The organism is Aeromonas sp. 75A, from assembly GCF_051919425.1.
GTDB lineage: Bacteria > Pseudomonadota > Gammaproteobacteria > Enterobacterales > Aeromonadaceae > Aeromonas > Aeromonas veronii.
In genome coordinates, this window is the sequence record NZ_JBQBES010000002.1 from 1,621,844 (window position 1) to 1,679,514 (window position 57,671).

The 57,671-nt window shown below is 59.4% G+C and carries 50 protein-coding genes and 1 pseudogene (2 of these 51 running past the window's edge); 10 read left to right on the plus strand and 41 right to left on the minus strand.

Going from position 1 to position 57,671, the window contains the following annotated elements; all coding sequences use genetic code 11:
• From ACTG2T_RS07420 to ACTG2T_RS07540, 25 genes and pseudogenes are all read right to left on the minus strand, one after another.
• Positions 1-211: the 5' end (the start) of a nucleotidyltransferase domain-containing protein gene (locus tag ACTG2T_RS07420; RefSeq protein ID WP_330125406.1), read on the minus strand. It extends 377 nt beyond the left edge of the window; only the first 211 of its 588 coding nucleotides appear in the window; it begins with the start codon at positions 209-211; its stop codon lies off the left edge, out of view.
• The gene (locus ACTG2T_RS07425; protein WP_111900313.1) at positions 208-540 is read right to left on the minus strand and encodes a Dabb family protein; all 333 of its coding nucleotides are present in this window, start codon (positions 538-540) and stop codon (positions 208-210) included. Before ACTG2T_RS07425 ends, ACTG2T_RS07420 begins: the two co-directional genes overlap by 4 nt.
• Positions 541-574: 34 nt before the next feature.
• A complete protein-coding gene (locus ACTG2T_RS07430; RefSeq protein WP_330125405.1) occupies positions 575-4,468 on the minus strand; it encodes a YhdP family protein in 3,894 nt (1,297 codons plus the stop codon).
• Positions 4,469-5,938: a ribonuclease G gene (gene rng, locus ACTG2T_RS07435; protein WP_005340056.1), complete on the minus strand. Its 1,470-nt coding sequence runs from the start codon at positions 5,936-5,938 to the stop codon at positions 4,469-4,471.
• 95 nt (positions 5,939-6,033) lie between these two features.
• Entirely contained in the window at positions 6,034-6,621 is a 588-nt protein-coding gene (locus tag ACTG2T_RS07440) for a Maf family protein (RefSeq protein WP_005340055.1), read from the minus strand.
• A 2-nt stretch (positions 6,622-6,623) separates the two neighbouring features.
• Positions 6,624-7,109: a rod shape-determining protein MreD gene (gene mreD / locus ACTG2T_RS07445; protein WP_005340054.1), complete on the minus strand. Its 486-nt coding sequence runs from the start codon at positions 7,107-7,109 to the stop codon at positions 6,624-6,626.
• Positions 7,109-7,999 (minus strand): rod shape-determining protein MreC, encoded by an 891-nt coding sequence (mreC, locus tag ACTG2T_RS07450; protein ID WP_005340053.1) that lies wholly within the window; start codon positions 7,997-7,999, stop codon positions 7,109-7,111. Before mreC ends, mreD begins: the two co-directional genes overlap by 1 nt.
• A 42-nt stretch (positions 8,000-8,041) precedes the next feature.
• The gene (locus ACTG2T_RS07455; RefSeq protein ID WP_005340051.1) at positions 8,042-9,082 is read right to left on the minus strand and encodes a rod shape-determining protein; all 1,041 of its coding nucleotides are present in this window, start codon (positions 9,080-9,082) and stop codon (positions 8,042-8,044) included.
• A 204-nt stretch (positions 9,083-9,286) separates the two neighbouring features.
• The gene (locus tag ACTG2T_RS07460) at positions 9,287-13,711 is read right to left on the minus strand and encodes a DUF6701 domain-containing protein (protein ID WP_439973779.1); all 4,425 of its coding nucleotides are present in this window, start codon (positions 13,709-13,711) and stop codon (positions 9,287-9,289) included.
• Between the two features lie 137 nt (positions 13,712-13,848).
• Entirely contained in the window at positions 13,849-14,274 is a 426-nt protein-coding gene (locus tag ACTG2T_RS07465) for an MSHA biogenesis protein MshP (protein WP_330125403.1), read from the minus strand.
• Between the two features lie 37 nt (positions 14,275-14,311).
• On the minus strand, positions 14,312-15,241 hold the full coding sequence (locus ACTG2T_RS07470) for a type II secretion system protein (RefSeq protein WP_330125402.1): 930 nt from the start codon (positions 15,239-15,241) through the stop codon (positions 14,312-14,314).
• Positions 15,241-15,801 carry a prepilin-type N-terminal cleavage/methylation domain-containing protein gene (locus tag ACTG2T_RS07475; RefSeq protein WP_330125401.1) on the minus strand — a complete coding sequence of 187 codons (561 nt, stop codon included), beginning with the start codon at positions 15,799-15,801 and terminating at the stop codon, positions 15,241-15,243. The genes ACTG2T_RS07470 and ACTG2T_RS07475 overlap by 1 nt, the downstream gene beginning before the upstream one ends.
• Positions 15,788-16,288, minus strand: a complete 501-nt coding sequence (locus tag ACTG2T_RS07480) for a prepilin-type N-terminal cleavage/methylation domain-containing protein (RefSeq protein ID WP_330125400.1) — start codon at positions 16,286-16,288, stop codon at positions 15,788-15,790. Before ACTG2T_RS07480 ends, ACTG2T_RS07475 begins: the two co-directional genes overlap by 14 nt.
• A gap of 47 nt (positions 16,289-16,335) precedes the next feature.
• Positions 16,336-16,776, minus strand: a complete 441-nt coding sequence (locus tag ACTG2T_RS07485) for a prepilin-type N-terminal cleavage/methylation domain-containing protein (protein WP_005348618.1) — start codon at positions 16,774-16,776, stop codon at positions 16,336-16,338.
• Between the two features lie 14 nt (positions 16,777-16,790).
• Entirely contained in the window at positions 16,791-17,462 is a 672-nt protein-coding gene (locus ACTG2T_RS07490; protein ID WP_005348617.1) for a prepilin-type N-terminal cleavage/methylation domain-containing protein, read from the minus strand.
• A gap of 77 nt (positions 17,463-17,539) precedes the next feature.
• The gene (locus tag ACTG2T_RS07495; RefSeq protein ID WP_270905497.1) at positions 17,540-18,001 is read right to left on the minus strand and encodes a hypothetical protein; all 462 of its coding nucleotides are present in this window, start codon (positions 17,999-18,001) and stop codon (positions 17,540-17,542) included.
• Between the two features lie 88 nt (positions 18,002-18,089).
• A complete protein-coding gene (locus ACTG2T_RS07500) occupies positions 18,090-19,310 on the minus strand; it encodes a type II secretion system F family protein (RefSeq protein ID WP_111900319.1) in 1,221 nt (406 codons plus the stop codon).
• 3 nt (positions 19,311-19,313) lie between these two features.
• Positions 19,314-21,023: an MSHA fimbrial ATPase MshE gene (gene mshE / locus ACTG2T_RS07505; protein WP_201943988.1), complete on the minus strand. Its 1,710-nt coding sequence runs from the start codon at positions 21,021-21,023 to the stop codon at positions 19,314-19,316.
• Between the two features lie 74 nt (positions 21,024-21,097).
• Positions 21,098-22,177, minus strand: coding sequence for a tetratricopeptide repeat protein (locus tag ACTG2T_RS07510; RefSeq protein WP_330125399.1), 1,080 nt, complete (start codon positions 22,175-22,177; stop codon positions 21,098-21,100).
• Positions 22,174-23,063, minus strand: a pseudogene (locus tag ACTG2T_RS07515) (ExeA family protein). The gene ACTG2T_RS07510 and the pseudogene ACTG2T_RS07515 overlap by 4 nt, the downstream one beginning before the upstream one ends.
• A gap of 92 nt (positions 23,064-23,155) precedes the next feature.
• Entirely contained in the window at positions 23,156-24,832 is a 1,677-nt protein-coding gene (gene mshL / locus ACTG2T_RS07520) for a pilus (MSHA type) biogenesis protein MshL (protein ID WP_330125398.1), read from the minus strand.
• Between the two features lie 70 nt (positions 24,833-24,902).
• The gene (locus tag ACTG2T_RS07525) at positions 24,903-25,232 is read right to left on the minus strand and encodes a SctD/MshK family protein (RefSeq protein ID WP_005342886.1); all 330 of its coding nucleotides are present in this window, start codon (positions 25,230-25,232) and stop codon (positions 24,903-24,905) included.
• Complete coding sequence (locus ACTG2T_RS07530; RefSeq protein WP_330125397.1) at positions 25,225-25,872, minus strand: MSHA biogenesis protein MshJ; 648 nt, start codon at positions 25,870-25,872, stop codon at positions 25,225-25,227. Before ACTG2T_RS07530 ends, ACTG2T_RS07525 begins: the two co-directional genes overlap by 8 nt.
• Complete coding sequence (locus tag ACTG2T_RS07535; RefSeq protein WP_005348605.1) at positions 25,872-26,465, minus strand: PilN domain-containing protein; 594 nt, start codon at positions 26,463-26,465, stop codon at positions 25,872-25,874. Before ACTG2T_RS07535 ends, ACTG2T_RS07530 begins: the two co-directional genes overlap by 1 nt.
• The gene (locus ACTG2T_RS07540; protein WP_026035092.1) at positions 26,465-27,328 is read right to left on the minus strand and encodes a hypothetical protein; all 864 of its coding nucleotides are present in this window, start codon (positions 27,326-27,328) and stop codon (positions 26,465-26,467) included. Before ACTG2T_RS07540 ends, ACTG2T_RS07535 begins: the two co-directional genes overlap by 1 nt.
• An 86-nt stretch (positions 27,329-27,414) precedes the next feature.
• Here ACTG2T_RS07540 and ACTG2T_RS07545 point away from each other — a divergent pair, with 86 nt between their 5' ends.
• Positions 27,415-28,338 (plus strand): 1-aminocyclopropane-1-carboxylate deaminase/D-cysteine desulfhydrase, encoded by a 924-nt coding sequence (locus ACTG2T_RS07545; RefSeq protein WP_439973823.1) that lies wholly within the window; start codon positions 27,415-27,417, stop codon positions 28,336-28,338.
• Between the two features lie 76 nt (positions 28,339-28,414).
• Here ACTG2T_RS07545 and ACTG2T_RS07550 read toward each other — a convergent pair whose 3' ends face one another.
• Positions 28,415-30,343: an EAL domain-containing protein gene (locus ACTG2T_RS07550; protein ID WP_042081406.1), complete on the minus strand. Its 1,929-nt coding sequence runs from the start codon at positions 30,341-30,343 to the stop codon at positions 28,415-28,417.
• Positions 30,344-30,847: 504 nt separating this feature from the next.
• On the opposite strand from ACTG2T_RS07550, the gene ACTG2T_RS07555 reads away from it, so the two are divergent.
• Positions 30,848-32,374, plus strand: a complete 1,527-nt coding sequence (locus tag ACTG2T_RS07555; RefSeq protein ID WP_330125395.1) for an EAL domain-containing protein — start codon at positions 30,848-30,850, stop codon at positions 32,372-32,374.
• A gap of 300 nt (positions 32,375-32,674) precedes the next feature.
• Positions 32,675-33,772, plus strand: coding sequence for a calcium:proton antiporter (locus ACTG2T_RS07560; RefSeq protein WP_005357691.1), 1,098 nt, complete (start codon positions 32,675-32,677; stop codon positions 33,770-33,772).
• A 145-nt stretch (positions 33,773-33,917) separates the two neighbouring features.
• On the opposite strand, the gene hutH is transcribed toward ACTG2T_RS07560, so the two are convergent.
• The 10 genes from hutH to ftsY all read right to left on the minus strand — a co-directional run bounded on the left by hutH (position 33,918) and on the right by ftsY (position 45,853).
• Positions 33,918-35,450, minus strand: coding sequence for a histidine ammonia-lyase (hutH, locus tag ACTG2T_RS07565; protein ID WP_227341528.1), 1,533 nt, complete (start codon positions 35,448-35,450; stop codon positions 33,918-33,920).
• Between the two features lie 4 nt (positions 35,451-35,454).
• On the minus strand, positions 35,455-37,164 hold the full coding sequence (hutU, locus tag ACTG2T_RS07570; protein WP_330125394.1) for a urocanate hydratase: 1,710 nt from the start codon (positions 37,162-37,164) through the stop codon (positions 35,455-35,457).
• Between the two features lie 53 nt (positions 37,165-37,217).
• The gene (gene hutG, locus ACTG2T_RS07575; RefSeq protein WP_330125393.1) at positions 37,218-38,162 is read right to left on the minus strand and encodes a formimidoylglutamase; all 945 of its coding nucleotides are present in this window, start codon (positions 38,160-38,162) and stop codon (positions 37,218-37,220) included.
• Positions 38,155-39,390: an imidazolonepropionase gene (hutI, locus tag ACTG2T_RS07580; RefSeq protein WP_330125392.1), complete on the minus strand. Its 1,236-nt coding sequence runs from the start codon at positions 39,388-39,390 to the stop codon at positions 38,155-38,157. The genes hutG and hutI overlap by 8 nt, the downstream gene beginning before the upstream one ends.
• Positions 39,391-39,544: 154 nt before the next feature.
• Positions 39,545-40,249 carry a histidine utilization repressor gene (gene hutC, locus ACTG2T_RS07585; protein ID WP_330125431.1) on the minus strand — a complete coding sequence of 235 codons (705 nt, stop codon included), beginning with the start codon at positions 40,247-40,249 and terminating at the stop codon, positions 39,545-39,547.
• An 11-nt stretch (positions 40,250-40,260) separates the two neighbouring features.
• A complete protein-coding gene (gene can, locus ACTG2T_RS07590) occupies positions 40,261-40,920 on the minus strand; it encodes a carbonate dehydratase (protein WP_005339998.1) in 660 nt (219 codons plus the stop codon).
• 125 nt (positions 40,921-41,045) lie between these two features.
• Positions 41,046-41,900, minus strand: coding sequence for an RNA polymerase sigma factor RpoH (rpoH, locus tag ACTG2T_RS07595; protein WP_005339997.1), 855 nt, complete (start codon positions 41,898-41,900; stop codon positions 41,046-41,048).
• Positions 41,901-42,351: 451 nt separating this feature from the next.
• Positions 42,352-43,305, minus strand: coding sequence for a permease-like cell division protein FtsX (ftsX, locus tag ACTG2T_RS07600; RefSeq protein WP_005339996.1), 954 nt, complete (start codon positions 43,303-43,305; stop codon positions 42,352-42,354).
• The gene (gene ftsE, locus ACTG2T_RS07605; RefSeq protein ID WP_005339995.1) at positions 43,305-43,973 is read right to left on the minus strand and encodes a cell division ATP-binding protein FtsE; all 669 of its coding nucleotides are present in this window, start codon (positions 43,971-43,973) and stop codon (positions 43,305-43,307) included. Before ftsE ends, ftsX begins: the two co-directional genes overlap by 1 nt.
• A gap of 89 nt (positions 43,974-44,062) precedes the next feature.
• A complete protein-coding gene (ftsY, locus tag ACTG2T_RS07610; RefSeq protein ID WP_330125391.1) occupies positions 44,063-45,853 on the minus strand; it encodes a signal recognition particle-docking protein FtsY in 1,791 nt (596 codons plus the stop codon).
• Between the two features lie 110 nt (positions 45,854-45,963).
• On the opposite strand from ftsY, the gene rsmD reads away from it, so the two are divergent.
• Together rsmD and ACTG2T_RS07620 are read left to right on the plus strand one after the other, a co-directional pair.
• A complete protein-coding gene (gene rsmD, locus ACTG2T_RS07615; RefSeq protein ID WP_439973780.1) occupies positions 45,964-46,593 on the plus strand; it encodes a 16S rRNA (guanine(966)-N(2))-methyltransferase RsmD in 630 nt (209 codons plus the stop codon).
• A complete protein-coding gene (locus ACTG2T_RS07620) occupies positions 46,577-46,888 on the plus strand; it encodes a DUF1145 domain-containing protein (RefSeq protein WP_127007419.1) in 312 nt (103 codons plus the stop codon). The genes rsmD and ACTG2T_RS07620 overlap by 17 nt, the downstream gene beginning before the upstream one ends.
• An 854-nt stretch (positions 46,889-47,742) precedes the next feature.
• Here ACTG2T_RS07620 and ACTG2T_RS07625 read toward each other — a convergent pair.
• The 5 genes from ACTG2T_RS07625 to ACTG2T_RS07645 all read right to left on the minus strand — a co-directional run bounded on the left by ACTG2T_RS07625 (position 47,743) and on the right by ACTG2T_RS07645 (position 52,864).
• Positions 47,743-48,729, minus strand: coding sequence for a helix-turn-helix transcriptional regulator (locus ACTG2T_RS07625; protein WP_236317217.1), 987 nt, complete (start codon positions 48,727-48,729; stop codon positions 47,743-47,745).
• 287 nt (positions 48,730-49,016) lie between these two features.
• Positions 49,017-49,403 (minus strand): SirB2 family protein, encoded by a 387-nt coding sequence (locus ACTG2T_RS07630; RefSeq protein ID WP_279500129.1) that lies wholly within the window; start codon positions 49,401-49,403, stop codon positions 49,017-49,019.
• Positions 49,400-51,256, minus strand: coding sequence for a monovalent cation:proton antiporter-2 (CPA2) family protein (locus ACTG2T_RS07635; protein WP_330125389.1), 1,857 nt, complete (start codon positions 51,254-51,256; stop codon positions 49,400-49,402). The genes ACTG2T_RS07630 and ACTG2T_RS07635 overlap by 4 nt, the downstream gene beginning before the upstream one ends.
• Positions 51,257-51,323: 67 nt before the next feature.
• The gene (gene kefF / locus ACTG2T_RS07640; protein ID WP_005339958.1) at positions 51,324-51,920 is read right to left on the minus strand and encodes a glutathione-regulated potassium-efflux system oxidoreductase KefF; all 597 of its coding nucleotides are present in this window, start codon (positions 51,918-51,920) and stop codon (positions 51,324-51,326) included.
• 101 nt (positions 51,921-52,021) lie between these two features.
• Entirely contained in the window at positions 52,022-52,864 is an 843-nt protein-coding gene (locus ACTG2T_RS07645) for a LysR family transcriptional regulator (protein ID WP_330125388.1), read from the minus strand.
• A 142-nt stretch (positions 52,865-53,006) separates the two neighbouring features.
• Here ACTG2T_RS07645 and ACTG2T_RS07650 point away from each other — a divergent pair, with 142 nt between their 5' ends.
• From ACTG2T_RS07650 to ACTG2T_RS07670, 5 genes are all read left to right on the plus strand, one after another.
• Positions 53,007-53,729 (plus strand): SDR family oxidoreductase, encoded by a 723-nt coding sequence (locus ACTG2T_RS07650; RefSeq protein WP_019444689.1) that lies wholly within the window; start codon positions 53,007-53,009, stop codon positions 53,727-53,729.
• An 88-nt stretch (positions 53,730-53,817) separates the two neighbouring features.
• Positions 53,818-54,141 (plus strand): hypothetical protein, encoded by a 324-nt coding sequence (locus ACTG2T_RS07655; protein WP_330125387.1) that lies wholly within the window; start codon positions 53,818-53,820, stop codon positions 54,139-54,141.
• Between the two features lie 46 nt (positions 54,142-54,187).
• Complete coding sequence (locus ACTG2T_RS07660) at positions 54,188-54,619, plus strand: DUF411 domain-containing protein (protein WP_005339953.1); 432 nt, start codon at positions 54,188-54,190, stop codon at positions 54,617-54,619.
• Between the two features lie 234 nt (positions 54,620-54,853).
• The gene (locus tag ACTG2T_RS07665; RefSeq protein ID WP_330125386.1) at positions 54,854-57,007 is read left to right on the plus strand and encodes a S9 family peptidase; all 2,154 of its coding nucleotides are present in this window, start codon (positions 54,854-54,856) and stop codon (positions 57,005-57,007) included.
• A 413-nt stretch (positions 57,008-57,420) separates the two neighbouring features.
• Positions 57,421-57,671: the start of a TAXI family TRAP transporter solute-binding subunit gene (locus ACTG2T_RS07670; protein WP_005339950.1), read on the plus strand. 721 nt of this gene lie beyond the right edge of the window; 251 of the gene's 972 nt are visible here — the first part of the coding sequence; the start codon lies at positions 57,421-57,423; its stop codon lies beyond the right edge, outside the window.

Here is a 57,671-nt window from a genome sequence, read left to right on the forward strand (position 1 = left end):
TGCGCACCAGTTCGTCTCCCTGCTTATGGAAGCCCGGCTCGGCCAGCAACAAGAGATCGACATCGGATACCCGGTCTGCCTTGCCCTTGGCGAGCGACCCAACCACTACCCCGGCATCAATCGCAGGATGAGCTGCGCCATGTTTCATAACCGATTCCAGCAGTGCGCGCTGCAGTGGAGGGATGGCAGCCCAGTGCTCATCCACCATCATAACGGCCCCTCTGGCACAACCCGATCCCCTGCCTGCAGGGTGTAATCCAGCACTATGATGCGCTCCAGCACCGGACGGAAGATGGTCTTGAGGGCATCGTGATCAGGATGGGGTAGATAGCGCTGGCGGGCCGCTTCGTCGGCGAAGGTCATCAGTACGCTGTGGGTAAACCCATCGGCCCGCCCCTCCGGGCTGTCATCCCGACCCCACTCCACGGCAGTCACGCCGCTGACCTGATGGGGAATGGCAAGAAAGGCGGTACGCACTGCATCTATCCGGGCAGGCTGGGTGTCCGGCTTGAAGGCGATCAGCAGGATATGTCGGATCATGGCTCACTCCTTGTGATGGTGCCGGGCCGCTCGTTCAGCGCTGAGCGGGCCCTGCGTGTTTGGGGCTCAGCAGGAAAGGGGTCACCTCTTGCGTCGGCAGGCTGGGAGCAACGGCGTCAACAGCATCTTTCTGCTGCTGGTTGAGCTTGATGCGCGCGCGATCTCGCCCCGCCTCGATCAGCTTGGGTGCGTCGAGCGGGCCCGAGATGCGAAAATCGATGCGAGTCACCACATCCACCACCGGCTCCAGCAGTTTGGAGAGGGCCAGCACATAGAGACCCGTGACCGGCGTGATGGAGAAGGCCGCCACCACCGGCAGGGTGCCCCCCAGATTGGGAGAGAAGCTCAGCTCGTAGTCGAGCCGCCAGCGCACCAGATCGGCGATCCCCTCGCCGCGCAGGTTGCCTGCCGCCCCCTTCATATAGAAATCATCGTTGCTGACCTGCCCCTGCTTGATGGTGGCAGAGGCGGACATGGATTCGAAGTAGAAGCCCTTGTCGAACACATCGCGAAAATCGAGCCGCAGCTTGCGCAGCAGGGAGTCGAGACTGAGCAGAGAGAGCAGCCGCGCCCCCTTGTCGTTGACCTCCCGCAGGGTGCCGCCCTCCAGCTGATAGTTGGCACTGCCCCCCAGAGTCGGCAGGCTCGGGCGATAGGGCACATCATGCCAGTTCAGATCAAAAGCGAGGGAGCCGGGGGCATCGCCGATGGGCGAGGTGTAGCCGAGCCGCTTGAGCAGCAGTTCACTGTTGTTGCTGGTCAGCTTGCCACGAGCGCGGGTCTCCATCCGGTTGCCATCGGCCAGCCAGTCGACGCTGCCGGTGAGCTGACTCCCCGCCAGCCGCACATCCAGCCCCTTGAGGGTCACCTTGTTGGCGCCGGGCACCAGCTCCCCTTTCACTTCACCAAGAGGTAGCTCACCAAAGCGGCAATCGACACAACTCACCTTCAACCAGGGGATGGATGCCATGATGGCGTTGTCCTGTTTGGCATCGGGATCCGGGCTGAGATCCGAACTCTTGCCGGACCAGTAGATGCGGGCAAACTTGGCATCCACCGGGCGATTGGCCACTGCGGGCAGGCGGATCACCCCCATCACATCGGGGCTGTCGATCATCACTTCGGTAGCCTGATTGGTCGGCCCCACGGTGAAACGCGCCGCCTTGAGGGTGGCGCTGCCGATATAGGCGCGGGCCAGCTGTCCATCCACCCACCACTCCTGTGGCAGGAAGGCGGGGCCGACCACCGCGTTGCCGGTCTGATTCTGCGCCGGCAGCCATTGTTTAAGTCGCGCCAGCCAGCCACCGACATCGGCCTCCTGCTGGTTGATGGCAAGCAGCATGGGGGCATCGCGCATTACCCGGGCGCCCGGCTGGCCTATATCGACCCGCACCCTACTGAGATAAGGCACCCCTTCGCCGTAGACCAGTCGGGTCTGCATATCCACATCGGCCCCCAGCACGGCACGAATGTCGGCGCTGCCATCCCGGCCACGGGCGATAACCTTGAGCGGCAGCCGGCTGGCACTGTTCTTGGCCAGTGGCAGCGGCAGATCCAGCGCCATCCCCTGCAGGTTGGAGTCGAGCGCCAGCTGGAAGCTGAACGGCTTGCTGTCGGGCAGGGTCAACCCGAGCTTGCCGCCCCAGTTGCTGCGGCCGTTGAGGATACCGTACGAGGAGATGGCGGCGGGTTGGCGGCGGCAATCCCACTGCCCCTTGAAATCGAGGTCGACCTGATAGTGATCCGGATGCTGGCGCCCCTGATAGTCGAGGGTCAACGGCTGGTTCCACAGGCTCGCCTTGAGGTTGTTGAAACGGGTCTGTTCGTTGTCATATTCGAGGCGCCCCTGCACCTTCTCCAGCGGCAGATCCAGACTGGCGACCAGCACCTTGTTGTTGCTGAAGGTGGCATCGCCGCTCGCCTTCACCTCGCTCTCGCCATCGAGAGGAATGTCGAGCTTGACCGATCCTGCCATCGGGCCGCGGATCTCGATCTCCCGCAGCGCCTGACCTACCGAACTGCCCAGCGGAGAGTCCTGCAGGTAGTCGCTGATGGCCTTGCCCTCTCCCTGCACCTTGGCATCCACATAGAGGTGGGCGCCGGGGGAGAGATCCGGGATCCAGGCATGCACCGAGTCGGAGCTCGCCTTGCCGAGTTTGGTGGATCGGCTGCGCATATCGAGACCGGCATTCTGGAACAACAGGTCGATCTGCAGGTCGGTGAGCGGTTGCCAACCGGGGAAGAACTCGTAGGTGGCCTGCTCCAGCGGCACCGCCACCTGGAAGATGCCCTTGCCGTTGTCGTAGGGGAAATCCCGAAACTCCCCATACCAGAGCAGGTCGGCCCCCTTGGCCTTGCCCCCCTTGATGGCGCCGCTCAGGTAATCCACCAGCCCCTTGTCCATCGCCTGCAGCGGGAAGTAGCGATCCGCATGGCCCGCGTTCCTCACATCGATGCGGCCGGTCAGGGCCAGGAAAGGGTGCTCGAACAAATCGAGGCGGAAACGGCTGGCCAGGGTCAGATCCGGGTTATCCAGCGCGATATCCTGCCCGTAGAGCACCCAGCCCTGTTCCTCGCGCCACCAGTCGAGGCGGGCCGAGAAGTTGTCGACCGGGATCGGCATCTTGAAGTGACGGGCGGGATCCACCTTGTCGTTCGCCAGCGCCAATCTGGCGCTACCGCCGGTCGGGGTAAGCCAGAACTCGCCGTTGAGATCCTGCATCCCGGGTATATCCTGCCAGGCCTTGAGACGCACCTTGCTGAAGCGGCCACTGAGGGAGAGATCCTGCCAGTCGGCATTGGCCAGCAGCGTCAGCTCCTGCACCGAACCCTGCGGATTGGTCTGGCGCAGGGTCTCGCAGAGTGTAGGGTAGAGCGCCGAGACCAGCTGACTGATCTGGGTGATCTTGTCGAACTCTATGCTGGGCAGATAGCCCTGCACCCGATCCCCGATCCGCTCCAGCTGCAAGCGGCTCTGCAACCAGGGTTTGCCGTCCAGCTTGAAGGTGACGTTGTGGCTGGCCAGTTGCCAGTCGGTGCCCTCACGGCGCAGCTGGATCTTGCCACCATCGAGGCCGAAACGGTGCATATCCCCTTTCTTGGGATCCTTCCAGATCAGGTAGTTGTTGCCAAACGCCAGCAGGGTATTGCCCAGCTTGCCGCTGTCAAACTCGCTCCAGAGCTGGAAGTCGAGCTGACCGGCAACCTTGGGTTCGCCCGCATGGATTTTGGCCAGGGTCGGGGTGATATCGAGCTGGCGGGCCCCCAGATAGAGCTGACCCTTGAGGCGATCGAGCCGGGCAGTCGGGGCATCCACATCCAGAATCAGATCGAGGGTGCTCTCGCCCACCCCGTTGATGAGATAAGCCTTGCCGACCCCCTGATGGCGCTTGCCACGGTTCTGCCAGCGCAGTTGGGCGATGTCGAGGGCACGCAGATCACCGAGGGAGGTGGTGACGCTGAGGCGGGTGTTGTGCACATCGAAGGTAGAGAGCTGGGTCAGCAGAAAGCGCAGCAGGGCGCCCTGCTGGGAATCGCCGGAGGGGCTCTCGTCAGCCGGTTGGCGCAAGTCGATGGTGATATCGCCATCGCTCAGGATCAGCTCGCCAAACACCGGCTTGAGCTCGTTAATGGTGCGCCAGAAGTCGAGGTGCACCCAGGCTTTGCCGAGCTGTACGGTAAAACGCCCCGAATCCGGGGCGATGGCGAGTTGCTGCAGTTCGAGGGCGGGCCCGGACTGTGTCCAGTCCAGCCCCACTTGCTCCACGCTGACCTTGAGTTGTGAATCACCCAGCAGAGTGTGGATCAGACTCTCCCGGTATTGATTCAGCAAAGGGCCCCCAACCCGTACCAGCGTGACCAGCATGGCCATCAGTACGAACAGGACCCCCAGGGCCAACCAGCCCCGACTCAGCCAGCGATAGACCAATTACATCATCACCACGTCGAACTGCTCCTGACCACAGAGGGGTTCGCTCACTACCCGCACCTGCTTGCCGATGAACACTTCCAGCTCCGCCAGACTGTGGGACTCCTCGCCATGGAGGTAGTCGGCCACGGCCGGGGCTGCATAGACGGTGAACTGATCCGCATCGTAGGCACGATTGACCCGAATGATCTCCCGCAGGATCTCGAAGCAGACCGACTCCACCGTCTTGACCCGGCCGCGCCCTTTGCACTCGGGGCACTCGGAGCAGAGCACATGCTCCAGACTCTCGCGGGTGCGCTTGCGGGTCATCTCCACCAGACCGAGCTGGGAGAAGCCATTGACGTTGGTCTTGGCGCGATCCTTGGACAACGCCTGCTCCAGGCTGTGCAGCACCCGACGGCGGTGATCTTCCGACTGCATGTCGATGAAGTCGATGATGATGATGCCACCGAGGTTGCGCAGGCGCAGATGGCGGGCGATGGCCGCCGTCGCCTCGACGTTGGTGTTGAAGATGGTCTCTTCCAGATTGCGGTGGCCGACAAAGGCGCCGGTGTTGATATCCACCGTGGTCATGGCTTCAGTCTGGTCGATGATGAGGTAGCCGCCGGATTTCAGCTCTACCTTGCGCTCCAGCGCCCGCTGGATCTCGTTCTCCACATCGTAGAGATCGAAGATGGGCGACTCGCCGGGGTAGTACTCCAGCTTGCTGGCCAGCTCAGGCACGTACTCTTCGGTGAAGCGCTTGAGCTGATCGAAGCTCTGGCGCGAGTCGACGCGGATCTTGTCGAGCTCGGCACCGACAAAGTCGCGCACCACCCGGAATGCCAGGCTGGGATCCTCGTAGAGGATCTTGCAGGGCGGATACTTCTGCTTGCGCTCGAGGATCTTGCGCCACAGACGCTTCAGGAAGGCAGCATCCTGCTCCAGCTCCTGCTCCCCCACCCCTTCGGCGGCGGTGCGGATGATGTAGCCACCCAGCTCGTCCACATAACCGGCCACGGTGCGCTTGAGGCGCTCCCGCTCTGCTTCGGACTCGATACGTTGGGAGACACCGACGTGGGCACTGCCCGGCATAAAGACCAGATAGCGGGATGGCAGGGTGATATCGGTAGTGAGACGGGCACCCTTGGTACCCAGCGGATCTTTCACCACCTGCACCATGATGTCCTGCCCCTGACGCACCAACTCGGCGATGTTGCCGACCTGAAACTGCTCTTTCTCTTTCACCGCCACACACTCGGTGTGAGGGACGATATCAGAGGCATGGAGAAACGCCGCCTTGTCCATGCCGATATCGACGAATGCCGCTTGCATGCCGGGCAGCACCCGACTGATCTTGCCTTTGTAGATATTGCCCACGATGCCGCGTTTGGCCTGACGCTCTACATGCACTTCCTGCAGCAGACCGTTTTCGACCAGAGCGACCCGGGTTTCGGAGGGGGTAACGTTAACCAGCAGTTCTACCGACATAAGTAACCTTGCCTGTTCCAGTTTTGAATTCTATAGAGCCAATCCGGTACAACGCGCGCAAGGGAGAAACGCAGCAGAGCACAGCTGACGGGAAATTATTTGAGCTGTTCCAGATGATGCTTGATCAGCAGGTCTGTCTCCAGCAGGGGCAGGCCGACCACGGCGCTATAGCTCCCTTCGATGCGGCTGACAAACTTGCCGGCAATGCCCTGAATGCCATAAGCCCCGGCCTTGTCACAGGGCTCACCGGTCTGCCAGTAGGCCTCGATCTCGGCCTCGTCCAGCTTGCGAAACGCCACGTTGGTGGTGACCAGACGCACGTCACAACGATCCTTGCTGGCCAGCGCTACCGCCGTCATCACCTGATGCACCTTGCCGGAGAGGGACTCCAGCATATCTTTGGCATCAAGCAGATCGGACGGTTTCTCCAGTACCCGGTCGCCCAGCACCACTATGGTGTCGGCACCCAGCACCGGCAACGCCGTCGGCGCACACGCCACGCCCGCCATCGCCTTGTCACGAGCGAGGCGGCAGACGTAATCCTGCGCCTTTTCACCCTCTTCCCGCTGCTCGGGCACATCCAGTTTCAGCACCTCGAAGCGGTAGCCAATCTGGGTCAGCAGTTCACGGCGACGGGGAGAAGCCGAGGCGAGATAGAGTTGTGGTTCGTTGTTTTTGTTCATATTTACCTGATATTGAAGCGGCGCCGCACCTTGCGCAGCACCAGAAACACCCAGGGCCATATTAGCATCGTCGTCAACGTCGACCAAAAGTAGGAGAAGTTGAGACTGGCCTGGCTGAACAGATGCTCGGCCCAGAATACCGTCATTTTACCCACCAGCGAGAGGCCACCGATGATCAGTGCCTGCTGCCAGAGGGAGAAGTTGCGGATCTTCTGGAACTGGAAGGCCGCCAGATAGGTGGTAATGGCCATCGCCATCGCCCGCACGCCGAGGGTGCTGCCAAGCAGCACATCCAGCAGCAGGCCCGCCACCCAGGCGGTGCCGACGTTGGTCCGATGCGGCAAAGCCAGTGCCCAGTAGATGAGCACCATGGCCAGCCAGTCCGGACGGAAGGGGTCAAATTCAAAAGGAAGCGGCAGGATCGACAGGCTCAAGGCCAGCAGGATCGAGATCCAGATCCAGATCCTGCCGCTGGCGGGTTCTAGCATTAGCGGGTGGCTCCTGCGGCGGACGCAGCGGGAGCCGCCCGTTCGCCATCCTCATCATGTACTTCAGGCTTCTTGTCGGTCCACAGCAACAGCAGATAACGCAGTCTGTCCAGCTCCACCAGAGGCTTGGCCTCGACCTGGGCGAAGGGCTTGCCCTCCACATACTCGGAGCGGGTCACAGTCGCCACCGGATAACCCTCCGGGAAGCGGCCACCCAGACCTGAGGTGACCAGCAGATCACCCACCTGAATATCGGTATTGCGCGGCAGGTTGCGCAGCTCAAGCTTGTCGAGCTCGCCACTGCCGGAGGCAATGGCGCGCAAGTCGTTGCGCAGCACCCGCACCGGAATACCGTGGCTGGAGTCGGTGATCAGCAGCACGCGACTGGTGGTGGAGCCCACGTGGAGCACCTGACCAATCACCCCCTGATCGTTGATCACCGCCTGACCGTTGTAGACGCCATCCAGCGCCCCCTTGTTAATCAGCACCTGATGGCTGAAGGGGTCGGAATCCACCGACAGCAGCTCGGCCACCATCTTGCGGGACTCCTTGTGCACCGGCGAACCCAGCAGCTCACGCAGCCGCTGGTTCTCGTGCTCCAGCTGATCCATTTTGAGCAGACGAGCACGCAGGGTAAACAGCTGTTGCTCCTGCTGTTTGGTCTGCTCGATGAGATCGGCACGGGTCTGCACCTGGGTCGACATGGTGTCGAGCAGGGTACCCGGCGCATTGGCCATGTATTGCAGGGGACTGACTAACGAACTGAGGTAGACGCGGACATGGGTAAACACACCGAAGCGGGAATCCGCGACGATGGCAGCAATGGAGATGATGACGGCGAGAAACAACCGTAACTGAAGCGAAGGGCCTCTACCAAAAATGGGTTTCATGGGTCGTCAAAAAAGAGCCGGCACGCTGGCCGGCTTTGGGTCTTATTCGTAGTGGAACAGATCGCCACCGTGCATATCGATCAGCTCCAGCGCCTTGCCGCCGCCACGGGCCACACAGGTGAGGGGATCTTCGGCCACGACGACAGGAATGCCGGTCTCTTCCATCAGCAGACGGTCGATATCTTTCAGCAGTGCGCCACCACCGGTCAGCACCATGCCGCGCTCGGAGATGTCGGAAGCCAGTTCCGGCGGAGACTGCTCCAGCGCCACCATGACGGCAGCCACGATACCGGACAGCGGCTCTTGCAGCGCTTCCAGGATTTCGTTGGAGTTGAGAGTGAAGCTGCGCGGTACACCTTCAGCCAGGTTGCGACCACGGACTTCAATCTCACGCACCTCTTCGCCCGGATAGGCGGAGCCGATCTCGTGCTTGATGCGCTCGGCAGTCGCTTCACCGATCAGGCTGCCGTAGTTGCGACGGACGTAGCTGATGATCGCCTCGTCAAACTTGTCGCCACCGATACGGACGGACTGGGAGTAGACCACACCGTTCAGAGAGATGATGGCCACTTCAGTGGTACCACCACCGATATCGACCACCATGGAACCGGTCGCTTCGGACACCGGCAGGCCGGCACCGATAGCAGCAGCCATAGGCTCATCGATCAGGTAGACCTCGCGGGCACCGGCGCCCAGTGCGGACTCCTTAATGGCGCGGCGCTCAACCTGAGTGGAGCCACACGGTACACACACCAGTACACGGGGGCTGGGGCGGAAATAGTTGTTGTCGTGAACCTGCTTGATGAAGTGCTGCAACATCTTTTCGGTCACGTAGAAATCGGCGATCACGCCATCTTTCATCGGGCGGATTGCGGAGATGTTGCCCGGGGTACGGCCCAGCATCTGTTTGGCGGCATGACCGACAGCAGCGACCGATTTGGCGTTCCCGCGCTCTTGGCGAATGGCGACAACTGAGGGTTCGTTAAGGACGATCCCTTGATCTTTTACATAGATCAGGGTGTTGGCAGTTCCCAAATCGATCGACAGATCGTTGGAAAAGACGCCTCTGAGCTTTTTGAACATGGCTACGGGAAATCCTAAGAATTTGGAGGTGCAGAAAACCGGCTAACTTTACCAATGCCCACCCCAATGGGCAAGCGCTCAAACTGTCGCCAATCAATCAGGCGCGACAAAAATGCGAGTCATCACTCACTCGCACACGCTTGCAAACACTAATAAACAAGGATTTAGGGGGATGCTGTTGAGCCAGCCCCCCTTTCACATCATTTACTGCAATACTTCGCGCCGATAAATAATTCTGTCATTACCCCGGCTGGAGCCGAAAATGGCCTCACCTTGCAGGTTGCCGTCATTGGCACTCGTTGGGTCAGACAACCAGAGGGGCTGCGACGGCTGTTTTGCCAATTCGACCTTGTAGGGGATGCGCACCGAGATGTCCGGCTTGGCAAAGTGGAACAAGATCTCCCCATCTTTCGCCAGTGCAGCATCCCCACCTGGTGCAGAACTGCCCAACCCCAGCTTGATCTTGCGACCCGCCCCCAGATTCAGCTCGCGAGTCGCCGCATCAAAGGTGTGACTCGGATTGAGGAAAGTGAACCCCTGATTGGCCAAAGAGAGCTGGGTACATTGATCTTCCTTGTTTTGCAGCCAGTTGCCTCCTTCGTAATATTGCATCTGCAGTGGAATGGCCAGCGGCGCCGAGGCCAGACCGGCCGCCGTACCAGCCTGCAGGCGGCCAAAATAGGCTTTCATAGGTACACTGTCTATCTGACGGGCATTACAGCCGCTGCCACTGCAGTTACCTACCACGGCATCATTGAAATTCGGGCTGGCAATCAGCGTTCTGTCGCCATCGTTATCCCTCATATACAGACCAAACAACAAAGACTTGTAGGGACCATCCGGTTGCGTGCCAGAGAGGCGCACAAACTCGCTGCTACCGGTAGTCAAGGCCGCACGGCCATCGAGCCATGGCAGCGGCTGCAGACTGCGCAAGCGGCTCGACAGGGATTTACCATCCTTATCATTTGCAACCGAGAGATAGGCTTCGCCCTTGGCAAAGGGCCCAGTATAGTTGCGGGTCTGTACACCCGTCGTATTACGAGCCAGCACATCCAGCATGACACCAAAGGGTTGCCCCATATAGGAGAACGCATTGCAGGCCGGCACTATGTCGCCACTCACCAGATTGAAGTCGGCAGGAATAAAACGCCCCACCGGCTGGCTCTGGGCTGATGGGATGGTGTAATTGAAGTAGCCATTGGCTGGTGGCGTCGCCGTCATCCGGAACACACCCACCTCGCTGACTGACTGGGTGACCTTATTGATATTGTTGATGCCCATCCCATTAGAGTGGTTATAGCTCGCTGTACCGACCTGCGCATTTTGCCCGGGAATCGGGGCAACCAGTTGAGTTGCAAGAGCGATGTTAGTCAAAGCAAAGTTAGGCGTAGTCAGGTTCCCAGCGCAGATATCCCCATCATTGGCCGACTCCCAGGCCATCGCCTTGATATCCACCTGGAACGTTTCCCCTGCTTTTTTGAATACCGGACAACTGCTATCACCTGCCGCGCAGACCCCTTGCGGAGGGGTTATACACAAGCCGACAGGACGTGCCACAAACGTGTCGGACCCCGTCATCACCAGACCCGCCGTCTCACCACTGCCATTATGACTGGCTGAAAGCTTCATCTGACCCGCATCCGGGTAGGTCACTTTTTTCAAGGTCGCTTTACCCTGATTATCAAAAGTCAGGTTGAGGGTGGTTGGTGTTGGTGAAGAAACACTGCCGGCATAAGTTGCAATGGTGTTGCCATCGATGGAGATCTTGCTACCAAAGCTATTGGTATTTGGATTGTTGTACGTTCCCCAAAAGCCGACAGACCTCACGCCGGTAAATCCGGGCACACATTGCTTGGTAATGTCGTCTTTTTTGACCGCACTGATAGTCACATCCTGAGGCTGGTTGGAATAAGTATCAGGCACATCAAAGAAGAAGCCGCTATCGGCAAAGTTCAGGGTACAGGCTGCGGTACTGGGAGTCCCCGCCCCGGCCTTGCACAAGGTTTCACTCAGTGGTTTGACAGCAGGAACGGAATTGTTCACGCCCAACGTAACTTGGGTCTGAGTATTGTTACGCAACAAAACTTTGCCCGTTCCACCGGTAAAGGTCACCGTATTGCCATTCACATTGTTGGCACCAGACAATGGGTACCAACCACCATCCTGGAGACTCTGTGGCAACAAGGAAACAGCAACTTGTTCGGTAATCAGCAGACTGCAATCTGGATTTGCACACGCCTTGATAGTGATCTCTTCCGGATTGCAGGTCAGAGGTTGACCCGAGTACTGCAACTCGAAATGATCTACCTGAACGCCTACCTCTCTTGATTTCAGCGCACATATTTCTACGTTATCGAGTTCGTGAATATTGGTCAGGGCACCTGTAGAACCTGTCAATGACACATAAAAGTCTTGCGGTAATGGACTTTGGCCCAATGCAGGATCCAGCGCATCAAACGAATCGATAAGAGAGATAAACCCGTTTCCCGTATCACGCTCTACTTTGACCATCGCTCGCCCACTGGTTCGTGAATCAATCGTCAGACGGTAACGATGGTTGGCGCTACCGTTACCATCTACCTTTGGACTCAAGCAACTGGTATTAACATTGGTAGTTCCGTTATTACAGGTGCCTCGCAGATAGTTATATCCGGAAAAATTGGATCCCGAGCCACGCACGACAACCGATTGCGGGCGATAGCCCACACTTCCCCCCCCCCCAAAGGATGAGAAGTTGCCATATTCATCCAAACCAAATCCGAGCCAACCACCAGCAAATCCAGGTGAGTTACTCGGTTGATAATGGCCATAACCCAAAGGCCCCCCAGCAGCACCTGGCTGTGGCGTCACCGACGCGTCAGAAAGCACAACTGTCATGCCATCTGCACCAGTGCTCGTGCCACCATAGACGTAGTGATTAAATGTCAGCGTCACCAGATTGCCAGCAGCAGGAAATAACCGCTGATAAGTCGCGGAGGTTGCTTGTCCCGTGCTGGCTTGAGTCATCCGTAAACGTCGGTCTGCCGTAATGGATGGTATAAATCCGCCAGCACTCTGCTTGACGGCCCACCTATCACCGAGCGGCTGGGAGAAGTTATCGGTCTCACAAATCAATGTCGAGCCACCACAGGGATGACGTTGACTATATAACTCAGCTATCTGAGAGTCAGACAAGGCCAAACCATAAATAGCAACCTCATCAATTCGTCCATTAAAGCTGCGACTATCGATATAATCTCGGCCAATCTCCAAATTTTGTGTATTTGTTCTTAATGAGTTTGCATCATTACCTTTAACCGTATCAGCGACGCCATTGATATATATTTTTTGACGTTGATTGTTAGCAGCCATTGCATCATAGCGAATGACTATATGGGACCATGTATTTAACGGTATTCTGGTGTTTGTTGTCAGTGTCTGGTTCACGCCAGAACTTCTTTCCCCATACCAGAACACTCTGCCTTGACTATCTAGATGAAACTCATAGTTGCCATCTTTTGACACGATAGAATACAAATTTCCAGCCGATGGCAGACTTACCGGATATACCCAAGCAGAAACAGTTAACTGATTTAAAAATGACAGGCGAGCGTCATGTGGCACTTCAATATATTGATTACTGCTGCCAGTAAACTCACCATAACCACAAGTGCCAAGATTATTCGCGTTTGCAGGTAATGCAGGCGACACAGTATTGGTTTTCGCGCCCCTCATGGCGCGACCATGTAGCACATCAGCAACAGCGTTTTTGACTTCTCCTGCAACACCAGTCCACTTACTCTCTTCAAGCTGATACAAGGCAACAGGTGCCGGGACACAAGCATTTACCGGATTTGACACTGGTAGGCAAGTACCGGTCACAGAGCTATTGTTGACATTCACCACCCCACCGGCATTATTTGTTGCAGCAGTCAGATTGCCATAAACCGTAGAATTGGTAACAGTGATATTATTTGATGTGGTCGAGATAATGACAGGACTTCCCTGAGATCCCAGTTGGCTACCTGTTGCATTAAAAGAGCTAGCCCCAGAGACACTTCCACTAGTCATATTAACTGAGTTGAACGTCACTGGATTATTTGAGCGCATGGTAATATTACCACTATAAGTTCCGCCAGATATCGTCAACGAACTATTTGCACTGATATCTCCTGATAACTGCACATTAGTCACACTGACAGAGTTACTACTACTGGTGATATTTCCCTGAACAACTCCAGAGTTTAGTGACACATTCCCACTGGTAGTAATACTTCCGTATAAGTAGATATTGTTCAGTGTAATATTTGAGCTACCAGCTAAAACATCACCATATATGGTGTTTTGATATCCTTGGGATACAATTCCACCAAAACTAGCCTTAAGGTTTATTCTACTTGAGGCACTGCCAATCTTGTTATTCGTGAGAGAAATCCCGGCATCTGCACTCATCGTTGAATCTTGACTAGCGACAATCACATCACCGTCGTTTAATGTTACCTGACCATTACCACCAGTACAGGTGTAAACATTTCCTGACTTTTGCCATGTTGTATTACATGGTGGGTATTGATTGATGGATAAATTATATTGTTGCGCCACAGCTGTACCGCAGAAAAGTAATAAACCAACCAGCCATTTAAAATCCATCACTTTCCTCTCCACTTGTATCATCTGCCGCAATATCGATCGTCAGTACAAAGTGCAGGCGAATGACTTGCACTGAAACAGCGATAACCACTCCAGCCAGAAGTGACTAACACAACCGACATCATCGCCATCACGATTCATGGCGCTCCTCCATCATAAGCTTCGACCATCAGGGTTCGGCTCACGGCAAAATCCGGGTTGGCACTGTTAAGGTCCGAGCTGCCACAGGTTCCGACACTCTCGAGACGATAGCCATTGGTCACAGATCCGTTGTAGGTCACCAGCACCGTGGCGCAACGAACCACAGCCTGACAGTTGGTCAGTCCGGGAGTGCTGGCAAAGCTCAGTGGGCTGCTTGCCAGGCAGACCGCTGGGGGGGTCGGTTGGGCAAGCGTGCGCTTGGGGAACAACCGATAGAGCGCTACTTCCAGCCCGCTCTGGGCGGCCAGCAGGGCACGCACGCTGCGCACCTCCACCGTATTTTTCTCGCCGCTATCGACCAGAAAACGGCCCATGGCAGCCGCCAGCAGTGCCATCACCACAATCACAAACAGGGCGATCATCAAGGCACTGCCTCGCATCCGTCCGAAAGCCTGTGGATCAGGGCACATTGAACACCTCTATCTTGTGGTTGAAGGTGACCGACTCCCCCTTGCGCTCGAAGACAAAGCGCATGCCAAACTCCCCTTCGGCGTTAAACGCCGAGGTTTCCCGATAGAAGGTGCCAATACGAAGGGAATCCGCCATCAACACGCCCTGTGCAGGTAAGGATGCTCCAATGGGGGCTGTGGCACGGGTCAGCGTGTTTCCTTCCACACAGTAGCGAACCTGCTGGTTGGCAAAGTAGACCCGGCTGCCTGGAGAGAGGCCAGTCAGACTCTCGGTGCTGGTATAGCGGATGATTTGCGCTCCGGATACGGGCGTCAGCACATCCGTGACCTTGGCTACGCAGCGGCCATAATCGCAGCCTGCAGTAAGCGAACCGACATTTTTGTCCGGCACGGGGAATACAATCAGCTGATCGTCTTTTTTAACGGCGGTGGCATCCACATCCAGCGGATTGGCAGCAGAAGCCGGGGTCGCCATCACCAGCTCAAGGGTGGCCGTGCTCCCCGACATGGCGCGGTTAAGTGCCAGATAGCGGCTCGAGGTGCTGATGGGCCAGAACCGCAAACAGGCACCGGTGTCGTCCCATGTCCCGCCAGTCGTCTCGATCCGCTCCGAGCCCGGCACCGCATCGCGCAGTTCGCGGTTAAGCCGCTCCATGGCGAAGCGGGCATCGCTCATCAGCTGCTCACGACTGCTGGCATCGCCATAAATCTGGGTACCGATACCGATAAACTGGCTGGTAAAGGTCGCCATTATCCCGAGCAGCAGGATGACCATCACCAGCTCGACCAGGGTAAAGCCACTGTTATCCCGAGGTTTGCGGTAGGTTCGATTAGCCGGTAGGCGTAGTCGAACGCCGGAATTGGCTAAGAGTGCGAATATTCTGGCAGACAGGCAACACTCGACAGCGGAGCGATCCATCAGTAGTTCCCCCGGTAGAAGGAGAAGTCAAGCACGCTCTGATCCGGTAGCTTGATCTGCAGATCAATACGCTTGCCCACAGAACAGGGGGCGGCACAACTCCTGAAGGTGCCGTCGCTGAAATCGGCTCCACTCACCGCAATTTTCACCTGATAGTTGCGATACTCCTCGCTGCTGACTCCCGCCTCAGTTTGGGTCAATGTGTTGGCATCCACCCAGTTACCTGCGGTATCGAAATCATCCACATCGTTATAGGCATAGGATGCGGGCTCGCCATCCGGGCCATAACTGGTGGAGCAGGGAGAAATGGTCACCCCTGCCACCTGCTCACCACAACGATAACGACCACCATTATGATCCGACTTTTCATCAAACGACTTTTGCAAGATCTCGCTGGCCAGCCGCTGGGCCAGCTGGGCGGCTCGTACCTGCTGCACCGGGTCTACCGCCTGCGGCGCCTGATTGATAAGCAACCCCAAAATACCAGTCAAGGCCACCGCCAGCAGCACTATGCCAACGATCAGCTCAATCAGCGTAAAACCGCACTTAAGGGATCTCATGAATAAACCCCTCGGATTCAATCTTGATACGGCTGATTTCGCGGCCATCACTCACCAGCAAGGTACAACCGGTAGCACAGTTGCCTAGCGGTCTCCCCATCTGATCGAAGCGCAGCACGAAGCGGTTGTTGTTATCTAGGGAGATGGAGATACCGGCAGAGGGCGTAACCAGTCGACCACGGGTCTCCAACTGGGGAGTCCAGCCACTACTGGTATCCAGGTCATCGTTGGCGGGACACGCCGCATAAGTACGGTGGGCAAAACGGGGAGAGGCAACCACCAGCTGGGTACAACGGTTGGCTGGCTCATGCATATTGACGGTCTGTACCAGCCGCAGGCGGGTCAGCAGCTCGTCACGCACGGTTTGAGTTTCAAAGCCGCCTTTGCCCAGCCATTTGGGCACGGCAAAGGCGGCCAGAATCCCGAGTAACAGGATCACCAGTACCAGTTCAATGAGGGTAAAACCCTTATGCCTTGACTCTAACATGTCAATAGAAAGGGTAGGAATTGACTCCTACCCTTTCCATCATCCAATTACTTACAGCCAACCAAACTGATGGTCGGTGTACCGTTAGAAACGGTAACTTCCTTGTAGGTAACAGAACAGCTGTCACCTTTACCGCTTGGAGCAAAAGTTATGGTGTTAGCTGCTACAGCCCCAGAAACTTTCCAACCATCCAGCGCCACCGCCTCGCTGATTGTGGCTGCAGTTGGATAGCCATATGCTACAGCAACTTTATCGATTGGAGCGGCCATAGAGATCGGCCCAGCACTGGTCTCATAGCCATTCAGAACAGCTTTGCTATAAACCAGCGCAGAAGCACTTTGCAGGGCAGCTTGTACGCCTTGTGCAGCAGACTTACGAGCATCATCCTGCAGATTCAGGAACTTGGGTGCAGCGGTGACCGCCAGAATACCCAGAATGATGATCACGATAACCAGTTCGATCAGGGTAAAACCCGCCTGTTTTTTCATTTCACTTTCCTCTGTTAATTAATATTTGTGGTCACCTGACCGGATGCCGGGCGGTAACTGAAACTCATAAATGCATCAGTCTTGCCTTGCGGATCCTGATACTTGCCATCACTGCCCTTACTCAAACTATTGACCAAATAGTAACGGCAGACCGAATCCAGTCCATTACTGCTTACTGTGGCATAGTATTTCAGGTCATTGCCGCTACCGCGCACTTCATTGAAGCTGGCCGTAGCCTTGGGCGGGTTTTGCAGTAACCCCTCCCAAATATTGAGACAACGTTCGGCGGTCAGATTAGCCGGATCCACATCGGGATTACCGCTTGCAACGGTATCCATCGGATAGCCGGGCGACAGCTCGCCGTTACTGATCTGGGTATCGGTCGGAGTGGTCAGATAGAAGCGACTACCGTCATAGAGCACAGTGTTGAGGCTGTCCTGTTTGGCGCGACCTTCCGCCTCCCATTGCGCCCGCACCAGTGAAACGCCGGTAGCAAAACCGCCAGAGACCCCTTCCACGCTGGCCTTCTTCGCTTCGTCAGTCACATCAAGAAAGCGCGGCAGTGCAGTCACCGCCAGGATCCCCAGGATCACGATAACGATCACCAGCTCAATGAGGGAAAAGCCGGCAGACCGTCTTCTCATCCCGTTTTCCGGCATTGTTGGTGCCATTGGTTTCATTGTCATGCTCCCTCCGTAATGCACCGCATTATTTCATGCAGGCCCAAAAAAATCATGTAGTTGGGTCATATGATTAGTTTCATTCAAGGCTTTTTCATCACCCGCCCGTCAGAAAACTGATAAACCAGCCAATAACCATCCCACCCCATCTCGCAACCACTGCCATCGGGACGGGCCAGAACCTGCAGGGGAGGCACGCCCCCCTTCGTCTCACCCATCAGTGCCAGCCACAACTGACGGCAATTTTCCGAAGGAGATTGCAGCGGCACCAGCCCCAGGGGCCACCCTCGGGCATCAAACTGCCACCCCTTACCGGCGACATGCAGTGTCTGCGGGCGCCGCTCATCGAGCCAAATGCCGTGCAAACGCTGTGCCCGCTCGGCAAATTGCTCCCCCAGCAGGGTGAGGGTGAGCTGCTGCGCCTCTTCCCGGTGGCCCTGATAGCTGCGCACCAGGGTCGCCACGATCACCATCAGCAGGATGATCACGGCGATCCGCCGATATCCGGTCAGCCAGCGATCATCCTGCTGCGTCTGTCTGCTCATCCAGCCCTCGACTCCACCGCTCACTTGCCTCTTACGGCTTGCATCATGTCCCACCACCCAGGCGTGAAGATATCAAGTTCCAGCAAGATTACTTGCCGCGAACTGCGCGCATCATGTCCCACATTGGCGTAAAGATCCCGAGTGCCAGGATCAGCACCATCACCGCCACGATCCCGATCAGGATCGGCTCGATGCGGGCGGTGAGACTCTTGAGGTCATAATCCACCTCCCGCTCGTAATACTCGGCCGCTTCGTGCAGCAGGTCATCGACCTGACCTGTCTCCTCCCCCACGGCGATCATCTGCATCACCAGCGGGGTAAACAGGCCGCTGCTGCTGGCAGTGCGCAGCAGGCTCTCGCCCCGCTCGATACCGGCGCGCATATCCCGTACCCGCCCCGCCATCCAGGCGTTATCTACTGCATCGGCCACCAGGGTCAACGCCGTGTTCAGCGGCACCCCGGCCTTGAGCATCATGGAAAAACTGCGGGCAAAACGGGCCAGCAGGGAGCGCTCTATGATGGTGCCGACGATCGGCAACTTGAGCTGCCAGCGGTGCCAGGTCAGCTTGCCCTTGGTGGTGGCGACCCAGCGGCGCCAACCGAACACCATCCCCGCCAGAATAGCGAGCAGCAGCCACCAGTAGTTGACAAAAAAGTGCGAGGTGGCGAGCAGAATGCGGGTCGCCAGCGGCAACTCCACCCCGAATTTGGCGAACATGCCGGCAAACACCGGGATCACCATGATATTGAGGATCACCATGGCGATACCGATGGCGATCATCACGAAGCTGGGGTAGCGCATCGCGGTCTTGATCCGCTTGCGAGTCTCCAGCTCCAGCTCGAAATAGTTGGCGAGCTGCAAAAAGGACTCTTCCAGCTGACCTGTGTTCTCACCCACATGGATGATGGCGACGAACAGGCTGCTGAATACCTTGGGGTGCGCCTGCATCGAGCTCGACAGCGGGCGACCGTTGCCGAGATCTTCCCCCAGCGAGTGAAGCGCCCGCTTGAGCGGCTTGCTGTGAGTGCTCTCCTCCAGCCCGGCGATGGCACGCAGGATCGGGATCCCCGCCCGGGTCAGGGCATACATCTGGCGGCTGAAGATCACCAGCTCATCCAGCTTGACGCCCCCTTCCAGCAACAGTGACCAGTCGATGGCAGCGGATTTGGCCTTGCCCGGTTTGAGCTCGGTGGGCATCACGCCACGGCGCATCAGCTGTTCGGCGGCCGCCATCTCGTTGGCCGCTTCGACCACGCCACTGGTGGCGTTGCCCTGGCTGTCACGCCCCTTGTAGGCAAAGTTAGCCATCGCTTACCCCAAATCCTCGGCCAGTCGCAGCACCTCATCCACCGAGGTGATCCCCTGACGGGCATAATCGAGGGCAGTGAGGGCCAGCGGCCGGTAGTGTTCATGTTGCCGGGCCGCTTTGGCGAACCCTTCCGCATCGTTGCGGCGCAGGGCATCCATCATCGGCTGATCCAGCTCCAGCAGCTCGTAGACCCCGATCCGGCCGGAATAACCGGTAAAGTTGCAGCTCTGGCAACCCCGGCCCTTGTGATAGGTATGCTGGCCAGGCGCCTCGCCGGAGAGCACGGTGAGCCAGGTGGCCTGCCCTTCGTCGGGCGCCCTCTCCTCGACGCAGTGCTCACATACCCGCCGCACCAGCCGCTGGGCGACCACCGCCCGCAGGGCGCTCGCCACCAGATAGCCGGGCGCCCCCATGTCGATCAGGCGCAGGGCACTGGTCACCGCATCGTTGGTGTGCAAGGTGGTCAGCACCAGGTGACCGGTGATGGCGCCACGCAAGCCGATCTCTACCGTTTCGTTGTCCCGCATCTCACCCACCAGCAGGATGTCCGGATCCTGACGCAGGGTGGAGCGCAGCACGTTGGAGAAGGTGAGGCCGATCTTGGGGTTGACCTGCACCTGATTGACGCGGGAGAGACGATACTCCACCGGGTCTTCTACCGTGATGATCTTGTTGCTGGACTGGTTGAGCTCGGAGAGCGCGCCATAGAGGGTGGTGGTCTTGCCGCTACCGGTCGGGCCGGTCACCAGGATCATCCCGTGTGGCCGTTTGAGCTGGCGACGGAAACGGGTCAGGATCTCAGGCGGCATGCCGGTCTCGGTCAGCGACAGGATGCCAGAGGATTGATCCAGCAGACGCATCACCACAGACTCGCCATACTGCACCGGCATGGTGGACATCCGCACATCCACATCGCGACCGCGCACCTTCATGTTGAAACGGCCATCCTGCGGCAAGCGCTTCTCGGAGATATCGAGCCCCGCCACCAGCTTGAGGCGCAGCACCAGCGCCTGGGCGATGCGCACCTCGTTGAGGATGTTCTCGTGGAGGATGCCGTCGATCCGCTGGCGAATGCGCAGCACCTTCTCGTCTGGCTCGATGTGAATATCCGACGCCCCCACCTGCACCGCATCCTCAAACAAGGAGCGCAGCAGCTTGGCCACCGTCGCCTCCCCCTCGTCATTGGCTCCCAGATTGCTGGAGCCCAGCTCGAAGCCGGAGTCCTGATACTCCTCTTGCAGCTGTTCGGCGAAACTCTCAATCTCGCGGGTCCGGCGATAGAGGCGGTCGAAATACTCCAGCAGCTGCCCTTCCCGCGCCACCGCCAGCACCATGATGCGCGGGCTGAGCAGGGCGGCGACGGCATCCAGTGCGCTCAGATCGGCCGGATCCGACATGGCCACCGTCACCTTGTCGTCGGTAAGGTTGACCGCCAGCGCCCGATAGCGACGCGCCTGCACTTCGGGCAGCAGCGGCACCGCGGCGGCGTCGATGGTCAGGTTGTTGAGATCGAAGAAGGGCACATCCAGCTGGCGGGCGAGGAACTGCAACAGCTGCACCTCGCTGATAAAGCCGAGGTCGATGAGAGTGGTGCCCAGCTTGCGGCCGGTCTGACGCTGCTGCTGCAGGGCAAGCTGCAGCTGATCATCAGAGATGATCTGCTCTTGTACCAGCAGGTCGCCGAGGCGCATTTTCAGTCTGGGTTGTGCCATGTTTGCTCCGATCTCTGTTACTTCACACCCGTTGCCGCATCCGATTCCGCTTCGCTAATCGAACCTGCGGTTTATCAAGGGGTTAGTTGGCCAATTCGTTGTTCCAGCCAGTTGGTCGATGCCTCGCCGAGATTGCCGTGCAGCAGGGCGTTGCGATAGGCATCGAGCGCCCGCTGGCTGTGACCCTGACCATCCTCGGCCACGCCGAGGCCAAGCCACCAGCGGCCCTGATCCGGCTGCTGACGCAGCAGCTTCACATAGAGCGCCGCAGCATCGGCATTCTGGCCCAGCTCCTGAGTCAGTCCGGCCCAGGTGGCGTAGTAGTCCATGTTGCTGGCGAGATCCGGCTGATAGCCGGACAGCCAGCCAAGCGCCTGCTGCTGCTGCCCCTCGCTGATGGCAAGGCGGGCCAGTAGCAGACGAAAATCGGCCTGCTGGGGATCGAGCCGGATCCCCTCCTCCAGCAGCTGACGCGCCTCGGTCAGACGGCCCTCGCCGTAGAGCAGCCCCGCCAGCTGCTCGCGCGCCCCCTGATTGTAGGGATCGTGGGCCAGCACCTGATAGTAGTTGTCCTGCGCATCCCGCAGGCTTCCCTTGGCCATGGCGGTAGTCGCCTTGCGCTCCGCCAGCGCCGCCAGCTCCTTGGCCGACAGCTCCACCGTCTCGATCTTCAATACGCTCGGTTTGCGAGGCGCGCTGGCGACGGCCTGCTGCTCTGCCGCCAGTTCGGCGTAGAGCTCGGGCTGCAGCTCTTCATCGCTAGGGGTCCGCTCATCGACCTCGCTGGAGGCATCAAAGGGCGCACCGTCGGCCATGCCATCCGAGTCACTCTCGCCTGCCTCATCATTCACCTCATCCTGACTTGGCAGCGGCAGTGCTGCCGCCACCTCGACCGGCTCGGGCGGGCTGACTGGTGCGGCGGCCCTTGCCACCACATCGGGAGCTAGCACTTCAATGGCAGCCGTCACGGTATGGGTCTGCTGCCAGTAGATCCAGGTTCGCCAACCGAGGATCCCCAGTGCCAGACCGCAGATCAGGGTCAGCAGCAACATCCACCATCCCTGCTGGCGCGCAGGGGCAATATAGACGGCAGCACCTTCGGATCCTTGCTGGCGCCGATCCAGATCTTTCAGCATCTGGTTGATAACGCTCATGGCCAGACTCCATAAGCCAGGGCGCACCCCAGCAACAGTAACAGGGGCCACCAGCGCCGTGGCGCAAAGCGGCTGGCATCGTCGGTATCGCGAATGGCGAGCCGTACCAGACGGCTATCGACCTGACGCACACCCTGACCATAGGCCAGCATCAGGCACTTCTGCGCCAGGATATTGATAAGTCTCGGGATCCCTCGCGATGCGCGCCACAACAGACGCATGGCGCGACCAGCAAACAGCGGTGCCCCGCGGTAACCGGAGACCTGCAATCTGTGCTCCAGATAGGCGCGAGTCTCGTCAAAACGCAGCGGCCGCAGGCAGTAGGAGAAGCCAATCCGCTGGCGCAATGGCGCAGATGCGGCTTGGCCAGTCTGGTATCCAGCTCCGGCTGGCCGAACAGCACGATCTGCAGCAGCTTGCTCGATTCGGTCTCGAGATTGCCGAACAGGCGGATCGCCTCCAGCGTCTCGTCCGGCAGCGCTTGCGCCTCGTCGATCAGCACCACCACCCTGCTGCCCTGCTGGTGCAGGCTGATCAGGTGACGATGGATACGATCGGTCAGATCCAGCTCGCTCTGATCCTGTACCGCCAACCCCAACTCCAGCGCCAGCGCGATGCGCAGCTCGGCCGGAGTGAGATGGGGATTGGGCAACCAGGCAAGCCGCACCGGACGCGCTTCCGAACCCAGCTCGCTGAGCAACTTGCGGCAGAGCAGGGTCTTGCCGGTACCCACCTCGCCGGTCACCTTGATAAAGCCCTCCCCCTGCGCCAGCGCCCAGTTGAGCACCTGCAGCGCCTCTTCGTGAGGCGGCAGGCCGTAGTAGAAGCCGGTATTGGGAGTGAGGCTGAACGGTGCCTCCTGCAGGCCGAAGTGGGTCAGGTACATGAGATCTCACCTGCCACGACAAGCAAGCAGCCTGTGCTGGCAAGGCAGCACAGGCCGTTCGGGATAAGGGTGACCGCATCTGGTGTCATGGGTCAGCCCTTGGCCGGATACCACTTGTCGAGCAGCTCGGAGGAGCGTTGCAGCTCGTTTTGCCAGGTATCTTTCTCCACCACGGTCGGTTTGAGCATGATCACCAGCTCCACCTTCTTGGTGCTCTCGCGGCGGTTGGTAAAGGCTTCACCCACCCAGGGAATATCCCCCAGCAGCGGCACCTTGCTGACGATCTCCTGCTTGTCGGTCTTCATCAGGCCGCCGATAACGATGATGTCACCGTTATTGGCCTGCACCACGGTATCGGATTCGCGGATCGAGCTCTTGGCGAGCGGCAGTTGCAACTTGCCACCCGAGGTACCCATGTCGATCACCTTGTTTTGCTCTTCGGTATCGATAACCGAGGGATGAATATGCAGCAGCACCTTCCCCTCTTCATCGATCTGCGGCGTTACGTCCAGTGCGATACCGGAGAAGAAGGGGGTCAGCTCCACGTTAGGTGTCTTGTCTGTGCCCGTCGAGGTAGTGGTAATGGTGGTGGACGCATTGGTGACGTAATACTCGTCCGTCCCCACCTTGATCACCGCTTTCTGGTTGTTGGTCGCGGTGACACGGGGACTGGAGAGGGTATTCACATCGCCCTGGGTCTTGAGCAGGTTGACCGCCACATTGAAGTTGCCATCAGAGATCTTGAAGCCTGCACCGCCCCCCAGCGCACTGAAAATCTGGTTGGGGGTGCTGGGCAGTTGAGTATTGGCAAGCGACTGGCCACCGGTAATCCCCTTGTTGCCATCCCAGCTGGCGGAGAGACCGCTCCAGTCCACCCCCTGTTCATACCCTTCATTGAGGGCAACTTCGATGATCCGCGCCTCCAGCACCACCTGCCGCTTGAGGTGACTCTCGGACTGAGTCAGGAATTCACGCACCGCCTTGAGCTCTTTCGGGTAGGCGCGGATGGTGACCAGACCCGCCTGCGGGCTGGTGATCACGGCGCGACCGTCACCCGTGCCAATCAGGGTCTGCAGGGAGTCGCGCAGATCGGTCCAGTAGTCGCTGTTGGTGTCGGTTTCGATACGGGTGCCGTTGTTGTTGCCACCGCTCGAGTTGTTGCTGGTTGAGCTGTTGCTGCCGCTGTTGTTGTTCGACGCACTGTCAAAACTGCTGTCGCTGTTGCCGTTGTTGCTGTCATTGGCGGTCACCCCGCCGGTGCTGACCGAGGTGCGGGAGAGACCACGACGGGACATCATCAGGTAGTTGACCGGGATGGTCTCGGTACGCAGACCCGCCGGATAGATATGGAAGACATTGCCCTTGCGCTGCACGTCGAAGCCGTACATGTCGCCCACCACCGCCAGCACCTCTGGCAGAGTCACATCCTTGAGCTCGACGGAGACCAGCCCGGCCACCCCGGGGTGAACCGCCACGCTGTAGCGGGAGCCCTTGAACAGGGCACCGAAAAACTCCACCGCCTCCACGTCGTGAGCCGCGATACGCAGCCGCTTCTCCGGCATGCCGACCGGCATCTGCGGCCGGTTCAGCTGCAGCAATTCACTTTGCACCGATTTGGGCAACGCGGTCAGAGGGGCAGCCTGTTTCTGCTGTTCGTTCATGGCCTGTTTGAGGGCATCCTTCGCCTGGGTCGGCTCGGGGTGCTGATACGTGGTACAGCCTGCAGCCATCATGGCCACGGTGATCAGACAGAGACGGTGTTTTTTCATGTAATTAGGGCACCCTGACTTGCAATTAAACTCGATAAAGCCGATTCACCTCTCGAGAGGCAAGCACGACTCAAACCCGGATCTTGCTGGCAAACAGTGTTACCGCATGGCGTTTTCCCGCCTTTTCCAGCACCACGGCATCGGCATTGATGGCCACCAGCGTATAGCCGTCCACCTGTTGCCCGACCCGATAACTCTTGCCATTGAGTACCGCCAGTGCCGGGCCATTGCCCAAGACGACACTCTGCAGCTTCGGCAAACCGGCACTGCTCTCGCCGGTCGCACGGGCGCCAACCGCCACATCAGCCAGCGGCGCGGTGGGATCCTGCAATACCTCGACCTGCTCCGCCTGTACCAGCAAGCTGAACAGGCAACAGCACAACGCAAACACTCTAGCCACGGATAAACTCCTTGCTGGTACTCAGGGTGTAGATCTCCATCTCCACCACCGCGCCGGGATAGGCTTTGACCTGATAGTCGAACTGCTTCCAGTAAAAGTGTCGCGGCAAGGCTTCCAGCGCTTTAAGATATTGATACACATCGAAATAGCCGCCTTCAAGCTGAAGCCGGATACCCTGCTTGTAGAGATTGACCTTCTGCTCCCCCGCCATCAGCGGGGTAGGCTCCAGCGAACTGAGGGCCAGCATATGGAGATTGGCGGAGCGGGAGAGCAGCGCCTCCAGCACCAGCGGCATCTCGTGCGCCGGGATCAGATCGACGGTCTGGGCCTTCAGCTCATCGTCGATCCGGGCCAGATCCGCTTCGACCTGCGCCAGCTGGTCGCGAACTCCCTGATTGGGATCCCGCTTGAGCCGGGCCTGTTTGCCGAGGTTTTCCAGCTCCATGATCTCGAGGTCGCGCTCGGCGGCGCTCAGGGCCATGCGATCCTGTTGCAGACGGGTATCTGCACCATCGAGCCAGCCGTAGAGTCCGGCCGCGCCCAGCAGCACCAGACCAGTCAGCAGGATCAACACCCGCTCCCGCTGGCTCAACAGGGCGATACGCTGGCCCCATGCCTGCCATTGTGCTTTCAGGTTCATCAGGGTTTCTCCCGCGCAATGCCGCTCAACTGGAAGGTCAAACGACCCTCCTTGTCACGGCCGAGGGTCAGTTCACCAAACTCCTTGCCTACCAGACTCGGGGTCTGCTTGAAGCGGTTGACCCAGGCCGGCACATCCTGACTGCGGCCAGCAAAGCCGGAGAGGTTGATCCGCCCTTCGTTGATCTCGATGCGCTGCAACGAGAGGTTGCTGTTGCGAATGCGGGAAAGATCCGCCATCACGCTGGCATAGCCCTGGGATTTTTGCAGGGTCAGGCTGCCCAATTGGCGCATCAGCCCCTGCTTGGCCGTCAGCTCATCCTGCTTGTTGACCAGTTGCTGTTGCAGCCTGGGATCTGCCTGATGGCGCGCCAGCTCGGCATCGAGCCGCTGCGCCTCGCTGCGCTTGAGTTCCAGCTCGGCAGAGCGCTGCGCCAGCGCCCGGCTGACCTGCTGCTGCTGCCAGCTGTAACCGACACCCGTCAACAGGATCAGCAGCAGCGCAAAGCCCCATACCAGCGCCATCTGATTGAGGCTGGCCCACTGCCGCTTGGGGCGAAACTCGGCGCCATAGAGGTTTATCTGACGTTTCATCACGCATCCTCCCCGATGGCGGCGGCGTAGGCCGAGAGGTATTCGACGCCGGCCAGGACCGCCTTGTTGGCCATGGCGGAGACGGCAAAGCCGAAGGTCTGCTCCATGTGGCGCACCAGGGTACCGATAAAGGGCGAGGCGACGGCAAACTGCATCTGCCCCAGCTCGGGCAATTTCAGCTGGCCCGCCAGATAGTCGAGGGAGCGCTGGATCTCCAGCGCCAGTGAATCGAGCAGCATACTGTCCGGCTCATGTTCGCCAGTCAGGCTGGTGAAACCGCGCAGCTGGCGGGAGAAGCAGAGCCCGCCCTGATGGAAGACCAGCAGTTGCAGATCCTGCCCCTTGGGCTGCCACAGCAGCATGCGCACCGTGTCATCCGCGTCATAGAGAGAGGTGAGCGCCAATTCGTCGCTGATGATGGATTGCAGGGTAGCGATGCCGTTGATGGCATCGGCCAGCTGCTGCACCCGGCTCTTGGGCAAGCAGATCACATTGATGCGCGGGCGACCGGCAGGCGGGGTGGGCAAGTCCACATAATCCATCGCCAGTTGCAGCACGGGTTCGCTGACATAATCCTTGATAGCCCAGGGGAGCGCTCCCGCCATCTCGGCGTCAGGCACGGCAGGCTTGTCGATCTGGATCTGTTGATAAAGGCTGGCGGCGAGGGCCACCCGCACCGTAGACTTGGCCAGCCCATGACGGCTGAACAGCTCGTTCATGGCCACAGCCCACTCCTGTGGACCGTTGATGGTGCGCGTCGCGAAGACGGGGGGATTGCCCACCGCAGCCAGCATGATCCTGTCATTGGCCAGCAAGAGCCCGACCTGGCGGCTTGGCGTCGACCGTCTGAACAGTTGTTTCATGTAAGCCCGCCCATCAATAGTGATTAAATGTATGAAATATTAACATAAACAGCAGATTAGCCTCCAGATTAAAAGACGGACTCACCATTGCAAGCCAGCCTTTCCGCCGAGTCAGAGGGTCAAGCCATCCTCCCTTCCCCCTGCAACGCCTCCACCATCCGTTGCTGACCCGCTATGGTGTCGAGCTGTGGTGCAAGCGGGATGATCTGATCCATCCGGCCATCTCCGGCAACAAGTGGCGCAAGCTCAAGTACCACCTGCTGCATGCCAAAGAGCATGGCAAACGGCACCTGCTCTCGTTTGGCGGCGCCTACTCCAATCATATCCACGCGCTGGCGGCAGCGGGGTGCCAATCTGGCCTTCGTACTACCGGTATCATACGGGGCGAATATGACGCCGTCAGTAACTCTACCCTGCGGGATGCCCGGCGCTGGGGCATGGATCTCGTTTTTGTCGACCGCCAGAGTTACCGGCGACGGCAGGATCCCGACTGGCTGGCCCAATTCGATGCACCCGATACCCTGATCGTGCCGGAAGGGGGTAGCAGCCCGCTGGCCATCCCCGGGGTGGCGGAACTGGTAGGCGAAGTGCCCTTCTCGCCAGATCTCTGGGTACTGCCCTGCGCCAGCGGCGGCACTCTGGCGGGCCTGATCGCTGGCAAACGGGATCGGGAGCAGATCCTCGCCATTGCGGTACTGAAAGGAGGCGGCTTTATCGCTGACGAGGTGTGTCGCCTCCATCCCGCGGCAGCCAGCATCCCCGGTTGGCGCATCGCGCTCGATCACCACGATGGTGGCTACGCCAAATTCAGCCCGGCTCTCTGGCAGTGGGTGCAGGATTTCAGCGCCACGGCCGATCTGCCCCTTGAGCCTATCTACAGCGGCAAGGCGATGTGGGGGCTGTTTCGCGAGCTGGTGGCGGGCCGTATCGCCCCCGGCAGCAAGATTGTCTTTATCCACACTGGCGGCATGCAAGGGCTCGCCGGGCTGCGGGAGCAGGGGCGACTGTGACCCCCGCCTGAAGGCAACCGCAAACAGCATCGCAAACAACAGAGGGTCGCCCCAAGGCGACCCTCTGTTGTTTATCTCAATCACCAGCCGGTTCCAGCACCAGACGCTGAGGCTCGGCAAACCAGGGCCCCTGCCCGGCATGCACCCCGAGGTGGCGCAGCATCTTCCACTCATCGCCACTCTCCACCCCCACTGCCAGCACCCGGGTGCGGGTATTGGCACAACCTCCTACCAGACTGCGTACCGCCATCTGGTTGACCTGACGGGCATGGATCTCCCGCACCAGGCTGGGGTGCAGCTTGAGGAAGTTGATCTCGAACTCCTTGATGTATTGGGTGCTCACCACATCCTGACCGGCATGATCGATGGCCAGCTGGCAACCCAGCATCCGCAAAGAGCGCAGCGGCCGCTTGAGCGCCTCGAAGTGGCGGGTCACCTGGGATTCGGAGAGTTGCAGGATCAACCGCTCGTTGGTGCTGCGCGGCAGCTGGAACAGGGCGAAGAAGAGCCAGCGCTGGAACTCGCGGTTGAGCAGGCTCTGGGCACTGAGGGTCAGGCTGATGGGGCAGCTCTGCTCGGAGCGCTGGCGCAGCAGGGCTAGGGTCTGCTCCGCCACCAGCCGATCCAGTTGCAGTAACAGGCCCACCTTCTCCGCCATCGGCATGAAAATACCCGCCTGCAAAGCCCGCCCCTGCTCGTCGTGCAGATAGGTGAGCAGCTCCTGCTGCAACACCACCTGCCCCCGATCCTGCTGGATCGGCTGGGTGTAAAATTCGATGCCGTGCTCTTCGAGACGGCGGCTGATCAGGGTGCGCCAGCGTACCGTGCCCTTGCTGCTCTGCTCCTCATCCAGCTGCTTCTCGTAGAGGAACCAACCGTTGTGCCCCTGCAGACGGGCGCTCTTGAGGGCCAGCTCAGCTTCCTCCTGCACCTTGAGCAGGCTGTCTTGTGCCTGATAACAGACGGCGCCGAGATAGACCGCCGTCTCGGGATTGACCTCCTGCGGCCAATGCAGCCGTTGCAGGCTCTTGAGCAGCTGGCTGGCGCTATCCACCATCTCGCTCTCGGACATATTGGGCAGCAACACCGCAAAAACCTGACCGGCGTAGCGGGCCTGCAGGGCGCCGTTATGCTTGCGCACGAAGGCACCTATGGTGGCGCTCGCCTCCATCATCAAATCGTGCCCCAGCAGCTCGAACTGATCGGCCTCCAGCTCCTCCAGACAGGCGAGATCGATCAGCAGCACGCCGCCGCTCATCACACTCGCCTCCATGATGGCGCTCTCCAGCCGGTTGTCGAAAAACAGCCGGTTGCCGATGCCGGTCATCTTGTCGACGAAGGCGTTACTGCGAATGAAGTTGTCGAAGCGGCTGCGCTCCTTGCGGGCATCCGCCAGCTCGGCGAGCAGATGATCGAGGGCCTGACTGGCGGCCACCGGCCACTCTTCAGCGGGGTCATGACTCAGTTTGGAGAGCTTGTCATCGAGGATCAGCTGGGCGCGAATGCCCAGCAGCTCGGCCCCGCGCAGCTGCTGGCGCAGCCAGCGGATGGAGTACCAGAGACCGAACACCACGATAAAGATGCCCAGCGAGATGCCGGACATCGCCTTGATGGAGTATTCCGCCTCCTTGAAGGGGCGCTCCAGTTTGAAGTTGGCCTGCATACCGGCCTGATGGGGCAGCGGGTGGCTATATGGCACCAGCAACTGCTCGTCGACCGGATTGCGCACATCGCGGAACCAGTAGACCCGCTGGTTATTCTGGCGCACCTCCAGCTCCACCACATGGGCAGCCCGCAGCAGAGTGGGCAGCCAGTGGCTCATATCTTCCATGTCGTGAGCAACATCGAGCTGCTTGTCGATCACTTCGACCAGCGCATCGACCTTCTTTTGCTGCAACTCCATGCCCAGCTCGCGAAAGCTGAACACCCCGCCAATCAGCACGGTCGCCATGGCTGCGATCACGCAAAGGGTGATAAATGAGACAAGCTGTGTAGTGAGTTTCATGCGCCTTTCCGTATGCCCAGCATCATCCATGTCGCCTCATGGTAGCAGCGGCGATCGGGCCACAGCTATGGATGAAGATCCCGCTTCTGCAATTTAAGCGGGCAAGCATAACCCAAAGCAGAGGGAGAATACCAAGGATGACGGGCTACAGACGCGGGAAAGGGCGGGATGACAGACAGAAAAATGGTCCCTCAAAGGGGACCAAAAGGAACACTCATATCAAAACTAACACTCTGTGCTACTGACAAAAAACAGATACAGGAGTATTGAACACACGGTGAGTCAAACCGCAGGGCTACTCTAATGCAGTTCGGATAAGCTGAGCAATTGTCATTTATGACAGGTCAGCGATTGAATCTAGCCAAAGTTAATAATAAACACATTTAAAATCATGCAGTTAAAAAATCAATCAACAAGTGTGACAACTCGGACTCAAATTGATTGCACTAATGCTCTATGATGGCTAAGTCCATTTGTGTCTCATGAAACTGGCAGGTACTTCCTTTGCGTAAATCACCCGTCTGGATCGCTCTGTTGCTGTTCGTCCTGCCTGTCGTGGGCAGCCAGTTTCTCGGCCTGTGGTTTGCCAAGCCGATGGCCTTTCATCTGCTGGAAGAGAAGGTTGCCGAGCTCAAGGGAGCCATGGCCGTACGCCACCGGGAGCTGGATGCCGCCATCAACAAACAACTGGCACAATTTGAGTTCAACTGCGGCGCCAAAGACATGGAGCTGCTGCGCGATCCGCGCTTCTACAGCGCTCATATCCGCCTGCAAGGGTTGGAGCTCGCCTCCGGCAACAGCTGTTCCAGCCTGGGGGTGGAGATCCCGCTGATCAAAGAGCTCCAGAACAGCGGGCAGAAGTTCGGCAAACTGGGGATCACCGCCACCGTGGCCAAATACAATACCGAGCAGGAGCTGGTGGCCTTTTACCGATCCGGCGGCAACCTCGCCTACTGGGTGCTGGATAACAGCTGGAGCCACGACCTGCTGCAACACCCCTGCAGCCACTGCTTCTATCTGGAGTTCAGCCGACAGGATGCCGATGCAAGCACAGTCCACTTTCCCCGTGGCGACAAGGAGATCAAACAGGAAGAGAGCAATATCAGCCTGAGTTTCTTCGATCCCAATGAACTCACCAAACAGACGGTCTGGGCGGGAAAAGCGCTGGAGCAATATGCCCATGACCAACTCAATCACTACGGTCTCTGGTTCGGTATCGCGCTCGGTGCCCTGTTAAGCGTCACATACTGGCTGCTGCGCAGCTATCGGCGCTCCCTCAAGGGACTGCTGCAAACAGGATTGATACGCAGGGAATTTATTCCCCTCTACCAACCGATAGTGGATGCCCGTACCCACCAAGTGGTGGGATTCGAGGCGCTGCTGCGCTGGCAGCGGGGAAGCGAGCTGATCCCCCCGGGCACCTTTATCGAATATGCAGAGGAGCAGGGGCTGATCCTGCCGATGACCGAACAGTTGCTGGAGCAGGTGATCACCGACCTGCCGCAGCTGGCGCCAGAGCAGTGGGTCAGCGTCAATCTGGTGGCGGCCCATATCGAGCAGCCCCTGCTGCGCACCTTGCTCGCTCACAGCCAAAACCCCTCACCCACCCGGCTCACCTTCGAGCTGACGGAGCGCAAGCCGATCCTCGACATCAAGGCGGCCACCGAGGAGATCACCCTGCTGCAACAGATGGGGTATCACTTCAAGCTGGATGATTTTGGTACCGGCTACGGCGGCTTTGCCTACCTGCAGAGCCTGGGGATCCGCCAGATCAAGATCGACAAGATGTTCGTCGATACCATAGGCACCAACGACCTCAAGCGCAGCGTGCTGGACGCCATCATCGTCTTCGGTCGGGAATCGGGCATGGAGATGATCGCCGAAGGGGTCGAGAGCCAGTTGCAGGTCGACTATCTGAGCCAGCACGGCGTCTATCTAATCCAGGGCTACTTCTTCGGCAAGCCCATGCCGCTGAAGATACTGACCCACTGGCAACGGGAGTGGCAGTTGCAACACCAGAAGGCCAGCTAACACCGAGATGGCAGGATTTGGCCGCGAAACAGTTTGGCCAGCGGCTCGACATCATCAGGTTGATGCTGGCGGTAGCGCTCCGGCCATCAGGCGGGTAAATCCCTCTACTGGCCTTAACCCGGCTCCATGGTGAAATCAAACCGTCTCCTGCCACCCCTTATTTACATTCAGCAACAAAATGATCTGCCCTGACGGGGATAACAACCTTTATCATAAGGAGCCGGTTATTGCGCAACCGATAACCGTGCAGCCTGTTTATGTCATCCGGTCGTCAAGACCCCCAATAGAGAACCATTGCCTATGAAGACAGTTATCCGGCAAGAGATTGCCCTGCCCGTTGGCCTGCTGACCCTGCTCTTTTTCAAGACCCTGGGCAGTGACCTGCTGACAGAGACAACTCCGCTCGGGATCTATCTTCCGGTTTCGGCGGCACTACTGGCCATCGTAACCTGGGCCATCTTCTCGGTAGTGCGCCACTCCGATGCCCTCGCCATCAAGCTGGGCGAGCCCTTCGGCACCCTGATCCTCACCCTCTCGGTCATCTCGCTGGAGGTGGTGATGATCTCCTCGGTGATGCTGACCGGCGAGCCCAACCCCACCATGGCCCGCGATACCATGTTTGCGGTAGTGATGCTGGTGAGTACCGGTCTGGTGGGCTTCACCCTGCTGTTTGGCGGCTGGCGCTACCACACCCAGAGCTTTAATCTGGACGGGGTCAAATCCTATCTGGTGGCCATCATCCCGCTGGCCCTGCTCTGTCTGGTGCTGCCCAACTTCACCGAAGGTGGTGCAATCGGCAGTATGTCGCGCGCCATGTCGTGGATGCTGATCATCATCTCGATCCTGCTCTACGGGGTCTTTCTGCTGATCCAGACCCGCAGCCACAGCCACTTCTTCGTCGACAGCGATCACGAGGATTACGAGGAGCACCACGGCCCGCTGCAGAGCAACGTCTATCACACCATCCTGCTGCTCGCCTACCTGCTGGTAGTGATCCTGCTGGCCAAGACCCTGGCCATCCCCATCAACTACGGGGTGCATGTGATGGACGCGCCCGCGGCACTGGGCGGCTTTATCGTCGCATGTATCGTGCTAGCTCCCGAAGCAGTCGGCGCCATCAAGGCCGCCTTCAACAACCAGCTGCAGCGGGCAATGAACCTCTACTTCGGCTCGGTGCTGGCCACCATCGCCCTCACCGTGCCTGCCGTGCTCTTTATCGGCTCCATGCTGGGTCAGGAGGTACGCCTCGGCCTCTCCCCCGCCGATATGGTGCTGCTGGTCACGACCTTGATGGTCTGTAAAGTGACCTTCAGCAGCGGCCGCACCAATGTGCTCCATGGTGCGACCCATCTGGTGTTGTTCGTGGTTTATCTGTTCCTGATGTTCGAACACGAATAACCGCGTTCAACCAACGTCAGAAACGCAAAGACCGCCCGATTGGGCGGTCTTTTGTCATCTGCTCCCGGCTCTCACCGGTGCCAGTGAAGCGGCTTCCCCCTCATCCCCCACCCTTCTCCCGCCAGGGGAGAAGGGTGATCAAGGCTTACAGGCTGGGCAGCACCCCGGCCGGGATCAGGTCGTTGTAGCTGGCACGGCCCAGCAGGGCGGCGGCCGCTTCGATATCCGGCGCGAAGTACCTGTCCTTGTCGTAGAAGCTCACCTCTGCCCGCAGTCGTCCCTTGGCCAGCTCGATCAGCTCGGTACTGCGCAGCGGCGCGCGAAAATCGAGCCCCTGTGCCGCCGCCAGCAGTTCGACTGCCAGAATGCCGCGGGTATTCTCCGCCATGTCAGCCAATCGACGACCGGCGAAGGTCGCCATGGAGACGTGATCCTCCTGATTGGCGGAAGTGGGCAAACTATCCACCGAGGCGGGATGGGCCAGGGTCTTGTTCTCGGAGGCCAGCGCCGCCGAGGTGACCTGAGCGATCATAAAGCCCGAATTCACCCCGCCGTTGTTGACCAGAAACGCCGGCAAACCGGACATCCGCGAGTCAATCAGCAGCGCCATTCGCCGCTCGGAGAGGGAACCTATCTCGGCGATGGCCAGCGCCAGATTATCGGCCGCAAAGGCCACCGGCTCGGCGTGGAAGTTGCCGCCGGAGATGATCTCCTCATCATCGGCAAACACCAGCGGGTTGTCGGAGACCGCGTTGGCCTCGCACACCAGCACCTCGGCGGCCTGACGGATCTGGGTCAGACAAGCCCCCATCACCTGCGGCTGGCAGCGCAATGAGTAGGGATCCTGCACCTTCTCGCAGTTGTGATGGGACATGCCGATCTCGCTGCCATCCACCAGCAGGTGGCGATAGCAGGCGGCCGCGTCGATCTGGCCACGCTGACCGCGCACCGCGTGGATGCGAGCATCGAACGGCCTGCGGCTGCCGAGCGCAGCCTCCACACTCATGGCGCCGATGGTGATGGCACCAGCGAACAGATCCTCGGCATGGAACAGCCCTTCCAGCGCAAAGGCGGTGCTGGCCTGAGTGCCGTTGAGCAGCGCCAATCCTTCTTTGGGCGCCAGCGCGATGGGCTCGAGCCCGGCAATTTTCAGGGCAGTAGCGGCGTCGATCAGCTCGCCCTTGTGGCGAGCCTTGCCCTCCCCGATCAGCAGGCAGCTCATATGAGCCAGCGGCGCCAGATCGCCGGAGGCGCCGACGGATCCCTTCTTCGGCACCACCGGATAGACTTCGGCGTTGATGAGGGTCATCAAGGCCTCAAGCACCGTCAGCCGGATCCCAGAGAAGCCCCGCGCCAGCGAGTTGAGTTTGAGCACCATCATCAGCCGCACGGTGGCGTCATCCATGTACTCGCCAATCCCTGCCGCATGGGAGAGCACGATGGATCGCTGCAGCTCGTCCAGCAGCTCCACCGGAATGCGGGTGTTGGCCAACAGGCCAAAGCCGGTGTTGATGCCATACACCACCCGGTTCTGCTCGATCACTTTGGTAACCACAGCAGCTGAGGCGTGGATCCCCGGCAGCGCGGCCGGATCCAGTGAAACATGTACCGGCTCGCGGCTGACGCGGCGCAGGGTGGCAAGATCCAGCTCGCCCGGAGTAATAGTCAATTCAAACATGGTGTTACACCTTTCCTTTGACACCGTTGGCGCCGTCAATCATCGGCAGATCCAGTTTCGCCTCATGGGCACAGTTGATGGCAATCTCGTAGCCGGCATCCGCGTGGCGCATCACCCCGGTGGCCGGATCGTTGCGCAGCACCCGACCGACGCGCTTGGCAGCGTCATCGGAACCATCGCAGACGATCACCACGCCGGAGTGCTGGGAGAAGCCCATGCCGACCCCACCGCCGTGGTGCAGGGAGACCCAAGTCGCGCCGCCAGCGGTGTTGAGCAGGGCGTTGAGCAGCGGCCAGTCGGAGACGGCATCGGAGCCATCCATCATCGACTCGGTCTCGCGGTTCGGGCTCGCCACCGAGCCGGAATCCAGATGGTCGCGGCCAATGACGATGGGGGCTTTCAGCTCGCCGTTTTTCACCATCTCGTTGAAGGCCAGACCGAGCCGTACCCGATCCTTGACCCCGACCCAGCAGATCCGCGCCGGCAGTCCCTGAAACGCGATGCGCTCGCGGGCCATGTCGAGCCAGTTGTGCAGGTGAGGATCATCGGGGATCAGCTCTTTCACCTTCTGATCGGTCTTGTAGATATCTTCCGGATCGCCGGAGAGGGCCACCCAGCGGAATGGCCCAATCCCCTCGCAGAACAGCGGGCGAATGTAGGCGGGGACGAAGCCGGGGAAGTCGAAGGCGTTCGCCACCCCCTCCTCCAGCGCCATCTGGCGGATGTTGTTGCCGTAATCCAGAGTCGCCGCGCCGCGCTCTTGCAGGGTCAGCATCGCCTCCACCTGACGGGCCATGGAGCGACGAGCGGCCAGATTAACCTCCTGCGGGGCACTCTGCTGCAGCTCACGCCACTTAGCCACGCTCCAGCCCTGCGGCAGGTAGCCGTGCACCGGGTCGTGGGCGGAGGTCTGGTCGGTCACCACGTCCGGGGTGATACCCCGGGCCACCAGCTCGGCGAACACGTCGGCGGCGTTGCCGAGCAGACCGACGGAGATGGCGCTGCCGCTCTGTTTGGCCTCTTCGATCATGGCCAGCGCCTCATCCAGAGTGTGAGCCTTCTTGTCCACATAACGGGTGCGCAGACGAAAATCGATACGGGTCTCGTCGCACTCCACGGCGATCATCGAGAAGCCAGCCATGGTAGCGGCCAGCGGCTGGGCGCCGCCCATACCGCCGAGACCACCGGTCAGGATCCAGCGGCCCGCAGGCGAGCCGTTGAAGTGCTGGTTGGCCACCGCGAAGAAGGTCTCGTAAGTGCCCTGCACGATCCCCTGAGTACCGATGTAGATCCAGGAGCCCGCGGTCATCTGGCCGTACATCATCAAACCCTTCTTATCGAGCTCGTTGAAGTGCTCCCAGTTGGCCCAGTGGGGCACCAGGTTGGAGTTGGCAATCAGCACCCGCGGCGCATCCTTGTGGGTCTGGAACACCCCGACCGGCTTGCCGGATTGCACCAGCAGGGTCTGATCCTCCTCGAGCCGGGTCAGCACCTCGACGATCTTGTCGAAGCAGGCCCAGTTGCGGGCGGCGCGGCCGATGCCGCCATAGACCACCAGCGACTGGGGATGCTCGGCCACCTCGGGATCCAGGTTGTTCATCAGCATCCGCAGCGGCGCTTCGGTGAGCCAGCTCTTGGCGGTCAGTTCGGTACCGCGCGGGGCACGGATCACGCGGTTAGGATCATGACGGGGATCCTGCTGTTGCACAGACATACACACTCCTTGTTGTATCAATAGGGTGCCTTCGGCGACCTGCGGCCAAAGGGTTAACGGGTCAACAGATGAACCAGTCGCGCGGCCACACGGGCACTGCGGTTGTCCTGATCCAGCGTCGGGTTGTACTCGGCCAGATCGGCGAGCCGCAGCTTGCCGCTGGCCCGGATATGGGCAATGAGCGGTTCGATCACCGCCAGCTCCACGCCGCGGGCGGCGGGGGCACTCACTCCCGGCATCACGGCGCCGGGCAGCACATCAAGGTCGATGGTCAGATAGAGGTGATCACAATGGGCGATAAAGGCGTCCAGTCCGCTTAGCAAGGCTGGCAATTCGGCCTGGGTCATCGCCTCGTCCAGCACATGCCATACTCCCAGCGCCTCGGCGCGGGCAAACAGGGCTTGGGTATTGGCGGTCTCGGCTACCCCGAGGCAGGCGTAGTGAAACGGCGTGCCCTGAGCGGCGCACTGCTCGGCGATCTGGAAGAAGGGGGTGCCGGAGCTTGCCAGCTCCTGCTTCATCCGCAGGTCAAAGTGGGCGTCAAAATTGATAATGCCGACTCGCCCCTGACTCGCCAAATGCAAGTTGAGGCCGCCCCAGCTGCCGAAGGCCACCTCGTGGCCGCCCCCCAGCACCAGCGGGAAGTGACCCAGATTGAGCGCAGCAGCGACCCGCTCGGCCAGACGACCGTGGGCGGCGTCGAGATCGCCATCGGTACAGCTCACATCCCCGCCATCGTAGACGGGACGGTTCAGGTGCCAGGCAGTGTTGGCCAGCAGCTTGCGCACCGCCAGCGGCGCCCCGGCAGCACCAATGCGCCCCTTGTTGCGGCGAACCCCTTCATCGCAGGCAAAACCAAGCAGTACTACACCGGCAGAGTCTTGTGCTCCGGCGGTCCAGGGCAGAACTTTGTCGTGCCAGCGCAGGGCCAGTTCGCCATCTTCCGGATCCTGCCGCCCCTGCCAGAGCGACATGTCGATCGGGTTGAACTTATCCATGGAGGGTCTCCTCGCCGTTGAAGATGCGGCCTGCCAGCTGATCGACGCCGACCATGTAGCTCAGCTCGGCCGGATGGGTGCAGTGCCAGATCAGGAAATCGGCCGCCATCCCCACCCTGAGCTGGCCAAGGTGCTCCTGCTCCCCAAGCGCTTTGGCGGCGTGGCGGGTCACCCCGACCATCGCCTCCACCGGAGTCAGGCCAAACAGGGTACAGGCCATGTTCATGGCCATCCGCAGCGAGACGACGGGGGCCGTGCCCGGGTTGATGTCGGAGGAGACCGCCATCGCCACCCCCGCCTTGCGCAGCGCGGCGACCGGCGGCAGTTTGGTCTCTTTGAGGAAGTAGAAGGCGGTGGGCAGCAGGGTGGCGACCACGCCACGGTGGGCCAGCGCCAGGATCCCTTCCGGATCCAGATACTCCAGATGATCCACCGAGAGGGCGCCAAAGTGGGCAGCGAGTGTGCTGCCACCGAGATTGGAGAGCTGATCCATATGCCCCTTCACCGGCAGGCCGTATTGATCCGCCGCCAGATAGACCTGCTCGGTCTGGGCCAGCGAGAAGCCGATATTCTCGCAGAAGACATCCACCGCATCGGCCAGACCCGCCTCGGCGGCGGCCGGGATAATCTCCTGACAGATGGTCTCGACCCAGCTGTCGGGATCGTCGCGATACTCCGGCGGCACCGCATGGGCCGCCAGCAGAGTGGTCTTGACCCGGATCGGCAACGCCTCTCCCAGTCGGCGGGCCACCCGCAGCATCTTGATCTCGTCATCCAGCGTCAGGCCATAGCCGGACTTGATCTCCACCGTGGTGACCCCTTCGCGGATCAGGGATTTCACCCTCGGCAGCGCCAGCTCGAACAATTGCTCTTCGCTGGCGGCACGGGTGGCACGCACCGTGCTGATGATGCCGCCGCCCCTACGGGCGATCTCGGCATAGGGCACTCCCTGCTGGCGCAGCTCGAACTCCTCGGCACGGCTACCGGCGAAGACCAGATGGGTGTGACAATCGATAAGGCCGGGGGTGACCAACTTGCCCTTCATATCCTGCCAGTGAGCGGGATACGGCCCCTTCAGTTCGGCCATCGGCACCAGCGCGTGGATCTTGCCATCCTTCACGCCGATGGCGTGGAGCGGCAGCAGGCCGTAGTCGGCCAGCTCATCATTCAGGGTAGCGGGCGTCACGTTGAGCCAGACCCGCTCGCAGTTCAACAGTTCCTTGTTCATAGCGACCTCAAATGTATATACATATCCTTATAGTCGATCTCTATGACGAAAGAAAGAGCGGCGTTCACATCCTGATAACAGCATCAAACTTAGAGTTTAAGCACAAAAAAGCCCACCATAAGGTGGGCCTTCCAAAATCGAGTTGTATATACATTCACTCCAGCTGAGTCTTGGAGCTGAGCTTGTAGCGGGAACCGGGGGAGAGCAAACGGGCGTAGGAGACCAGATGCCCCTCCGACCAGGTACGCCGGTGCAACAACAGACAGGGGGAATCTACGCGGATCTGCAACAATCCCGCCTCACCGGCGCTGGGCAACACGGCTTCCACTACGTGCTCCATCTCGGAGAGGGGGCAGACATCCATCAGATAGCGGTTGGGGGTCTGTTGGGTAAAATCCTGCTCGCCATAGCCAGGCAAGCGCCCGGCATCGACGAAGCGCTCCTCCAATTGCAACGGCTCCCCATCGGCCTGATGGACGATCAGGCTGTGAAAGATGGGGGCGCCAACCCGCAGCCCCAGTTGTACCGCTACCTTCTCGTCGGCGGCCAGTCGCTGTAGCCGGATCACCTGGGCGCTGTACTCGCCGCCACGCTCGGCGATCTCGTCGGCAATATTGCGAATAGCCAGCAGCGGCGATTCGGTGCGCCGGTCCGCCACGAAGCTACCGGAACCAGCGGTACGCACCAGCCACCCCTCGGCCACCAGTTCCCGCAGCGCCCGGTTGACCGTCATCCGGCTCACGGTGAACTGCTCGCACAGGGCCGCTTCGGTCGGGATCCTGTCCCCCGCCTGATAGTGGCGTTCGCGGATCCCGTCCAGAATATGCTGTTTGATCTGCAGATAGAGGGCTGGCGCCACCATGAAGCACCCTAGCGCCGACGGTGGGGCGGACGCATGTCCGGCCAGGCGCGGTAGACATCGGGGATCTGATCCGGGCCGCTGATGCAGAGATCGAGATCGTGCAGCAAGCCATCCTTGATCCCGTAGATCCAGCCGTGGACGGCCAGCTCCTGCCCCTTGCGCCAGGCGTTCTGGATGATGGTGGTGTGGCAGACGTTGGCAACCTGCTCGGCCACGTTCAGCTCGCACAGGTAGTCGAAGCGCTCGTGCTCATCCTCGATGGCCTCGAGCTCTTCACCGTATTTGAAGTAGACATCCTTGATGTTGCGCAGCCAGTTGTCGATGAGACCCAGCTCCTGATTCTGCATCGCGGCCTTGACGCCGCCGCAGCCATAGTGACCGCAGACGATGATGTGCTTCACCTTGAGCACTTCTACCGCGTATTGCAGCACGGAGAGGCAGTTGAAATCGGTATGTACCACCAGATTGGCGACGTTGCGGTGGACGAAGACGTCCCCCGGCAGCAAGCCCATCAGCTGGTTGGCGGGGACCCGGCTGTCGGAACAACCAATCCAGAGGTATTCGGGGGCCTGCTGGGCAGAAAGAGTGGCAAAGAAAGCGGGATCTTCGGCTTTGATCCGTTCGGCCCACTCACGGTTGTTGGTAAACAGGTCGTTCAACAGTTTCACTTCTGCTCTCCCTAATGTGGCAGTGGCGGCAACATAACACACTCAAGGGTAACCAAAGCAAGGCCGACCAGATCCCTGCGAAACAAAAACAGGGCCATCAGGCCCTGTTTTTATGAGAGGAAGCATCAGGCTTCCATGGCATCTTTCAGCTTCTTGAGTGCGTTTTTCTCAAGCTGACGCACACGCTCGGCAGAGACGCCGTAGGTATCGGCCAGCTCCTGCAGAGTGGTCTTGCTGTCATCATCGAGCCAGCGGGCGCGGATGATGTGCTGGCTGCGCTCATCCAGAGTGGCGAGGGCCGAGCTCAGGCGACGGGTCGCGTGATCGTCCCAGTTGTCATTCTCGATGGTCGCGGCCAGATCGGAGGATTTGTCCTCCAGATAGTGAACCGGAGCGAAACCGCCCTCTTCCTCATCGTCACCCACCAGATCGAACGCCTGATCGTAGTTGGCCATCCGCGCTTCCATTTCGGTCACGTCAGCGGCAGAAACGCCGAGATCGGCCGCCACGGCCTGAACCTCTTCGTGGTTCAGCCAGCCCAGACGCTTTTTGGATTTGCGCAGGTTGAAGAAGAGCTTGCGCTGGGCCTTGGTGGTCGCCACCTTGACCATGCGCCAGTTGCGCAGGACATATTCGTGGATTTCGGCCTTGATCCAGTGCACTGCAAAGGAGACCAGACGCACGCCGACCGTCGGGTCGAAGCGCTTGACCGCCTTCATCAGGCCGATGTTGCCTTCCTGAACCAGATCGGCCTGAGGCAGGCCGTAACCGGCATAACTCTTGGCGACATGAACGACAAAGCGCAGGTGCGACATAACCAGCTGACGAGCAGCCTCGAGATCGCCATCCTGCTGCAAACGCTCAGCCAGTTCACGCTCTTCCTCTGCGCTCAGCACAGGAATAGAGTTTACTGCCTGGATATAGCCTTCCAGACTACCTTGCGGAATCAGAGCCATAGTGCGCTGCAATGAAGTTCCCATCTGTTACCTCTTACTTTTCAATCGAATCAGTCTAACACCCTGAGAGGGTCTGTCTACTGACCGGATGCCATTCTGCGGCGTGTATCAAAGAACATGCCCAGTTTTAGACCGGATTATCTTAAGCCTGCAGGATGAATCATGAATGAACAGTCAAAAAAAGGGGGTCACAATGAAGGACCCCCGAAAAGTAGCATGCTAAGTCCATTGTTGCGGAGCTCGCAACCTTCACATGCTTGCCAAGTCTGACGAGCAAGGCAGAGGGGCCACACCCGTATAAATGCTTCAGCTTTATTAGACTGCTTATAAATCAGAAGGTTCACTGGATCCAGCGAAGATCCGGAAGATCATTGTTATTCAGAATACTCTGACTATGGGGGCCAAGCCAGAAACGGCCCCTCTTTTACTTGATCCGCCTCTCAAAATCCAGCGATTTACTTTGATGACAAAGTAATCAGGATGGCTCGATGTCGCGAATGTGGCGATGGACCGAGAACCAGGAGGCAATCAGCCCCAGCAAGGCGCCCAGCAAGATCAGATTGATCCCGTCTACCGCTCCCATGCCAACCAGCCGGAAGTTACTGTTATACAAGCCCGCCAGCTCCTTCACCACCCCTTCGCTCCAGATCACCATCACTTCGGTCAGCCACCAGGCCAGCATGCCGCCGATCACCCCGAACCAGATGCCGGTATAGAGGAAAGGACGATGAATAAAGGAATCGGTCGCCCCCACCAACTTGAGCACTTCAATCTCGGAACGCTGGTTGAGGATGTTGAGACGCAGGGTATTGCCGACGATCAGCAACACGGCGGAGAGCAGCAGCACCGCGATACCGGTAATGGTGTGGCGCAGCAGGTTCATGATCCCCTGCAGCCGGGTCAGCCACTGCAGATCCAGCTTGCCCTGTTCGACCCCCACCTCATTATTGAGCTTGCTGAGCAGCTCGGCGGCCCCTTCCGGGTTCTGCCAGCGCGGATCCGGGATGACGCTCAGCACAGGCGGTAGCGGGTTGCTGTCCAGATAATCGAGGGCATCGCCGAAGCCGGAGATCTCGCGAAACTCCCGCAACGCATCGTCACGGCTCAGGTAGGTGACCGAATCCACCTCGGGATAGAGCAGGATCCTGTGCTGCAGATCGAGAATGCTCTGCTCCGGCAGATCCTTGCGCAGGTAAAGGGAGATCTGGGAACTGCTCTGCCAGCTCCCCTCCACGACCTCGGCGTTTTTCAGCAACACGTGGAAGCAGGAGGGCAACGCCAGACTGACACCGAGCACCGCCAGCGTCATCAGAGAGGCGAGCGGATTGCGCCACAGCTCCCCGAGACTGGCAAACGCCTGCCGCACATGATCAACCCCGTACATCATCAGGCGGCGCAGCGGCGGTTGTTTATGACGAACGATAGCCATCAGAGCTCCTCCCCGGCCGAATACATGCGACCCGCCTTGAGGGTCAGGGTGCGATAGCGCATGCGAGCGATCAGCCCCAGATCGTGGGTGGCAATCAGTACCGAGACCCCAAAATTGTTGAACTCCTGAAATAGCCGCATGATATCCATGGAGAGCTGAGGATCCAGGTTACCGGTCGGTTCATCCGCCAGCAGCAGCGGCGGCTTGTTGACGATGGCACGGGCGATGCCGACCCGCTGTTGCTCACCACCGGAGAGCATCCGCGGCTGGTAACGCTCCTTGCCGAGCAGCCCCACCTTGTCCAGCGCCGCCGCCACCCGCTTGTTGATGTCCGCATGGCTGTAACCATCGATCACCAGCGGCAGCGCTACGTTGTCGAACACGGTGCGGTCCATCAGCAGGCGGTGATCCTGAAAGATCATCCCGATCTGGCGGCGAACATAGGGGATCTGGCTGCGCTGGATATGGCTGACATCATCGCCATGAAAGAAGACGCGACCATCGGTCGGGCGCTCCATCACGCTGATCAGTTTGAGGAGGGTACTCTTGCCCGCCCCCGAGTGCCCGGTCAGAAAGGCCATCTCTCCCTTGCGCAGGTGAAAGCTGACCTTTTGCAGCGCCTGATGGCCGCCGCTGTATACCTTGCTGACCTTGTCAAAACGAATCATAACGGTTCCCTGAAATTGATAAACCCCGACCGGAGTCGGGGTATGGAACACTTAATCATCACGGCTGAGCTGACTCATCGCGGCCGGACTTATTCATCGCGGCTGAAGAGCGCCTCGATGAAGTCATTGGCAACGAAGGGACGCAGATCGTCGATCCCCTCGCCCACCCCAATGTAGCGGATCGGGATCTGGAACTTGTCGGCCACCGCAAAGATGACGCCGCCCTTGGCCGTGCCATCCAGCTTGGTGAGGGTGATGCCGGTCAGGCCCACCGCCTCGCTGAACAGCTTGGCCTGGCTCAGGGCGTTCTGGCCGGTGCCGGCGTCCAGCGTCAGCATGATCTCGTGGGGCGCCTCTTCATCCAGCTTCTTCATCACCCGCACCACCTTCTTGAGCTCTTCCATCAGGTTGCTCTTGTTCTGCAGGCGGCCGGCGGTGTCGGCGATCAGCACGTCAGCCCCGCGGGAACGGGCGGCCTCGATGGCGTCATAAATAACGGAGGCGGAGTCGGCACCGGTATGCTGGGCAATCACCGGAATGTTGTTGCGCTGACCCCAAACCTGCAGCTGTTCGACCGCAGCGGCACGGAAGGTATCACCCGCCGCCAGCATCACGCTCTTGCCCTCGGCCTGGAACTGCTTGGCCAACTTGCCGATGGTAGTGGTCTTGCCGACGCCGTTCACGCCGACCATCAGGATCACATAAGGCTTCTTGCTGGTGTCGATCACCAGCGGCTGCTCCACCTTGGCCAGCATCTCGCCCATGTCCTGCTTGAGCAGGCCGTAGAGCGCCTCGGCATCCTTGAGCTGCTTGCGATCCGCGTGCTGCACCAGCCCCTCGATGATGCGGGTGGTGGTGTCGACGCCGAGATCGGCGGTCAGCAACTGGGTCTCCAGCTCTTCAAACAGCTCGTCGTCGATCTTCTTGCCACGGAACAGGCCGAAGAAACCGGAGCCGATATTCTCCTTGGTGCGTACCAGACTGCGCTTGAGGCGAGCAAAGAAGCCCTCCCGCTGCGGTTTGTCCTGGGTGTCGTCGTCCACCTTGGCGGCCAGCGGCAGAGCGGCCAGGGCGGCAGCCTCAGCCTCCATCGCGGCGACCAGGCGCATATCTTCCGCTCGCTGTGCCTCTTTGGCGATACGGGCTTCTTCCGCAGCCTGAGCTTCAGCGGCAATGCGAGCCTCCTCCGCAGCGCGAGCTTCGGCAGCAATACGGGCCTCTTCCGCGGCGCGGATTTCGGCAGCGATACGAGCCTCTTCCGCAGCGCGAGCTTCAGCAGCAATGCGAGCCTCTTCCGCAGCACGGGCTTCGGCAGCAATGCGAGCCTCTTCCGCGGCACGGGCTTCGGCAGCAATACGAGCCTCTTCTTCAGCACGAGCTTCGGCAGCGATACGAGCCTCTTCTGCAGCACGGGCTTCGGCGGCAATGTGAGCCTCTTCCGCAGCGCGAGCTTCGGCGGCAATGCGAGATTCTTCCGCGGCACGAGCCTCAGCGGCAATACGAGCCTCTTCTGCAGCTTGTGCTTCGGTAGCAATGCGAGCGGCTTCAGCGACACGCTCCTCTTCGGCGATCAGCGCTTCGTTGACGATCACCGGCTCCAAATCGGAAGCGCACTCCTCCACCACCAGCGGGCCGTGATCGTCCAGCTCGGTCGGCAGGCAGCAATCATCTTGCAAAACGGAATTCTGTGCGCTGGCAGGCACTTCGGAGGCAACGGCCGGCGTACTATCGGAAACAGTGGTATCGGAAACGGGAGCGGGGGTAGCAGTGACCTCGGGCTCAACGGTAACGGGGGTGGCTTGGGGTGTCTGTGGTTGGACAGCCTCAGCCTCTTCTTTCTTGCGGCCGAAACCCAGCCAGGAAAACAAACCTTTTGCCATCTAAAAATACTCACATCAAAGGCTGACTGCTAAGATAGCCGTCCCTTGGCGGGTCGGCATAAAAATGAACCGCCTTATACTACCACTTTATTTTCTGACGATGAAACGCGATGCCCAGAGTGAAATCCAGCCGTAGCAACCCGAGCAAGAGTCCCGCCCCGCAAGGAAAATCGGGCTTTGTAAGAATCATCAGCGGCCAGTGGCGAGGCCGCAAATTGCCGGTCAAGGATGTGGAGGGGCTCAGACCCACCACGGATCGCGTCAAGGAGACCATCTTCAACTGGCTGGCCCCCCACATTCGTGGCACCCGCTGCCTGGATCTGTTTGCCGGTAGCGGCGGACTAGGGCTGGAGGCGCTGTCGCGCTATGCCGAGCAGGTGACCCTGATCGAGATGGACAAAGGGGCCGCTGACCAGATCAAGAAGAACCTGACCACCCTCGGCAGCAGTCAGGGTCAGGTGATCCAGTCAGATGCAGTGAGCTGGCTGCAAGGCCCGGCCACGCCGTTTGATCTGGTGTTTCTCGATCCGCCGTTTCGCCGCGAGCTGCTGCCGCAGGTGTGCGAACTGCTGGAGCAGCGCGGCTGGCTGGCACCGGACGCCCTCATCTATCTGGAGCGGGAGAAGGAGATGGCCGATCTGGCGCTGCCTGCCAGCTGGCAACTACTCAAGGGCAAGCAGGCAGGTCAGGTCTGTTATCAACTCTATCTACGGGAGGTAAACAATGAAGCGGGTCTTTAATCTGTTGGCGATGGGGCTGATACTGTTCTTCTGGTTTGGCGTACTGGTGAGCCTGATTGCCCCGCTACCCGGCAAACTCAACGGCTTTCTGCCGGTCTGCGGCGTCATCGTCGCCCTGCTGCACTGGCTGCAGGCCAGCATGATCAAGGCAGCTTGCAAACGCTACTTCGAGGTCACCAAGACCGAGTTTGTCACTGTGCTGATATTTGGCGTGTTTGGCATGGTCGACATTCGTCAGCGCCTGCAAGAGATCGTCAACGCCGCCCAGCGCGGCAATCTCTCGGGCAAACCATAAAAGAAAAGGGGACGGCGGTAGCCGTCCCCTAGAGTCGTGTCGTCCTGTCCGTAGAACTGCAATGCTCCCTGCAATCCCTGACGTTATCCTAATCCTTTGGAATATCCCCTTTCCAATCCGTTGGCGTGTCCTGCGGCGTTCCTGGCCTAGCAATTCATCCTGAACTGCTTCCCTGTCTCCATCCTGGAGGTGTCCATTACCACGTCCTGTGGGGTTCCTTGCGTCTTCCTGACAGATAACCATCCGGGTTATCTCACTTCATCCTGAAGTATTCCTCTCGCATCCGGCGAGGTCCTGTTCATCCTGAAGAACGATGTTCCGTTCGTTCTGCTCCCATCCCGAGAGTGTCCTGCCGCATCCCGCGGTGTTCCTTTATTCATCCGTGACGACAATCATCCTGATTATCGAGCTCATCCTGAGGTGTCCCTTGTCCACATCCTGCGGACTATTCCATCTTTATGCGCTGCCCTGCATCCTGCCGGACCAGCTTCGTCCTTGTGAGACCCATACTAAGGAAATGCGCACCCCGAACAAGGGCCATCCGATGATAAAGATCCGATGCGGCTCCCATCTCAAAAAACGAACTTAAAAACTAACCCTTTAATATCAGTTATTTATTTAGTTTCACGGGAAAGCTCGATCATTCTGGCATGGCTTCGCGTACGGCTCAAAGCGCCAGCCTCTTACAGTCGCTATGGCAGATCTCTTACAAGGGTTTCACCCCCAAAAACGGGGCAGGAAAACGGTTCAATCCTGACGTTAAGACTTAAAAATTAGTTGAATAAATATGCTTAAAAAAACCGCAAAAAAAGAGCCGAGACTAGGCTCGACTCTTCAACATTCCAATTTTTTAATCAGCTCAAGCGGTTGGCCGGATTGAGATAGGCCTTGCGCAACGATTCCGGTGCCAGCACCTCCAGTTCACCGCCAATGTTGTTCAACCAGCTGCGAAACTCCGGGGTGTCCTGCACTTCAGTCTCCACCACCACACTGCGCTTGTCATAGCGGGTCATGCGTGGATTGTTGCCGGGGATCTGATTATCCACCAGCGACTGGCTGTTGGCATCGATCCGGCCGACGAAGCGGATCGGGCCGCTCACATCCTGATAGCCCTGATCGCGGATCAGCTTCTGGATATTGAAATCCTTCGGCTGGGTGGCGCTGAAGTTGGTCAGCTCCACGTTCTTGATATGGTCAAACGGGATGCCGTAGACCTTGGGATCCAGCTCGGAGAGGGTGCAGAGCAGGATCGGGCCGTCCAGCTGATTGAGAATGCCGAGCGGGTTGATACGGTCGTAGCAGAGCCACACGGTGCGCTCTTTGATCACGCGCTGGATCTCGGCACTGAACTTGCGACCACGCCAGAGCGCATCGCGGATCAGGGTGCTGCGGCGGATCTCCGGGTTGCCGGCAAACGGACGCGGTGACTGGTGGACACTCTCCAGCCAGCGTTCGGCCAGTTCGCTCTGGCTGTCGCGGATCACCTGGCTCGCCTTGTCGACCAGCGGGTTCAATTCGGTCAGTACACTCGCCGGCAACAGTTGGCTCGCCTGATCACTCCAGGTTTTCAGGGCCACCGCCAGCGAGAGCGGCATGATATTGGCAAAGTCGTTGAGGCCGTGGCGCTCGAAGCACCAGCCATGGGGTTTGCTGCGCTCGTCCGAGGTGAGGTCGAACAGTCCCATGCCGGACATCTCCTCCAGGTCCCGTTGCACGGTACGCAGACTGACGTGGATACCTTCCTCTTCCAGTTTTACCTGGAGTTGGCTGGCGGTCAGCTTGTAAGGGCGGTGCGGGATGCAACGCGCCAAGGTCAGTTGTCGTAACAGCTTCTTGCTCATGGTGCTTGCCTTCACTGGTTTAGCGTTGACTGTATGCTAGTCGTGACTTGCGACAGTCTATGTCGCAAGTTTTGCTGCGACAACTGTCGCCATTTTCATACAAAACACACTAAGCACCTGATTTATAAAGACAATATACTCAAAAAAGGAGCCACTAGAGGCTAAAATTAGCCAAAAATCCCTCAAATGAAAGTTCTATCTTGCGATTTATTGTTAGCATAAAACTCCGATTAATTAATTCATCACAGAATATGATTTCAGGGGAGAGCATGACTCTCCCCTTTTGCTCACATCAGCCACGACCAGGCTGACTTGGTGATGGCAGCACCGACCATGTAGCCAAACACCGCCAGTGCCGCCACACCGGCCATCAGCTTCTGACCGCGGGCCGGCCGCTTGAGCGCCATGACACCCAGACCGATATAGAGCACCAGTGCAATCAGCTTGGCCATCAGCCAGGGTTGTTGACCCGGGCTCAACTGCAAGGCCACCGCCAGCAACACACCAAACAGCAGCAGGAAGGTGTCGTTGATATGGGGCAGGATCTTCAGCCACTTCTGCTGCAACCGATCGCTGCCGGCCAGCGCCAGACTCCAGCGATAGATAAAGAGCAGCAGACTGACCAGCGCCAGCGTCATATGCAGGTGTTTGAACATGGGGTAATAGGCAATCATTTTGCTTCCTTGTCGTCGTCGGGTAGCCCGCTATTCCAGTTGTGGGCATGGATACGCTCCTGCCCCTCCTCGTCGTCTTGCAACAGATCGGAGAGTATCTCCCGGTATTGCAGGCTCTTGTTGATATAAGTGTGTTCGTCGTCCAGATAGTTGACCTGCTCACGCAACAGCCAGTTATCGTGCTGCTTGAAGGTCTGCCCCGCCCGCCAGGCCTGGTTGGCCCTAAACCCAAGCTGGGTCAGGGCTTCCACCCCCAGATCGACCGCAGAGCCCAGGGTTTCCCGGTGAACGCTGTCGACCCCGTGGCGCAGGATCTCGTGGGCATGGGGTCGATCCAGCGCTCGCGCCAGGATCTTCAGGTGCGGGAAGTGCTTCTGCACCATCTCGATCACCGCCAGCGAGGTAGCCGGATCGTTGATGGAGAGCACCAGCAGCTTCGCCTTGTGCGCCCCTGCGGCATGGAGCAGGTCGATCCGGCTGGCATCGCCATAGAAGACCTGATAGCCGTACTTGCGCAGGGTCTCTATCTGGCTGGCATCCTGCTCGAGGATGGTGGTACCGATGCCGTGACCATGCAGCAGACGCCCCACGATCTGACCGAAGCGGCCGAAGCCCGCGATGATCACCGGATGCTCCACCAGCTCCGGCTGCTCATGCTGCGGCGCGTCGCTCTGGTTACGGTAATCGAACCAGGGCTGGATCACCCGATCATTGAGGATCAGCAGCAGCGGGGTGAGCGCCATGGAGAGCGCCACCACCAGCGTCAGCAGCGAGATGGTCTCACCGGGCAGCACCCGGTTTTGCGCGGCAAACGAAAAGAGCACGAAGGCAAACTCGCCCCCCTGAGCCAACGCCAGTGCGAAGGTCCAACGCTGGCTCGGCGAGATGCGGATGATGAAGCCGAGCGCCATCAGCACCAGCCATTTGAGCACCATCAGGCCAACGACGAGAGTGGGTATCAGGAAGGGGTGCTCGGCAAACAACCCGAAGTCGATCCCCGCCCCCACCGACATAAAGAACAGGCCGAGCAGCAAGCCCTTGAACGGCTCTATGTCTGCCTCCAGCTCATGGCGATATTCGCTGTCGGCCAATACCACGCCCGCGAGGAAAGAGCCGAGCGCGGGCGAGAGGCCGACCGACTCCATCAACACGGCGATGGCGATCACCAGCAGCAGGGCGGCGGCGACGAAGATCTCCCGCATATGGGACTGGGCGATGGCACGAAACACCGGCCGCATCAGGTAGTGGCCACCCAGCACTATGCCTGAGATGGCCGCGACCACCAGCAGACCATGCTGCCAACCCGCCAGCTCGGAGCCACCATTGCTGGCGACCGGCGCCATGGCCAGCAACGGCAGGATCGCCAGGATCGGAATGACCGCAATATCCTGAAACAGCAGCACCGCAAAGGCGGAGCGACCGCTCTCGCTCTGCATCAGCTTGCGCTCCTGCAGGCTCTGCAACACGATGGCGGTGGAGGAGAGCGCCAGAATCAGGCCGATGGCCAGCCCCTGTTGCAGCGGCAAACCGATCAGGTGCGCCACGCCGGTCAGCGCTGCCGTGGTAAGCAGCACCTGCAGGCCGCCGGTGCCGAGGATCGGCCCCTTCAGCTGCCACAAGAGGGCCGGACGCAATTCAAGACCGACCAGAAACAGCATCAGCACCACGCCAAACTCGGCGAAGTGCATCACATCCTTCTGCTCCCCCACCAGCCCCAGCAGGAAGGGGCCTATGATGATCCCCGCCAGCAGATAACCGAGCACCGAGCCCAGCCCCCAGCGTTTGGCCAGCGGCACCGCGATAACGGCGGCGGAGAGGTAGATAAAGGCATCAAACAGGATCCCGTGGCCCATCAGTCGGCCCTCCGCATGAACATCTGATCCGGCTCATGAGCTCGGCCAACAAGCTGCCCGTGTGTCATCAGAGCACCTCCAGCAAGTCGCGCAGATAAGGACGCCCGGCCAGTTGCTCCGGGGTCAGCTGATCGTCACGCAGGGCACAGAGCAGCTGGCGGTAGTCCTGACCACAGCGGCGCAGGGCGGCGGGATCCTTGATCTTGTGAAAGGAGTGCAGCACGAAAGGGGGCAGCCAGTTCATGCCGCACAAGGTGGCAGCCTGCTGAAATGGCAGCAGAAAATCTAGCAGCGGTCGGCTGTTATACCCCTCGCTGCAGTAGGACTCCGGCGCCCCGCCAGTGGTGATGGCGCTCAACCACTGCTTGCCCTTGAGGGCGTGGGCTTCAGGGCCGTAGGCATAGCCATACTCCAGCACCAGATCCATCCACTCTTTCATGATGGCCGGGCAGGAGTACCAGTAAAACGGGTGCTGAAAGACGATGATGTCGTGCTCACAGAGCAGCGCCTGCTCCCGCTTCACATCGATAAACATGTCGGGATAGTGCTGATAGAGGTCGTGAACCGTAACCCCCTCCAACCCCTCAATCGCCTGCAACAGCTGCTTGTTGGCCCGCGAGCTCTGCAGCGCGGGATGGGAAAAAATAACCAGAATACGTTTCATGACCACATCACCCGAACAAAGCCTTGCGGTGCAAGGCGAGGTAAACAGAAAAGGGGAGTCTGGGGAGCTGCATCGTAAAGGTGCACAGGAGAGCGACCTTATCAGGAAGCGCCATAGCCTGCCAACTCGGGGATCAGCTCCCGCAGCGCCGGATTGAGGGTCTGGTGGGCGGGATAGCAGAGCCCAATCCGGCGAAACATCCGCGGCCCGCTCACCGGCAGAGTACAGAGCCCCGCCTCATCCTCGACCAGCCCGTCCGGCAGAAAACTGATGCCGACCCCCGCCAGCACCAACGCCATCACCAACCCCTTGCTCTCGGCCTTGGCCACCAGATTGAGGGTAAGGCGGTCACAGGCCAGCAGGCCGATAGTCTGCTGATGGGCTTCACAGGGCGGGCACTCAATAAAATCATAATGTTGCAGCTCGGCCAGCTCGATCCTTTCGCGACTGGCAAGGGGATGGTCGACTGGCACGCAGAGCACGTAATCCTCCTCCCACAGCGGCAGGAAGATCTCGTCCTCCCGGCGCAAGGCATCCAGAGTCAAGCGGCAGTCGGCAGGTGTGGTGTAGTCGGAGAGGGTGAGATCCAGCTGCGGCAACATGCGCTGTACTTGCTGCAGCAGCCCGGCCACCCGGCGGCGACTCAAGTCCGGCATGATGGCGATATTGAGCCTCGCACGCGTCGCTTTCTGGCGAAACAGCTCCGGCAGACGGCGCGCCTCCTCCACCAGCTTGACCGCGTGGGGATAGAGATAGTGGGCCGGATCTTTCGCCACCACCCCCTTCTTGCCCCGGACAAACAGGCTGTCACCGAGCGCCTCTTCCAGCTGGCGCAGTCCCGCCGAGAGGGAGGGCTGGCTGACGTGGCAGCGCTCGGCCGCCGCCGTGATGTTCTTCTCTTCATAGATAGCGATGAAGAAACGCAGCAATCTCAAGTCCAGCATAAACCAACCATAGTTTTTTCAGATGATAACCAGCGGAAAACAATATTTATCACTTATAGATGCAGTGACTATAGTGATTGGGTTCCGTGCTGGCCAGCCACCTGTTTGCTCAAACCGACTCTTGAATCAGAAGGAAAGACCCATGTCCAAATCTCTCGTCGTGATCACCGGCGCCTCCGCCGGGATCGGTGCCGCCATCGCCCGTGCCTTCTCTGCCGCCGGTCATCCGCTGCTACTGCTGGCCCGCCGGGTCGAGCCGATGCAGGCACTGAACCTGCCCGATACCCTCTGCATCGGAGTCGATGTGACCGATACCGCCGCCATGAAAGCCGCCGTCCAGCAGGCAGAAGCCCAATTCGGCCCGGTGGGCTGCATGGTCAACAACGCCGGCGTCATGCTGCTGGGTCAGGCCGATGTGCAGGATCCTGCCGAGTGGCAGCAGATGCTCAACATCAACGTGATGGGGGTACTGAACGGCGTCCACGCAGTGCTGGCAGGCATGAAGGAGCGCCGCAGCGGCACCATCATCAACATCAGCTCCATCGCCGGTCGCAAGACCTTCCCGAACCATGCTGCCTACTGCGCCACCAAGTTCGCCGTGCACGCCCTGACCGAGAACATCCGGGAAGAGGTAGCCGATGTCGGCGTGCGGATGGTGACCATTGCCCCGGGTGCGGTCGAGACCGAGCTGCTCAGCCACACCACTGACGAGAGCATCAAAGCCGGTTACCACGACTGGAAAGATCAGATGGGTGGCGTCATTGCGCCGGAAGTGATCGCCGATGCCGTGCTCTACGCCTGGAACCAGCCTGCCAACGTCTGCGTGCGCGAGATCGTGCTGGCGGCGACCCGTCAGCAACCTTAATCCTGGCTGACTGACACCATGGGGAGGGCTTGACCCTCCCCCGGGGCACAGGGTTACCATGTGCCCCTTGTTATTTTCGAGTCATTCCATGGTTCTCACCCGTCGCCAACTCGCTCACGCCCGTCACTGGCTCCCCTTGTGGAGTCTGGTGCTGGTGTTGATGTCGTTTGGCAGCCGGGCCGCAACCGACCTCTGTACCCTGACTACCCACTGCAGCCAGAGCGAGCGTACCCTGGAAAAAGCGATGCCCTGTGGCAGCTTTACCACCGCCCTCTCGATGACGCTGATAGGCAGCGACAGCCTGACGGTCGCCGTATTGGAACCGGATACCCCCGACTTCGTCTCCCCCTCTCTCTTTATGCCGGACGCCCCGTGCGAGCGGCTCGAACGTCCCCCACGCCCCCGGATCTGAAACGCATCCCGTATCGGGCATCTTTTCTTTCAATCTGAGGTGAGTGATGTACAAACCCCTGTTACTGGCCATGCTGGCCGGTACCGTCAGCTTTTCGGCCCTCGCGGCCGAGAAGATGACCGTCTACAAATCCAAATATTGTGGTTGCTGCCAAAGCTGGAACGAGCACATGGAGCAGAATGGCTTCGAACTGGAGGTCATCGAAACCGAACAGCTCGGCGCAGTGAAGCAGCAATACGGTATCGCGCCGGAACTGGCTTCTTGCCATACCGGTATCGTAAATGGCTATGTGATCGAGGGGCATGTACCGGCCGCCGATGTGCAGAAGCTGCTCAGGGAAAAACCGGCGATCCGTGGCCTGACCATTCCGGGCATGCCCCAGAGTGCGCCGGGCATGGATATTCCGGGCCATCCCTATGAGGTACTGAGTATCAGCAACGAGGGCGCGACCAACCGCTGGTCGAGCTACCCAGGCTGACGACAACTGGCCATGAACCGGCACTCCACTATCATGTGAGGCACACCTGAGCGGACTCTTGCCGCTCATGGCCAGAAAGAGGGCCGCTATCGCGAGATAGCGGCTTTTTTTGATTACATTTCCTGCAATAACAAGGGATTGCTTGCAACCACCGGCAACAAGGGGCAGATTTAACGCCAATTCATGGAGCCGATGCTCAGGTCTACCAACCCTTTCCAGCGCCAAGGATGCGACATGTTTACCTTTTCCCGAGGAGTTCTGCTGCTAGCCTTTCTGACAGTTCTCCCCCCCACTTATGCCAATGAAGAGCCCGCCATGCTGACAAGCGAACATCCAATCCAGCCGCCCGTGGCCGCCAAACATCCCCGCACTCTGAAAAAACACGGGGATACCCGCATCGACAACTACTACTGGCTGCGTGACGACGAGCGGCAGAAGCCCGAGGTGTTGGACTATCTCAAGGCCGAGAACGCCTATACCGAGGCCATGCTCAAGCCGACCCACCCCCTGCGCGAGCAGCTTTACAAAGAGATGGTCGCCCGCATCCCCCAGCAAGATGAGTCGGTACCCTATGTGAAGAACGGCTACCGCTACCAGACCCGCTATGAGCCGGGCAAGGAGTACGGGATCTATTCGCGCACCAAGCTCGGTGAAGAGCAGGCGAGCCTGCTGCTCGACAGCAACCTGCGGGCTGAAGGGCACGAGTTCTATGCCCTCGGCGCCCTTGAGGTGAGCCGCAATAACCGCTGGCTGGCGGTGGCGGAAGATTTCCTCTCCCGCCGTCAGTACCAGATCCAGTTCCTCGATCTGGAGAGCGGTCAGTGGGCCACCGACAAACTGGAAAATACCTCCGGCAATCTGGTGTGGGCCAACGACAACAAGACCGTCTTCTATGTGCGCAAGCACCCGCAGACCCTGCTGCCCTATCAGGTCTATCGCCATAGGCTAGGGACGGATCCGGCCACGGACAAGCTGGTCTATGAAGAGAAAGATGACTCCTTCTACGTCAGCCTCTACGCCACCACTTCGGAAGATTTCATCATTATCGCCCTCTCCAGCACCACCACAGGCGAAGCGCGGCTGATCGATGCCAACCAGCCGGAGCACGCCCCACGCCTGTTCCTGCCCCGTCAGGTGGATCACGAATACAGCCTGGATCACTACCGTGGCCGCTTCTATGTGCGCTCCAACAAGGACGGCAAGAACTTCGGCCTCTACGAGACCAAAGAGAGCCCGGTGGATCGCTGGAAGGCGGTGATCGCCCCCAATCCGGACGTGCTGCTGGAGAGCTACGCCCTGTTCAAGGATTGGCTGGTACTGGAAGAGCGCAACAAGGGGCTGACCCGACTGCGCCAGATCAACTGGCAGAGCGGTGACGAGAAGGAGATCGCCTTCGATGATCCCGCCTATGTCACCTGGCTCGCCTACAACCCGGAGCCGGATACCAGCGCCCTGCGCTATGGCTACTCCTCCATGACCACCCCCGCCTCCACCTATGAGCTGGATATGGCGAGCGGCAAGCGCACCCTGCTCAAGCAGCAACCGGTGGCCGGCTTCAAGGCCGACCAGTACGCCAGCGAGCGGCTCTGGGTGACCGCCCGCGACGGCGTATCGGTGCCGGTGTCGCTGGTCTATCGCAAGGACAAGTTCAAGAAAGAGCAGGCCGATGCGCCCAAGAATCCGTTGCTGGTCTATGGCTACGGATCCTACGGCGCCAGCATGGATCCCGACTTCAGCAGCTCGCGCCTGAGCCTGCTCGATCGCGGCTTCGTCTACGCCATCGCCCATATCCGGGGTGGCGAAGAGCTGGGCCGTCACTGGTACGAAGATGGCAAACTGCTGAAAAAGCAGAACACCTTCAATGACTTTATCGATGTCACCAAGGCGCTGGTTGAACAAGGCTACGGTGCCAAAGATCAGGTCTACGCCATGGGCGGCAGCGCCGGTGGTCTGCTGATGGGGGCCGTCATCAATCAGGCGCCCGAACTCTATCGCGGCGTGGTGGCGCAGGTGCCGTTCGTCGATGTGGTCACCACCATGCTGGACGAGTCCATTCCCCTCACCACCGGGGAGTATGACGAGTGGGGCAACCCGAACCAGAAGCGCTACTACGACTACATGAAGAGCTACAGCCCCTACGATCAGGTGAAGGCGCAAGCCTATCCCAACCTGCTGGTCACCACCGGGCTGCACGACTCGCAAGTGCAGTATTGGGAGCCCGCCAAGTGGGTCGCCAAGCTGCGCGAACTGAAGACGGATGATAACAAGTTGTTACTGAACACCGACATGGACGCCGGCCACGGCGGCAAGTCGGGCCGCTTCAAAGCCTACGAGGATATCGCGCTGGAATACGCCTTTATCCTGGATCTGGCCACCCCAGCCAACTGATCTCTCATGACTCCGGCCCTTGTCATTCAAGGGCCGCATAAGAATCCTCTCGTAGTTTTTCCCTCTTCCATTTCCCTTCATATCAAATTAATCTTCGGCAAGAAAATGAATGATCGAGGTCATGTTTCTCAAGATTTAACTCCGTTATTTTGCCATTTCGTTTGATTTATGTTGGGTGAATGTGCTTAATCGGAGTGCTTGCAACTTTTTATTTGGCCCCTCAGGGGCCAATTTATCTTCGACCGACAGGAGGTCGGTAGCCTCACCACAGGATGAGGGTGACTGCCGGAAAGGGGGTGATCAACTCCCCCGCTTTCGCGCAACGAGAAGAGCGGGCAAGCCCGGCGCAGAACGGGATTGCCATCAATTTATCCGGGGATCGGATAAACAAAATCAAAGAAAAGGGAGAAAAAATGAAAGGATTAACTTTGGCATGCGCCCTGTCGGCGGCTCTAGTCGGTGTCTCATTCGGTGGTCCGGTACAAGCGCAGGAGCGCTTCGTGACCATAGGCACCGGCGGTCAGACCGGCGTCTACTATGTCGCTGGCCAGTCCATCTGCCGCTTCCTCAATCGCGGCGCCGCCGATCACCAGATCAAGTGCAACGCCCCGGCCAGTGGCGGTGGTGTTGCCAACGTCAACGGCATCCGCAGCGGTGAATTCAA

Excerpts from the sequence above, each read along its gene's own strand:
- ACTG2T_RS07425 (WP_111900313.1), bottom strand. The coding sequence starts at position 540 with ATGATCCGACATATCCTGCTGATCGCCTTCAAGCCGGACACCCAGCCT.
- rng (WP_005340056.1), bottom strand. The coding sequence starts at position 5,938 with ATGTCGGTAGAACTGCTGGTTAACGTTACCCCCTCCGAAACCCGGGTC.
- ACTG2T_RS07440 (WP_005340055.1), bottom strand. The coding sequence starts at position 6,621 with ATGAACAAAAACAACGAACCACAACTCTATCTCGCCTCGGCTTCTCCC.
- mreD (WP_005340054.1), bottom strand. The coding sequence starts at position 7,109 with ATGCTAGAACCCGCCAGCGGCAGGATCTGGATCTGGATCTCGATCCTG.
- mreC (WP_005340053.1), bottom strand. The coding sequence starts at position 7,999 with ATGAAACCCATTTTTGGTAGAGGCCCTTCGCTTCAGTTACGGTTGTTT.
- ACTG2T_RS07455 (WP_005340051.1), bottom strand. The coding sequence starts at position 9,082 with ATGTTCAAAAAGCTCAGAGGCGTCTTTTCCAACGATCTGTCGATCGAT.
- ACTG2T_RS07460 (WP_439973779.1), bottom strand. The coding sequence starts at position 13,711 with ATGGATTTTAAATGGCTGGTTGGTTTATTACTTTTCTGCGGTACAGCT.
- ACTG2T_RS07465 (WP_330125403.1), bottom strand. The coding sequence starts at position 14,274 with ATGATCGCCCTGTTTGTGATTGTGGTGATGGCACTGCTGGCGGCTGCC.
- ACTG2T_RS07470 (WP_330125402.1), bottom strand. The coding sequence starts at position 15,241 with ATGGATCGCTCCGCTGTCGAGTGTTGCCTGTCTGCCAGAATATTCGCA.
- ACTG2T_RS07475 (WP_330125401.1), bottom strand. The coding sequence starts at position 15,801 with ATGAGATCCCTTAAGTGCGGTTTTACGCTGATTGAGCTGATCGTTGGC.
- ACTG2T_RS07480 (WP_330125400.1), bottom strand. The coding sequence starts at position 16,288 with ATGTTAGAGTCAAGGCATAAGGGTTTTACCCTCATTGAACTGGTACTG.
- ACTG2T_RS07485 (WP_005348618.1), bottom strand. The coding sequence starts at position 16,776 with ATGAAAAAACAGGCGGGTTTTACCCTGATCGAACTGGTTATCGTGATC.
- ACTG2T_RS07490 (WP_005348617.1), bottom strand. The coding sequence starts at position 17,462 with ATGACAATGAAACCAATGGCACCAACAATGCCGGAAAACGGGATGAGA.
- ACTG2T_RS07495 (WP_270905497.1), bottom strand. The coding sequence starts at position 18,001 with ATGAGCAGACAGACGCAGCAGGATGATCGCTGGCTGACCGGATATCGG.
- ACTG2T_RS07500 (WP_111900319.1), bottom strand. The coding sequence starts at position 19,310 with ATGGCTAACTTTGCCTACAAGGGGCGTGACAGCCAGGGCAACGCCACC.
- mshE (WP_201943988.1), bottom strand. The coding sequence starts at position 21,023 with ATGGCACAACCCAGACTGAAAATGCGCCTCGGCGACCTGCTGGTACAA.
- ACTG2T_RS07510 (WP_330125399.1), bottom strand. The coding sequence starts at position 22,177 with ATGAGCGTTATCAACCAGATGCTGAAAGATCTGGATCGGCGCCAGCAA.
- mshL (WP_330125398.1), bottom strand. The coding sequence starts at position 24,832 with ATGAAAAAACACCGTCTCTGTCTGATCACCGTGGCCATGATGGCTGCA.
- ACTG2T_RS07530 (WP_330125397.1), bottom strand. The coding sequence starts at position 25,872 with ATGAACCTGAAAGCACAATGGCAGGCATGGGGCCAGCGTATCGCCCTG.
- ACTG2T_RS07535 (WP_005348605.1), bottom strand. The coding sequence starts at position 26,465 with ATGAAACGTCAGATAAACCTCTATGGCGCCGAGTTTCGCCCCAAGCGG.
- ACTG2T_RS07540 (WP_026035092.1), bottom strand. The coding sequence starts at position 27,328 with ATGAAACAACTGTTCAGACGGTCGACGCCAAGCCGCCAGGTCGGGCTC.
- ACTG2T_RS07550 (WP_042081406.1), bottom strand. The coding sequence starts at position 30,343 with ATGAAACTCACTACACAGCTTGTCTCATTTATCACCCTTTGCGTGATC.
- ACTG2T_RS07560 (WP_005357691.1), top strand. The coding sequence starts at position 32,675 with ATGAAGACAGTTATCCGGCAAGAGATTGCCCTGCCCGTTGGCCTGCTG.
- hutH (WP_227341528.1), bottom strand. The coding sequence starts at position 35,450 with ATGTTTGAATTGACTATTACTCCGGGCGAGCTGGATCTTGCCACCCTG.
- hutU (WP_330125394.1), bottom strand. The coding sequence starts at position 37,164 with ATGTCTGTGCAACAGCAGGATCCCCGTCATGATCCTAACCGCGTGATC.
- hutG (WP_330125393.1), bottom strand. The coding sequence starts at position 38,162 with ATGGATAAGTTCAACCCGATCGACATGTCGCTCTGGCAGGGGCGGCAG.
- hutI (WP_330125392.1), bottom strand. The coding sequence starts at position 39,390 with ATGAACAAGGAACTGTTGAACTGCGAGCGGGTCTGGCTCAACGTGACG.
- rpoH (WP_005339997.1), bottom strand. The coding sequence starts at position 41,900 with ATGGGAACTTCATTGCAGCGCACTATGGCTCTGATTCCGCAAGGTAGT.
- ftsX (WP_005339996.1), bottom strand. The coding sequence starts at position 43,305 with ATGGCTATCGTTCGTCATAAACAACCGCCGCTGCGCCGCCTGATGATG.
- ftsE (WP_005339995.1), bottom strand. The coding sequence starts at position 43,973 with ATGATTCGTTTTGACAAGGTCAGCAAGGTATACAGCGGCGGCCATCAG.
- ftsY (WP_330125391.1), bottom strand. The coding sequence starts at position 45,853 with ATGGCAAAAGGTTTGTTTTCCTGGCTGGGTTTCGGCCGCAAGAAAGAA.
- rsmD (WP_439973780.1), top strand. The coding sequence starts at position 45,964 with ATGCCCAGAGTGAAATCCAGCCGTAGCAACCCGAGCAAGAGTCCCGCC.
- ACTG2T_RS07620 (WP_127007419.1), top strand. The coding sequence starts at position 46,577 with ATGAAGCGGGTCTTTAATCTGTTGGCGATGGGGCTGATACTGTTCTTC.
- ACTG2T_RS07625 (WP_236317217.1), bottom strand. The coding sequence starts at position 48,729 with ATGAGCAAGAAGCTGTTACGACAACTGACCTTGGCGCGTTGCATCCCG.
- ACTG2T_RS07630 (WP_279500129.1), bottom strand. The coding sequence starts at position 49,403 with ATGATTGCCTATTACCCCATGTTCAAACACCTGCATATGACGCTGGCG.
- ACTG2T_RS07635 (WP_330125389.1), bottom strand. The coding sequence starts at position 51,256 with ATGGGCCACGGGATCCTGTTTGATGCCTTTATCTACCTCTCCGCCGCC.
- kefF (WP_005339958.1), bottom strand. The coding sequence starts at position 51,920 with ATGAAACGTATTCTGGTTATTTTTTCCCATCCCGCGCTGCAGAGCTCG.
- ACTG2T_RS07645 (WP_330125388.1), bottom strand. The coding sequence starts at position 52,864 with ATGCTGGACTTGAGATTGCTGCGTTTCTTCATCGCTATCTATGAAGAG.
- ACTG2T_RS07650 (WP_019444689.1), top strand. The coding sequence starts at position 53,007 with ATGTCCAAATCTCTCGTCGTGATCACCGGCGCCTCCGCCGGGATCGGT.
- ACTG2T_RS07655 (WP_330125387.1), top strand. The coding sequence starts at position 53,818 with ATGGTTCTCACCCGTCGCCAACTCGCTCACGCCCGTCACTGGCTCCCC.
- ACTG2T_RS07660 (WP_005339953.1), top strand. The coding sequence starts at position 54,188 with ATGTACAAACCCCTGTTACTGGCCATGCTGGCCGGTACCGTCAGCTTT.
- ACTG2T_RS07665 (WP_330125386.1), top strand. The coding sequence starts at position 54,854 with ATGTTTACCTTTTCCCGAGGAGTTCTGCTGCTAGCCTTTCTGACAGTT.